General features: G+C 63.6%; 48 protein-coding genes and 1 other RNA gene (2 of these 49 cut by a window edge). 36 read left to right on the top strand and 13 right to left on the bottom strand.

Annotated elements, in window-relative coordinates; translation table 11 throughout:
• Nucleotides 1-1,125, bottom strand: partial view of a L,D-transpeptidase family protein gene (locus OVA00_RS25590; protein WP_268089832.1) — the 5' portion only. Its footprint begins 330 nt before the window's first position; only the first 1,125 of its 1,455 coding nucleotides appear in the window; its start codon is at nt 1,123-1,125; its stop codon lies off the left edge, out of view.
• Nucleotides 1,126-1,289: 164 nt separating this feature from the next.
• Here OVA00_RS25590 and OVA00_RS25595 point away from each other — a divergent pair, with 164 nt between their 5' ends.
• The 3 genes from OVA00_RS25595 to OVA00_RS25605 all read left to right on the top strand — a co-directional run bounded on the left by OVA00_RS25595 (nt 1,290) and on the right by OVA00_RS25605 (nt 2,980).
• Nucleotides 1,290-2,135: a DUF4432 family protein gene (locus tag OVA00_RS25595; protein ID WP_127889255.1), complete on the top strand. Its 846-nt coding sequence runs from the start codon at nt 1,290-1,292 to the stop codon at nt 2,133-2,135.
• Nucleotides 2,136-2,227: 92 nt separating this feature from the next.
• Nucleotides 2,228-2,566, top strand: a complete 339-nt coding sequence (locus OVA00_RS25600) for a TIGR01244 family sulfur transferase (protein WP_034792356.1) — start codon at nt 2,228-2,230, stop codon at nt 2,564-2,566.
• 63 nt (nt 2,567-2,629) lie between these two features.
• Nucleotides 2,630-2,980, top strand: a complete 351-nt coding sequence (locus OVA00_RS25605) for a cupin domain-containing protein (RefSeq protein ID WP_060515907.1) — start codon at nt 2,630-2,632, stop codon at nt 2,978-2,980.
• 304 nt (nt 2,981-3,284) lie between these two features.
• Here the strand turns inward: OVA00_RS25605 and OVA00_RS25610 are convergent, their stop codons facing one another.
• From OVA00_RS25610 to OVA00_RS25620, 3 genes are read right to left on the bottom strand one after another with little or no spacing between them, the layout of a single operon-like run.
• Entirely contained in the window at nt 3,285-4,931 is a 1,647-nt protein-coding gene (locus OVA00_RS25610; RefSeq protein ID WP_090294324.1) for a thiamine pyrophosphate-binding protein, read from the bottom strand.
• A 47-nt stretch (nt 4,932-4,978) separates the two neighbouring features.
• Entirely contained in the window at nt 4,979-5,932 is a 954-nt protein-coding gene (locus tag OVA00_RS25615; protein WP_060515909.1) for a DMT family transporter, read from the bottom strand.
• 11 nt (nt 5,933-5,943) lie between these two features.
• Entirely contained in the window at nt 5,944-6,879 is a 936-nt protein-coding gene (locus OVA00_RS25620) for an alpha/beta fold hydrolase (protein WP_268089833.1), read from the bottom strand.
• Between the two features lie 186 nt (nt 6,880-7,065).
• Between OVA00_RS25620 and OVA00_RS25625 the strand changes: the two genes are divergently transcribed.
• From OVA00_RS25625 to metF, 4 genes are all read left to right on the top strand, one after another.
• The gene (locus OVA00_RS25625; RefSeq protein ID WP_268089834.1) at nt 7,066-7,848 is read left to right on the top strand and encodes a ribonuclease T2 family protein; all 783 of its coding nucleotides are present in this window, start codon (nt 7,066-7,068) and stop codon (nt 7,846-7,848) included.
• A 209-nt stretch (nt 7,849-8,057) separates the two neighbouring features.
• Nucleotides 8,058-9,707 carry an energy-dependent translational throttle protein EttA gene (gene ettA, locus OVA00_RS25630; protein ID WP_034792366.1) on the top strand — a complete coding sequence of 550 codons (1,650 nt, stop codon included), beginning with the start codon at nt 8,058-8,060 and terminating at the stop codon, nt 9,705-9,707.
• 599 nt (nt 9,708-10,306) lie between these two features.
• Entirely contained in the window at nt 10,307-11,326 is a 1,020-nt protein-coding gene (locus tag OVA00_RS25635) for an ArsR/SmtB family transcription factor (protein WP_034792368.1), read from the top strand.
• Between the two features lie 2 nt (nt 11,327-11,328).
• Nucleotides 11,329-12,270, top strand: a complete 942-nt coding sequence (gene metF, locus OVA00_RS25640; RefSeq protein WP_268089835.1) for a methylenetetrahydrofolate reductase [NAD(P)H] — start codon at nt 11,329-11,331, stop codon at nt 12,268-12,270.
• A gap of 743 nt (nt 12,271-13,013) precedes the next feature.
• Here metF and OVA00_RS25645 read toward each other — a convergent pair.
• The 5 genes from OVA00_RS25645 to OVA00_RS25665 form a co-directional block, all read right to left on the bottom strand.
• The gene (locus OVA00_RS25645) at nt 13,014-13,952 is read right to left on the bottom strand and encodes a DMT family transporter (RefSeq protein ID WP_060515915.1); all 939 of its coding nucleotides are present in this window, start codon (nt 13,950-13,952) and stop codon (nt 13,014-13,016) included.
• 295 nt (nt 13,953-14,247) lie between these two features.
• A complete protein-coding gene (locus tag OVA00_RS25650) occupies nt 14,248-15,477 on the bottom strand; it encodes a lytic murein transglycosylase (RefSeq protein ID WP_113504241.1) in 1,230 nt (409 codons plus the stop codon).
• A 141-nt stretch (nt 15,478-15,618) separates the two neighbouring features.
• Complete coding sequence (locus tag OVA00_RS25655) at nt 15,619-16,410, bottom strand: glycoside hydrolase family 25 protein (RefSeq protein WP_060605533.1); 792 nt, start codon at nt 16,408-16,410, stop codon at nt 15,619-15,621.
• Between the two features lie 239 nt (nt 16,411-16,649).
• Nucleotides 16,650-17,285, bottom strand: coding sequence for a class I SAM-dependent methyltransferase (locus OVA00_RS25660; RefSeq protein ID WP_089043434.1), 636 nt, complete (start codon nt 17,283-17,285; stop codon nt 16,650-16,652).
• Nucleotides 17,286-17,321: 36 nt separating this feature from the next.
• Complete coding sequence (locus tag OVA00_RS25665) at nt 17,322-18,572, bottom strand: DUF3419 family protein (protein ID WP_060605529.1); 1,251 nt, start codon at nt 18,570-18,572, stop codon at nt 17,322-17,324.
• Nucleotides 18,573-18,750: 178 nt separating this feature from the next.
• Between OVA00_RS25665 and OVA00_RS25670 the strand changes: the two genes are divergently transcribed.
• Together OVA00_RS25670 and OVA00_RS25675 are read left to right on the top strand one after the other, a co-directional pair.
• Complete coding sequence (locus OVA00_RS25670; protein WP_268089836.1) at nt 18,751-20,310, top strand: EAL domain-containing protein; 1,560 nt, start codon at nt 18,751-18,753, stop codon at nt 20,308-20,310.
• Between the two features lie 129 nt (nt 20,311-20,439).
• Nucleotides 20,440-21,792, top strand: coding sequence for a serine hydrolase domain-containing protein (locus tag OVA00_RS25675; protein WP_034792383.1), 1,353 nt, complete (start codon nt 20,440-20,442; stop codon nt 21,790-21,792).
• A 67-nt stretch (nt 21,793-21,859) separates the two neighbouring features.
• Here OVA00_RS25675 and OVA00_RS25680 read toward each other — a convergent pair whose 3' ends face one another.
• The 3 genes from OVA00_RS25680 to OVA00_RS25690 all read right to left on the bottom strand — a co-directional run bounded on the left by OVA00_RS25680 (nt 21,860) and on the right by OVA00_RS25690 (nt 24,992).
• On the bottom strand, nt 21,860-22,894 hold the full coding sequence (locus OVA00_RS25680) for a lytic transglycosylase domain-containing protein (protein ID WP_034792386.1): 1,035 nt from the start codon (nt 22,892-22,894) through the stop codon (nt 21,860-21,862).
• Nucleotides 22,895-23,010: 116 nt separating this feature from the next.
• On the bottom strand, nt 23,011-23,646 hold the full coding sequence (locus OVA00_RS25685; protein ID WP_113504182.1) for a LysE family translocator: 636 nt from the start codon (nt 23,644-23,646) through the stop codon (nt 23,011-23,013).
• 128 nt (nt 23,647-23,774) lie between these two features.
• Nucleotides 23,775-24,992 carry a pyrophosphate--fructose-6-phosphate 1-phosphotransferase gene (locus OVA00_RS25690; RefSeq protein ID WP_113504181.1) on the bottom strand — a complete coding sequence of 406 codons (1,218 nt, stop codon included), beginning with the start codon at nt 24,990-24,992 and terminating at the stop codon, nt 23,775-23,777.
• Nucleotides 24,993-25,422: 430 nt separating this feature from the next.
• Here OVA00_RS25690 and OVA00_RS25695 point away from each other — a divergent pair, with 430 nt between their 5' ends.
• The 18 genes from OVA00_RS25695 to OVA00_RS25780 all read left to right on the top strand — a co-directional run bounded on the left by OVA00_RS25695 (nt 25,423) and on the right by OVA00_RS25780 (nt 44,999).
• A complete protein-coding gene (locus tag OVA00_RS25695; RefSeq protein WP_034792391.1) occupies nt 25,423-26,130 on the top strand; it encodes a J domain-containing protein in 708 nt (235 codons plus the stop codon).
• Nucleotides 26,127-26,891, top strand: a complete 765-nt coding sequence (locus tag OVA00_RS25700; RefSeq protein ID WP_034792393.1) for an N-acetylmuramoyl-L-alanine amidase — start codon at nt 26,127-26,129, stop codon at nt 26,889-26,891. Before OVA00_RS25695 ends, OVA00_RS25700 begins: the two co-directional genes overlap by 4 nt.
• A gap of 223 nt (nt 26,892-27,114) precedes the next feature.
• The gene (locus OVA00_RS25705; RefSeq protein ID WP_060582684.1) at nt 27,115-27,642 is read left to right on the top strand and encodes a lytic transglycosylase domain-containing protein; all 528 of its coding nucleotides are present in this window, start codon (nt 27,115-27,117) and stop codon (nt 27,640-27,642) included.
• Nucleotides 27,643-27,932: 290 nt separating this feature from the next.
• Entirely contained in the window at nt 27,933-29,123 is a 1,191-nt protein-coding gene (locus tag OVA00_RS25710; protein ID WP_268089837.1) for an NAD(P)/FAD-dependent oxidoreductase, read from the top strand.
• 106 nt (nt 29,124-29,229) lie between these two features.
• An RNA gene (gene rnpB, locus OVA00_RS25715) (RNase P RNA component class A) lies at nt 29,230-29,629 on the top strand.
• A gap of 564 nt (nt 29,630-30,193) precedes the next feature.
• Nucleotides 30,194-30,634, top strand: a complete 441-nt coding sequence (mraZ, locus tag OVA00_RS25720; protein ID WP_060582685.1) for a division/cell wall cluster transcriptional repressor MraZ — start codon at nt 30,194-30,196, stop codon at nt 30,632-30,634.
• A gap of 14 nt (nt 30,635-30,648) precedes the next feature.
• The gene (gene rsmH, locus OVA00_RS25725; protein WP_034792418.1) at nt 30,649-31,674 is read left to right on the top strand and encodes a 16S rRNA (cytosine(1402)-N(4))-methyltransferase RsmH; all 1,026 of its coding nucleotides are present in this window, start codon (nt 30,649-30,651) and stop codon (nt 31,672-31,674) included.
• A gap of 6 nt (nt 31,675-31,680) precedes the next feature.
• The gene (gene ftsL, locus OVA00_RS25730) at nt 31,681-32,064 is read left to right on the top strand and encodes a cell division protein FtsL (protein WP_034792423.1); all 384 of its coding nucleotides are present in this window, start codon (nt 31,681-31,683) and stop codon (nt 32,062-32,064) included.
• The gene (locus OVA00_RS25735) at nt 32,064-33,812 is read left to right on the top strand and encodes a peptidoglycan D,D-transpeptidase FtsI family protein (RefSeq protein ID WP_060582686.1); all 1,749 of its coding nucleotides are present in this window, start codon (nt 32,064-32,066) and stop codon (nt 33,810-33,812) included. The genes ftsL and OVA00_RS25735 overlap by 1 nt, the downstream gene beginning before the upstream one ends.
• A 66-nt stretch (nt 33,813-33,878) precedes the next feature.
• Complete coding sequence (locus tag OVA00_RS25740; protein WP_060528867.1) at nt 33,879-35,342, top strand: UDP-N-acetylmuramoyl-L-alanyl-D-glutamate--2,6-diaminopimelate ligase; 1,464 nt, start codon at nt 33,879-33,881, stop codon at nt 35,340-35,342.
• Between the two features lies 1 nt (nt 35,343).
• Nucleotides 35,344-36,798 carry a UDP-N-acetylmuramoylalanyl-D-glutamyl-2,6-diaminopimelate--D-alanyl-D-alanine ligase gene (locus OVA00_RS25745; RefSeq protein ID WP_268089838.1) on the top strand — a complete coding sequence of 485 codons (1,455 nt, stop codon included), beginning with the start codon at nt 35,344-35,346 and terminating at the stop codon, nt 36,796-36,798.
• Between the two features lie 231 nt (nt 36,799-37,029).
• Entirely contained in the window at nt 37,030-38,130 is a 1,101-nt protein-coding gene (gene mraY / locus OVA00_RS25750; protein WP_034792441.1) for a phospho-N-acetylmuramoyl-pentapeptide-transferase, read from the top strand.
• 7 nt (nt 38,131-38,137) lie between these two features.
• On the top strand, nt 38,138-39,529 hold the full coding sequence (gene murD / locus OVA00_RS25755) for a UDP-N-acetylmuramoyl-L-alanine--D-glutamate ligase (RefSeq protein WP_268089839.1): 1,392 nt from the start codon (nt 38,138-38,140) through the stop codon (nt 39,527-39,529).
• Between the two features lie 96 nt (nt 39,530-39,625).
• Nucleotides 39,626-40,780, top strand: coding sequence for a putative lipid II flippase FtsW (gene ftsW / locus OVA00_RS25760; protein WP_034792447.1), 1,155 nt, complete (start codon nt 39,626-39,628; stop codon nt 40,778-40,780).
• A gap of 3 nt (nt 40,781-40,783) precedes the next feature.
• On the top strand, nt 40,784-41,908 hold the full coding sequence (gene murG, locus OVA00_RS25765) for an undecaprenyldiphospho-muramoylpentapeptide beta-N-acetylglucosaminyltransferase (protein WP_268089840.1): 1,125 nt from the start codon (nt 40,784-40,786) through the stop codon (nt 41,906-41,908).
• The gene (gene murC, locus OVA00_RS25770) at nt 41,905-43,314 is read left to right on the top strand and encodes a UDP-N-acetylmuramate--L-alanine ligase (RefSeq protein WP_060515929.1); all 1,410 of its coding nucleotides are present in this window, start codon (nt 41,905-41,907) and stop codon (nt 43,312-43,314) included. The genes murG and murC overlap by 4 nt, the downstream gene beginning before the upstream one ends.
• 2 nt (nt 43,315-43,316) lie before the next feature.
• Complete coding sequence (gene murB, locus OVA00_RS25775) at nt 43,317-44,291, top strand: UDP-N-acetylmuramate dehydrogenase (protein ID WP_034792458.1); 975 nt, start codon at nt 43,317-43,319, stop codon at nt 44,289-44,291.
• A 117-nt stretch (nt 44,292-44,408) separates the two neighbouring features.
• Nucleotides 44,409-44,999: a hypothetical protein gene (locus OVA00_RS25780; RefSeq protein WP_268089841.1), complete on the top strand. Its 591-nt coding sequence runs from the start codon at nt 44,409-44,411 to the stop codon at nt 44,997-44,999.
• Between the two features lie 167 nt (nt 45,000-45,166).
• Here OVA00_RS25780 and OVA00_RS25785 read toward each other — a convergent pair whose 3' ends face one another.
• The gene (locus tag OVA00_RS25785; RefSeq protein WP_060515931.1) at nt 45,167-46,477 is read right to left on the bottom strand and encodes an MFS transporter; all 1,311 of its coding nucleotides are present in this window, start codon (nt 46,475-46,477) and stop codon (nt 45,167-45,169) included.
• A 320-nt stretch (nt 46,478-46,797) separates the two neighbouring features.
• On the opposite strand from OVA00_RS25785, the gene aqpZ reads away from it, so the two are divergent.
• The 9 genes from aqpZ to OVA00_RS25830 all read left to right on the top strand — a co-directional run.
• Nucleotides 46,798-47,484: an aquaporin Z gene (aqpZ, locus tag OVA00_RS25790; protein WP_268089842.1), complete on the top strand. Its 687-nt coding sequence runs from the start codon at nt 46,798-46,800 to the stop codon at nt 47,482-47,484.
• A gap of 310 nt (nt 47,485-47,794) precedes the next feature.
• Nucleotides 47,795-48,721 carry a D-alanine--D-alanine ligase gene (locus OVA00_RS25795; RefSeq protein WP_268089843.1) on the top strand — a complete coding sequence of 309 codons (927 nt, stop codon included), beginning with the start codon at nt 47,795-47,797 and terminating at the stop codon, nt 48,719-48,721.
• Nucleotides 48,709-49,659 (top strand): cell division protein FtsQ, encoded by a 951-nt coding sequence (gene ftsQ, locus OVA00_RS25800; protein WP_060605507.1) that lies wholly within the window; start codon nt 48,709-48,711, stop codon nt 49,657-49,659. Before OVA00_RS25795 ends, ftsQ begins: the two co-directional genes overlap by 13 nt.
• Nucleotides 49,656-50,987, top strand: coding sequence for a cell division protein FtsA (ftsA, locus tag OVA00_RS25805; protein WP_034792498.1), 1,332 nt, complete (start codon nt 49,656-49,658; stop codon nt 50,985-50,987). The genes ftsQ and ftsA overlap by 4 nt, the downstream gene beginning before the upstream one ends.
• A gap of 105 nt (nt 50,988-51,092) precedes the next feature.
• The gene (ftsZ, locus tag OVA00_RS25810) at nt 51,093-52,880 is read left to right on the top strand and encodes a cell division protein FtsZ (RefSeq protein ID WP_268089844.1); all 1,788 of its coding nucleotides are present in this window, start codon (nt 51,093-51,095) and stop codon (nt 52,878-52,880) included.
• 334 nt (nt 52,881-53,214) lie between these two features.
• Nucleotides 53,215-54,168, top strand: a complete 954-nt coding sequence (gene lpxC / locus OVA00_RS25815; RefSeq protein WP_034792502.1) for a UDP-3-O-acyl-N-acetylglucosamine deacetylase — start codon at nt 53,215-53,217, stop codon at nt 54,166-54,168.
• Between the two features lie 173 nt (nt 54,169-54,341).
• Nucleotides 54,342-55,208, top strand: coding sequence for an outer membrane protein assembly factor BamD (locus OVA00_RS25820; RefSeq protein ID WP_034792504.1), 867 nt, complete (start codon nt 54,342-54,344; stop codon nt 55,206-55,208).
• Nucleotides 55,209-55,245: 37 nt separating this feature from the next.
• Nucleotides 55,246-56,919, top strand: a complete 1,674-nt coding sequence (recN, locus tag OVA00_RS25825) for a DNA repair protein RecN (RefSeq protein WP_268089845.1) — start codon at nt 55,246-55,248, stop codon at nt 56,917-56,919.
• Between the two features lie 158 nt (nt 56,920-57,077).
• Nucleotides 57,078-57,671, top strand: partial view of a hypothetical protein gene (locus tag OVA00_RS25830; RefSeq protein WP_268089846.1) — the 5' portion only. The gene runs 396 nt beyond the window's last position; the window shows 594 of its 990 coding nt (coding positions 1-594); its start codon is at nt 57,078-57,080; its stop codon lies off the right edge, out of view.

Below are 57,671 nucleotides of genomic sequence, written 5' to 3' on the forward strand. Positions count from 1 at the left end.
CGGATAGGCGGCAATCAGCTTGCCGGCGTCGTCATAAGCGAGCACCTGCTTGCGCGCCTTGTCGGCGAGGATGCGGGCGACCTTGCCGGTCTTGTTGGCGCCGGGGTTGATCACCTTGATGATCGTGCCTGGAATGGTGAAATCGACGCCCGGGTTCAACTCGCGCAGATAGGCCTCGTCCATGTGGAACTTCTCGCCGAGCATTTCCGTCGTGGAGGTGAAGGACATGTGCGGCAGCATCGCCTTGTGCGCGTAATCCTCGGGGATCGACGCGACATAGGGGCCGGCGGCGTCGGCGGCCGTGATCGTGTAGCTGGTGATCGGCATGCCGCCGTTCATCCGCAGCCGCTCGAGAATGTCGTCGGTGTTGTTGGGATCGAGCGTTTCGCCGGTCGACTGCTGAAAGGCTTCGATCGCCTTGGTGACGTTCGAGCCCATCTTGCCGTCGATCACGCCCGGCGAAAAACCTTCGCGGTCGAGGAATACCTGAAGTGCTGTGATCTCGGCGCGCGACTTCGACTTGACTGAGATCGCGGGCGGCATCGATTGGCGCATTGGGTTGCCGTCGTTCGGATCGACGGAAGCCTCCTGGGTGCCGTCGATCAGGCCGGGCAGGCTGTTTGGCAGTTCGTTGCCGTCGGTCGACGGCGGAACGACGTCGCGGTAGTCGGGAACGGAGCCGGTGACGTCGCCGGGCTCGGAATAGCCGTAGCCGCGCTCGGTTTCCCGGTAGCGTCGGTTGGAATAGATATCCACGTCACCCTGACGGCGATAGCCGCCGTAATCGCCCTGACGGTTGCCGCCGTAGTCGCGTTGGCGGCCGCGATTATTGGGCACCACTGTTGCGACCACATTGCCCCAGCTGTCGATCAGAAGCGTGCGGCCGCGGCTGTCGCGCATGGTCTGCACTTCGTCGGAGCGGGGTACATAATCGAGGATTTCACCGTCGGGCGTGACCAGCATGACATCGTCGCCATAGCGATTGTAGCCGCGATAGTCCTGCGCGAAGGCGGCCGTCAGATCCACGGCAAGAAATCCGACTGCGGCGAGGAGCGAGAGGCCTGTGCGGGTCGCTGACGTCACGAGAGAACCTGTTTTCATTGTGGTGAATGTGGCGCGATACATTTCGATTTCGACGTTAATGTGAAAAAAATGAATTCATCATGAACAAGCAGTTAAATTCTATCTAGGCGGCGCAATCCCGGGCTTCAACCGGTGAAATGCGTCTCTCCTCAGCTATCATCTCTTTGTGATTGCAGTGATTCTGCGGCCGATTTGAGGAAGAGAACATGCTGAAGACGCTCGAAGAACCACAGGATTTTCAAGAGAATCATGTGCTGTTCGACCGGCTCTCGGCGCTCGATATCGCCGCCTTCGTCGTCGACGGTATCGACCTGTCGCCGGGTGCTGCGATCCCGTCGGATGGGGACCCGAGGATCGACCGGGCGCTGGCCGGTTTTCTCTTTACCTGCGGTCCAGACCATATCCGCCATCCCGAGGCGATCGAAGGTGGCGCGGAAGGCGCATGCTATCCGCTGCACGGGTCACTGGCCGGAACAGCCGTCAGCCACGCGGAGATGGCGAGCGACGGGGCCGAGTGCACGGCGACGATCGAGGTGGCGCTCGCCGATGGCGGGCGGGCGCGGGTCGAGCGGCGCTGGCGGATCGATGCCGCGCGGCACGAAGTGGTGCTCGAAGATCGCGTCGTCAATTCCGGCGTCACCGCCTTTCCGCCTGTCATGATGTATCACCTCAACATTGGCGGCCGGTTGCTCGGGGACGAGACCCGCATCGTCAGCGCTTCGCTTGCAGGCGGGGAGAGCGCCTGGTGCTTCGGCACCGGCGAGAGCGCACATTTCTGCCTGCCGGCGGCCATCGGTTCCGATGGCTGGTCGGAGGTCACGCTTGCGGACCTCGCGGGGCTCGGCGGCCGAAATCTGAAAGTGCGGTTCCGGGCCGATACTTTGCCCTTCCTGCAGATGTGGCGCTGCCAGCGCGGCGAGGCCAACGTGATCAGCATCGAGCCGGTATCGCACCGGATCGCCAAACGGCCGGAGTTGGCAGCGGCCGGGGAACTGACACCGCTTCAGCCGGGCGAGGCGCGCAGCTACGCCATCGCCTTTTCGGTCGTCTGATCCTGCGCCTTGACGATGCGGCTTTTGAATTGACGGGAGATAAGGCTGCGCCTACATCAGAGGCCGGGAAATTTGCCTCAAGGAAGACGACCATGGACATCCGCCAGATCAACGACGAATACTCGGTTACCGGCCAGATCGCGGTCGAGGACCTCGACCAGATCAAGGCGCTCGGCTTCAAGTCCATCGTCTGCCACCGCCCGGACTTCGAGGCGCCGGACCAGCCGACCTTTGATTCGATCGCTGCCCGTGCCGAAGAACTCGGCATCGAAACCAAGCACATTCCCGTCGGCCCGATGGGCGTGACCGCCGACGCCGTGAAAAGCATGGTCGACGCGCTCGACGAGTTCCAGCGGCCGATGCTCGGCTATTGCCGTTCCGGCGCGCGCTCGACGGCCGTCTACCAGCAGACCCAGCATATCCGCGGCTGAGCCACGCAAAATCCAAACTCTCGCGCTCGGCCGCATCGTTCCATCTGACAGTGGAGGATCGGCATGGCCGAAGCGCATCTCATTTCGCGGGAGCAATGGGCGGATGAGCCCGACGCCTGGAAGGGTGAATTCGAGGGCGGCGCCTATGGCGCAGGCCTTTCGGTGATCTTCGTTTCCACAGACGAGATCGGGTACGGGCCGAAATTGCACCGCCATCCCTATCCGGAAACCTTCATCGTCCGCGTCGGCCGCGCCCGCTTCACCGTCGGCGACCGCATCATCGATGCCGAGGCCGGTCAGATCGTCGTGGCGCCGGCCAATGTGCCGCACAAGTTCGAGAACCTCGGGCCGGGGCGCCTGGAGACAACCGACCTGCATGAAGCCGGCGCGTTTTCGACGGAATGGCTGGAGTAGGCGGTTGGACGTATCTCGCAGGCAGTTAGCGGGCGTGATCGTTCACCGCGCCGCCGGCGCTGCTGGATTCCTGTGACAAGCACAGGAATGAGGGCGGTGGAGCATTTGCGATGGGGCCCTTCTTCCCACGCGCCCGCGCTTCTGTGCCTGCGAACGCGCGGGCGAAGCGACGCCTACCGGGGCGTCGTGCGCCAATTGAACGCCGGTCGGCCACAATTATACCTCCCTCATTCCTGTGCTTGTCACGGGAATCCAGCCACGGCGCGTCTGCGCCGTGATTGGACCCTTCACGAACAAGACTTGCTCAGCCCGCCCTGATCTCGCTTAGCGTGCGCGTCGGGGTGATCGCTTCGGGATCGAGCTTGATCTCGATGATCGCCGGCTTGCCGCTGGCGCGCGCCCTGAGGAAGGCGTCGGCAAACTCTTCCGTCTTCTCGACCGTCTCGCCGTGGCCGCCATAGGCGCGGGCAAGGGCTGCAAAATCCGGGTTGGTGAGATCGGTGGCGCTGACGCGGCCGGGATAGTCGCGCTCCTGGTGCATGCGGATCGTGCCGTAGATACCGTTGTTGACGACGACGGTGATGATCGGCAGGCGGTAGCGCACGGCGGTTGCGAATTCCTGGCCGTGCATCAGGAAGCAGCCATCCCCGGCAAAGCAGATGACTTCGCGATCCGGATGTAATTGCTTCGCGGCGACCGCAGCCGGCAGGCCGTAACCCATTGAGCCCGAAGCCGGGGCTGCCTGTGTGGCGTAGCGGCGGAAGCGGTGGAAGCGATGCACCCAGGTGGCGTAGTTGCCGGCGCCGTTGGTGAAGATCGTATCCTCCGGCACGTTCGCCTCGATCCAGTTCATGATCGGCCCCATCTGCACCGCGCCCGGTCCGGTTTCCGGCGGGGTCGACCACTTGAGATAGGCGGCGTGCATGGTCTCGGTGCGTACGGACCAGCTCGGTTCGCTCGGCGGTGCAAGGCTTTCGAGCGCGGCGACGAAGTCGCGCGGGCTGGCGGCAATCGCCAACTCCGGACGGTAGACGCGGCCGAGCTCGGAACTGTCAGGATGCACATGGACCAGCGTCTGGCGCGGGTAGGGGCTATCCATCAACGTATAGCCGGACGAGGGCATTTCCGAGAAGCGGCCGCCGATAAGCAGGATGAGATCCGCTTCCTTGACCTCTTTTGCCAGAGCGGGGTTGATGCCGATGCCGACGTCGCCGGCGTACATCGGGTGCAGGTGATCAAACAGCATCTGGCGACGGAAGGAGCACCCGACCGGCAGCTTCCAGCGTTCAGCGAAGCGCTGGAATTCAGCAACGCTTTCCGCTGTCCAGCGAGTGCCGCCGAGGACGGCGATCGGGCGCTTGGCGTTGCTCAGCATTTCGCCGAGCCGCTTCATCTGCGCCGGACCTGGATGACCCTCGACCGGCTGGTAGGGTTTGGCGGCGGGCGCCTCGGCGCTGCGGGTCAGCATGTCCTCGGGGAGCGTCAGCACGACAGGGCCGGGGCGGCCGGACGTGGCGACCGCGAAGGCGCGGGTGACGAATTCCGGAATGCGGGCGGGATCGTCGATCTCGCCCACCCATTTGGCGACCTCGGTGAAGGCGCGGCGGTATTCGATCTCCTGGAAGGCCTCGCGCTCGCGCGCTTCGCTCTGCACCTGGCCGATGAAGAGGATCATCGGGATCGAATCCTGCTTGGCGACATGGAGGCCGGCGGAAGCGTTGGTCGCGCCAGGGCCGCGGGTCACCATGCAGATGCCGGGCTCGCCGGTCAGCCGCCCCCAGGCATCCGCCATCATCGCGGCCCCGCCTTCCTGGCGGCAGACGAGCACGTCGATGTCGGTGTCGTAGAGCGCGTCGAGCACGGCGAGATAGCTTTCCCCCGGCACGCAGGCGATGCGCTTCACCCCGTTGGCGACGAGCGCGTCAACGATGAGCTGACCTCCAGTTTTCATGATATTCCTCCCGATGGTCTTTCTTTTGTTTTCAGATGGCTTTGTTGTCAGATGGCTGGCGACACCGGAGCGACGCTCGTGTCCTTGTGCACGCGGCGCTCGCGCCAGATGATGTAGAGGCCGGAGCCGATGATGATGGCGATGCCGAGCCACTTCAGCGCGTCGGGCAGGTCGCCGAAGACGAGCCAGCCGAAGATCGTGGCCGAAACGATTTCGAGATACTGCAGCGGCGCCAGCACCGAGGCCGGGGCGGCGCGATAGGCATAGACGCCGAGCACGCCTGAAATGGTGGCGGTGACGCCGACGCCGAGCAGGTAATACCAGGTGTACCCTTCTGGCCAGACCGGATCGAAGATGCCGGAACCGGTGCCTTCGCCGAAATAAAGCAGCACGAGACAGAAGAGCGCGCCCCAGACGCCGGCGTGAAACTGCATCGACCAGGGGTCCTCATTTTGCGCGACCATGCGGGTGACGAGCAGGAAAACGGCAAGGCCAAAGGCGGCCACAACAGGCAGAAGGGCGATCCAGCCGACCTCCTGCATGCTCGGCTGGATGACGAGCAGCGCGCCGAAGAAGCCGACGCCGCAGGCGGTGTAGCGCCGCCAGCCGATCGTCTCCTTCAGGAAGATGCTGCCGAGGATCGTGAGGATGATCGGCTCGACGAAGAAGATCGCGATCGCGTCGGCGACTTCCATGACCTTCAGCGTGGTAATGAAGGAGAGCATGGTCACAACCAGCAGACCGCCGCGCAATGCGTGCAGCCCGGTCTTCTTCCAGGTGAGATCAAACAGGCTGCCGCGGACAAGCACGATCGGCAGGATGAAGACGACCTGCAGCAGAAAGCGCACGGCGGTGATTTCGGCCGAGGGAACGGTGGCGATCGCGAGCTTGGCGAAGATGTCGATCAGCGGCGACAGAAGCACCGAGATCACCATCAGCGTCAGCCCGAAGGAGATGCGGTTGTGGTCGGCGGCGATCTTAGGAAGCGACATGTCGGCCATGATATTTCCGGTCAGCGCCGCCCTGCGACGGCGCGCAGGCACCAGGCGGCAAAGTCGGCCGTCGCCTCGTCCCGGCCGAGTTCGTTCAGTGTTTCGTGGCGCATGCCGTCATAGACGGTGACGCTAACGTCGCTGAGACCGGCGGCTTTCATCTTCGTGCCAAGCCAGCGGACGGCGTTGCCCATCTCGGTCGACGGGTCAGCGCTGCCGCCGACGAGATGAATGGGCAGGTTTTTCCGGAGCCGCGCCAGCCGGTCGGGCCGGGCGCCATTGAAGGACAGGCGGAAAAGATCGAGCCAGAGCGAGACCGTCGCATCGAAGCCGCAGAGCGGGTCGGCGGCATATTTGGCGACCTCGGCATCGTCGCGCGACAGCCAGTCGAGATCGGTCTTGCGATCCTTGATGGCGCCGCCCCACATGCCGAAGGTGAGCTTGGTCAGAAGCGGGCTCGGCACGTCAGACCCTTTGAGCGCCTTTTCGATCTTCAGGATCACCTGTCCGCCACGGCCGGCAAGGCCCGGCCGGAAGTTGGAGTTCCAGACGGCAAGCGCATCGTAGAGGCCGGGATCGGTTTCGGCGGCATTGAGCGCGATCAGTCCACCCATGGAATGGCCGAAGAGGATGACCGGCAAGCCCGGATGGGCGGTGGTCGCAATCTCCCGCACTGCCCGGATGTCCGCGAATATCTTGTCGAGGCCGTCGCGGCTTGCGAACATCCCAAGCTGGGCGTCAGGCGCCCGCGTCGCGCCGTGGCCGCGATGATCGTGGGCATAGACATGGAAGCCGTGACCGGCCATCGCCTCGGCAAAGCGGGCATATCGGCCGGAATGCTCGGCAAGGCCATGGCTGACGAGAAGGATGCCGCGGGCTTCTGTGGTTGCCGGAAAATGCCGCCAGCTCAAGCTGGCACCGGTCGGGCTCTGATGCGTCTTCACCTGCCCGAACATCTCTACTCCCGGAAGCAATCGACAGACCTTTGAGATTTCAAATCGATTTGCGTGGCAAAGGCAATCGCCGCTTGTTGATCGTTGCGCATGAGGTCACAAGCGATTTGACGGTGCATTACATTAGGGGTTGCAATTTTCCCGTTTTGGGCGATATTTGTTCCCGTTTTGTTTTTGCGGGAGGATATCATGGTCCGTTTTTGTAAAGCGATATCAGGTTCTGTGGCGGGCATCCTGGCAGCGCTGACGCTGTTGCTTGCGTCCGGCGCCTTTGCAGCCGGTGAAGACGCATCCAGGGGTGCTGCGCCGGCAAGTTCAACCAGCCGCACCGACTATGTGCTGGCGGTCAGTTGGCAGCCCGGTTTCTGCGAGACGCGGCCGCAACGCAAGGAATGCGAGAGCCAGACGGCGGAACGCTTCGATGCCACCAACCTCTCGCTGCATGGCCTGTGGCCGCTGCGCAAGAGCTATTGCGGGGGCGCGGCAGAAGCGCGGGCAACCGACCGCAAGGGCAGCTGGCTGGAGCTGCCGAAGCTTGCCATGGCCGACGACACCGCGGCGCGGCTGCTTATCGCCATGCCCGGCGTGCAATCCGGTCTCGACCGGCACCAGTGGCTGCGAAGCGGCACCTGCCAGAGCGGCTCGGTCGACGACTATTTCTCGGTGCAGCTGCGCATGCTGGAAGAGCTCAACCGCTCGGCGGTCGGGGCACTTTTCCGCCAACGTGTCGGCGCGGAACTCGATGAGGCGGCGATCAAGCAGGCCTTCGACCAGAGTTTTGGCGCTGGAGCCGGCGACCGGGTGCGCATGCGCTGCCAGACCGTGCAGGGCCGCAGCATCATCACCGGGCTGACGATCGGGCTCACGGGCGATGTCATGAAGGCTGCGAGCCTCGGGCCGCTGATCCAGGCCGCAGGCACGACCGAGTTCAAATGCGCCAAGGGTATCGCCGATACTGCCGGTCGCGGGTAGGGCGTTTCGCCCGGTCGGCCGTGGCAGCGCCTTATGGTGCGGCCTGGACCGCGCCGGCTTTAGGCGCCTTCCGGGAGAGCCTGCCGGGCGTTCCGATGGGGATGTTCGTTTTGGGATAGGGCGGGGGCGGATGCCTTTGATCATTGCCCCCTTCCTATAATTCGCCTACATAGCGGGCAAATTTCCTTATCCCTGCGGAGCATTCCCTCATGGCACGTCAGTTCATCTATCATATGGCCGGGCTTAATAAGTCCTACGGCGCGAAGAAGGTTCTCGAGAACGTTCATCTGTCGTTCTACCCGGATGCCAAGATCGGTATCCTCGGCCCCAACGGCGCCGGTAAGTCGACGGTTCTGCGCATCATGGCCGGCCTCGACAAGGAATTCACCGGCGAGGCCTGGGTGGCCGAAGGTGCGACCGTCGGATACCTGCCGCAGGAGCCGCAGCTCGATCCGACGAAGACGGTGCTTGAAAACGCCATGGAAGGGGTTGCCAAGAAGAAGGCGATCGTCGACCGCTACAACGAACTGATGATGAACTATTCCGACGAGACGGCGGAAGAGGGCGCCAAGCTCCAGGATATCATCGACAGCCAGAACCTCTGGGATCTGGAAAGTCAGGTCGAAATGGCCATGGAAGCGCTGCGCTGCCCGCCGGGCGACGCGGAAGTCACCAACCTGTCGGGCGGTGAAAAGCGTCGTGTCGCGCTCTGCAAGCTGCTGCTCTCGCAGCCGGACCTGCTGCTCCTCGACGAACCGACCAACCACCTCGACGCCGAGACGATCGCCTGGCTCGAAAAGCACCTGCGCGAGTATCCGGGCGCCGTGCTGATGATCACCCACGACCGTTACTTCCTCGACAACGTCACCGGCTGGATCCTCGAGCTCGACCGCGGCCGCAGCATCCCCTACGAGGGCAACTACTCGGCCTACCTGGTTGCGAAGGCCAAGCGCATGCAGCAGGAAGGTCGCGAAGAGGCGTCCCGCCAGAAGGCGATCGCTCGCGAACAGGAATGGATCGCATCCAGCCCCAAGGCTCGTCAGGCCAAGTCCAAGGCGCGTATCCGCTCCTATGACGAACTGGTCAACGCGGCGGAAAACCAGCGCCCCGGCGACGCGCAGATCATCATCCCGGTCGGCGAACGTCTCGGCCAGGTGGTCATCGAGATGGAAGGCGTCACCAAGGGCTATGGCGATCGCCTGCTGATCGACGGCCTGTCGCTGAAGCTGCCGCCGGGCGGCATCGTCGGCATCATCGGCCCGAACGGCGCCGGTAAGACGACGCTCTTCCGCATGATCACCGGCCAGGAACAGCCCGACAGCGGCTCGATCCGCATCGGTGATACCGTGCACCTCGGCTATGTCGACCAGAGCCGCGACGCGCTCGACGGCAACAAGACCGTCTGGGAAGAAATCTCCGGCGGTGCTGAAGTCATCAAGCTCGGCAAGCACGAGATGAACTCGCGCGCCTATTGCTCGACCTTCAACTTCAAGGGCGGCGACCAGCAGCAGAAGGTCGGCAACCTCTCGGGCGGTCAGCGCAACCGCGTTCACCTCGCCAAGATGCTGAAGAACGGCGGCAACGTGCTGCTGCTCGACGAACCGACCAACGACCTCGACACCGAGACGCTGGCAGCGCTCGAAATCGCGCTCGAAAACTTCGCCGGTTGCGCCGTTATCATCAGCCACGACCGCATGTTCCTCGACCGCCTTGCCACGCACATCCTCGCCTTTGAAGGAGACAGCCAGGTCGAGTGGTTCGAAGGCAACTTCGAAGACTACGAGAAGGACAAGATCCGCCGCCTCGGCCCGGACTCGGTCAACCCGAAGCGCGTCACCTACAAGCGGCTGACGCGCTGATTTCAGCCGCCGCCATATCGTGGCGCTGGACCTTGCTGCGTCCGTTGAAGCGGGCGCTGCAACATTTGTTCTAGGAACGGGCGAGGCGCAGGCTTCGCCCGTTTTCCTTTGTCTGCTGACCTGAGGCGAAGACCAGCTGTCGCTCGGTTGCGCGCCAGGGTCTGTTTATCGCTGTGCCCGCGCGGGGGATGAACGTGCGGGACGCTCCAGGGGTCGGCGTAGCGATCAGCTCTGCGGTTGCCGTCCCGATGGCGGGCGCGAACGGGCGTCTGCAGGTTTGTCTATCGCTGCGGCGAGATGGGCTGGCGGCTGACGCGTACCTGGGGCGGCAGAGACGCGGATAGGGTGGCGTCCCAACACCGGGAAGGGCGCCGGGTTTGTCACGGTTGTGTGGGCCCTCATTCGGGTCGTGAAGCCGGCCTATTAGACGGCCTGTGCAGGCCTTCAGACGTGCCGCCCGAGGTGTCGTTTGTGGCGCATGGCGTCCATACACAAGCATCTGTTCCGCCGGCGCCATTGTTTGGCCTCTCCGCGCAAATCCGCTTGCGTCACCACCGCAAATCACATAAACATATCTTTATGTGTTGATGGGGATCGCTATGGCTCTGCAGAGAGAACTGGGTCTGGATGCGTTGGTGGACGTGCTGAAGGCGGCGGGCGAGCCGACCCGCATGCGTCTCGTCGCGCTTCTCGCCGCCGGGGATCTGACCGTCACCGATCTTACCGAAATTCTCGGTCAATCGCAGCCACGCATTTCCAGGCATCTGAAGCTGCTGGCGGAGGTCGAGCTGATCGACCGCTACCAGGAGGGCGCCTGGGCCTATTTCCGCCTCCGTCAGGACGGTGCCCGGGTCGGGCTCGTGCGGGCGATGCTGGCTTCCGCCTCCGTCGACGACGCGGTGTTGGCGCGTGATGCAGCCCGGCTTACCACCTTGAAGAAGGCGCGCTCGGAGAAGGCGCAGGCCTATTTCAGCCGCAACGCCGCCGGCTGGGACGAGCTTCGCCGCCTGCATGTCAGCGAGCGTGACGTCGAGGCGAAGCTGCGCGAAATGGTGGGCGACGAGCCGGTCGAAAGCTTGCTCGATCTCGGCACCGGCACAGGCCGCATCCTGCAGCTGTTCGAGGGCCTCTATCGGCGCGGTATCGGTGTCGACGCCAGCCGCGACATGCTTGCGGTGGCGCGCTCCAATCTCGATCGCGCCGGCATCACCAAGGCGTCGATCCGCCATGGGGACATCTTCAACCTGCCGCTCGACGGCCAGACCTTCGACCTCGTCACCATTCACCAGGTACTGCATTTCCTCGAAGAGCCGGAAGCCGCGATCGCGGAAGCCGCGCGCATGCTGATGCCGGGTGGACGGCTGGTCATCATCGACTTCGCGCCGCACGGGCTTGAGCATCTGCGCGACGAGCACGCCCATGCGCGCCTCGGCTTCTCGCACCAGGCGATGGCCGATTGGCTGGCGAAGGCTGGCCTTGTGCTCGAGAAGACCACGGATCTTTCGCCTGAGGGGGCGAATGATGGAAAATTGACGGTGACGATCTGGCTCGCGCGTGATCGGCGGGCCGTGAACGAGAATGAAACGCCGCGGCCGCGTGTCCAGGCGGGGGGAGTATAATAATGACGGCACAGACGCTTTACCCGGCCGAACGCGGCAATCTCCGGCTCTCCTTCGAATATTTCCCGCCCAAGACCGACGAGATGGAAGCGCAGCTCTTCCAGACGGCAGACGACCTTTCGGTCTTCGGTCCGGCCTTCATCACCGTCACCTACGGCGCCGGCGGCTCGACCAAGGCGCGTTCGCTGACGACGGTCAGGCGCTTGATCGCGGAAAGCGGCTTTGCCAATACCGCCGCGCACCTGACCTGCGTCGGCGCGCCGAAGGCGGAGGTCGATGCGGTGATCGACGAATATCTCAGCTTCGGCGTCCGCCACTTCGTGGCGCTGCGCGGCGATCCCCAGGGCGGCATCGGCAGCACTTACCAGCCGCATCCCGAGGGTTACGCCAGCAGCACCGACCTCGTGCGGGCGATCCGTGCGCGCGGGGACGACATCGAGATTTCCGTCTCCTCCTATCCGGAGAAGCACCCGGAAAGCCCTGACGTCGCCGCTGACATCGACATGCTGAAGCGCAAGGTCGATGCGGGCGCAACCCGGGCGCTGACCCAATTCTTCTTCGACAACAATGATTTCGAGCGCTACCTGGAACGAGTGCGGCGCGCTGGCGTCAACATCCCGATCGTGCCGGGCATCCTGCCGATCAACAATCTGGCGCAGGTGCAGAAATTCGCTGGCCTCTGTGGCGCCACCGTGCCGGAGGCGATCGTCACGCGGCTCGTGCATCTCGAGGACCAGCCGGTCGAGCGCTTCAAGGAGGCGACCCACATCGCCGCCGAGCAGATCGTCGATCTCGCCCGGCGCGGCGTACGCGATTTCCATATCTATTCGATGAACCGCACGCCGCTGGTGACAGCCGTGCTGGATCTCGTCGGTTTCGAGCGGGTCTCTGTGGAGGGCGCGATCGATGCACCGCGGATGGTGGCGGCCGGCGCGGCCGCCTGACCTTCGCTCGCACCTTGCGACGGGCAAGGTGCGCTTCGCCATGTTGAACTTCCGAATGGCTGCGAACGCGCCGCGTGTCCTGGCAGACAGAGGTCGCCGCCGCGCTTTGGTATGGCTCCATGCCTTTTGGGGTCTCTTCGGCTGCGGTCGCAGCAAGCGTCCCGATCGCTACAGCATCCACCAAAAAGGAAAGCGCCCGAAGATCGATCTTCAGGCGCTTTCTCGTTTGTCGCAGCGTCTAGACCTTATGCTCTCTTGGCGGTCTAACTGGCTTGGTGCTGCAAAATGGTTTCCCGGAAATTTAAGTCCCTATTCGGTTTGGACTCTCAGCGGCCGCTCCTCAGATGAAGAGCATCGTGGCCACGAATACGAACGCTGCACTGATCATGATGACATTCAGCGAATGTGTAAGGCCCATGGAAGACCCTCCCTGCGTTAACGCGTTAAAACATAGGGCGAAATCACGACACGTTAAAGGGAAACTTGTGCTGCAGTGCGAAATGCGTGAGCCGGCGCTGCCTTATTCACAGGCCTATAGTTCTGATTTTATTTAAGTTTCCAGGCTGCCACATTTTTTTCACAATCGCTTCAGCAAGGTTAATATAAACGTTTGTTACCGTGCGTGAGTGGCCCGGAGCGGGACGAAAATCGGCCGTCGATTCCCCCGCAAACCATGTCTTTTTCACGCGGTGCGAAGCACTCAAGGTGTGTGGGCTTTTCCTGTAACCGACCACGATCAGATGTCAGGCGACCCGCCTGAAACGCAGGATTCGACCGTCGAGCACGGCAAGGCCAAGGGCGATCAGCACCATGCCGGCAAAATCGGCCGCCTGCAGCGTCTCGCCGAGAAAGAGGTAGCCGAGCAGGATCGCGCTTGGCGGCACCAGCAGGGTGACCAGTGAGGCATTGGTGGCGCCGGCCGCGCGCATGATGCGGAAAAAAAGGATGTAGGCATAGGCCGTCGAAACCAGCGCCAGGCCGAGGATCGACAGGATCACCTCGACGGGCGGCATCGGCAGCAGCCAGGGCGTGTCGGTAAAGGCGGCCACCGGCAGCGCGATCAGCGTCGAGGCGGTCAGCTGGCCTGCGGCCGTCACGGGAGGCGCGAGATCGCGGAAGCGTTTGCCGTAGGTCGCCGCAAAACCATAGCTGATGGCGGCAAGCACCGGCAGCAGCAGCGCCCAGAGCGGCACGCTGCTTGTGGTGCCGAAGAGACCGGCAACGGCGCTCGGCCCGATCAGGACGACGGTGCCGGCGAGCCCGAGTAGACAGCCGGCGATCTTGGCGGAACTCAGCTTCTCGTCCTCGGTCGCCATGTTGGCGATGATCACGGTCCAGACCGGGGTCGTGGCGTTGAGGATCGCCGCCAGTCCGGCGCCGATGTGGGTTTGTCCAAGGAAGATGAAGGCGTGTGGAATGGCGTTGTTGATCAGCCCCATCAGCGCGAATTCGCGCCAGCGGCCGGCAAGCGCCTCGTACATGCCGAAGCGGCCGCGGATGTAGATATGCAGCGCCAGGGCTGCCAGGCCCAAACGCAGGAACACCAGCGTGAAGGGCGGCACATGGGCGACGGCAACGCGGGCGAAGAAGAACGATCCGCCCCAGATCAGGCCGAGCAGGGCAAGCAGCGCCCAGGTCCCGGCGCTCATCTGATTGCCATCGACGGTGCTTCGCGCATTCATGGTGATGCCTATCCGTGCTGATTGCGTGGTGGCGTCAGTCTCCCTCCGCCGGGTGGACGCCATGGCGCAAGCGCCTGGTTACCGCTCCCGGATCGGTTGTGCTCCGACACAGGATACATAACCCGGCACGCCCGGCGGAACCACCCGGTTCTTGCGGCGATGATGAGGGCGGCATGCGTGGGGGCGAGCCGGTGGGCTCTCATCAACCGGGATCCGGTCGGCCGTTGTGGCATGAAAAAACCCCGGAGATCGATCCGATCTCCGGGGGTCATGGTTTTGAAACGGCGGTTCGGGCTTAAAGCGCGTTCAGGAGTTCGAGCGTCGCCCAGCCGTCGGCCGGACGGCCGAGGCGGAGCTGCTCCTTCTGGAGTGCCGCGCGGGTGCCGGAGCCGAGGATGCCGTCGATCTTGCCGACATCGTGGCCGAGCGTCTGCAGCTTGCTCTGCAGTGCCTTCATGCCCGTGTCGTCGAGGCCCGGTTCCGGATTGCCGCCTTCATAGGTCGGCGCGCCGCCTAGACGGGTCGCGAAATAGGCGGCAGACGTCGTGTAGATGAACGACTGGTTCCACTCGAGATAGACGTTGAAGTTGGGGTAGGTGAGGAAGGCCACGCCCTTGCGGCCCTGCGGCAGCACCAGCGAGGCTTCGAGGTTGCCGAAGGCGGTGTCGCCGTTGCGCGGCTTGACGCCGAGCGCGAACCAGTCGCTGGCCTTCATGCCCGGCTGCAGGCCGGTCTTTTCCCAGGGGAGTTGCTCGGGAACGCTGACTTCCTGGATTACCGGCTGGCCAGCCTTGTAGCCGAGGCTCTGGATGAACTTGGCGGCGGTCAGGATCGCGTCGGGCGAGCTCTTCTTCAGGTTGACGTGGCCGTCGCCGTCGCCATCGACGCCATAGGCGATGATGTCTTCCGGCAGCATCTGCACCTGGCCGATCTCGCCGGCCCAGGCGCCTGTCGTCGTCGCCGGGTCGAGGTCGCCTTGCTGGACCATCTCGATCGCCGCGATCAGCTGCGGGCGGAACATCTCTGGACGGCGGCAGTCGTGGGACAGCGTCACCAGCGCGTCGCGGGTGTTGAAGTCGCCCTGGACGGCGCCGAAGTCGGTCTCCATCGCCCAGAAGGCGGTGATGACCGGGGCCGGCACGCCGAATTCTTTCTCTGCGCGAGCAAAGACGTCAGCATAGTCCTTCATCTTCTGCTGGCCGATATCGAGGCGCGACTTGCTGACGGTGCGTTTGGAGAATTCGGTGAAGGTCTGCTTGAAGACGCCCTGGGTGCGGTCGCGGCTGAGCACCTTTTCATTGATGGCGGCCCCGGCGAGCGCCCGGTCAGCGACATCGGCCGGAACGCCCTTGGCGACCGCTTCGGCCTTCACGCCCTGAAGGAAGGTTGCGAGATCGCCACCGCAGGCAACGGCCGGGGATGCCGTCTTCGCGCCTGTCGAGGCTGCGGTCTGGGCGGCGGCGGCCGAGGCGGTCAGCGCCAGAAGAGCGACGGAGGCAAGCGCGCGCCGGGCTGTGCGGGTCATCATGAAATTCCTTTCTTTGCCGTGGGGCGCCTTGCACCACCACGGGCAATCAAATCGCTGCGAAATCTGTCGTTGCTCTCTCAGAGCATTATGACCGAAAGAAGAAAATGGGTCTTCCTGCCGCACCTGTCGGCAGGAATGTCAGTCCTGCTTCGGCTGCGAGACCGCGGCGACCCAGTTCTTCCAGTTTTTCGCCGAGCCGGCGAAGACATTGATATCGGTGGCGCCGTCGATGCCGGGGATGACCCCGGTGCTGGTATATTGCCAGAACGCCCAGCGGCGCTCGACGTAGACCTCACCCGGATGCTTGGCGACCGAGCGCACCCAGAAGTGATGTTCCTTGAACTGGTCGACGAGATTGTCGCGGTGGAAGTCGACCGAGGTGTAGATGATCGGGCGCTTGCCGTAATGGGCTTCGAGCCGGTCCATGAAGCGCTTCATCTCGACGCGCACTTCGTCCGGCGTCGGGCGATGGCGGCAGGTCTTCGATTCGCCGTTCCACTCGACGTCGAGAACCGGCGGCAGATAGACCGCGCTCTTCGGCACGTTGGCGATGAACCAATCGGCCTGGTCGTCGGCGGTCGAGCAGAAATAGTAGAAGTGATAGGGCGCATAAGGGATGCCGGCGGCCCGTGCCTTCTGCCAGTATTCGGGAAAGCGGGTATCGACCCGGTCCTTGCCTTCCGTCGCCTTGATGAAGGCGAAGGAGACGCCCGAGTTCTTCACCTTCATCCAGTCGATATCGCCATTCCATTTCGAAACGTCGATGCCGTGGATATTGTGGTGCTGCGGGGTCCGGTCGCCGAAGTTCTGCGGGTCCGTATCGTGGAAGCGCGGCGGGATCGATGCCGTCTGCATCAGGTCATAGTCGGTCGACGAGCAGCCGGAAAGAAGGGTGGCAAGCGGCAAGAGAGCCAGGAGAAGCCGGCGCATGATTTTCCTGTCTAGAGACGATCGATGATCCTGCCTCACACGATGGCTTCCTGTCGGTGATTTCCCCAGTGAGGCGTGAACCCCATTTTCACCATATCATCGTAAAAATTGAGTTAGCTCAAGCGGGAATTGCGGACGGCAGAAAAGCGCAAAAGCGCCGAAAACCAGGCGGTTTCGGCGCTTGCCGGAATGGCTGCCCTCAGGCGGGATGCAAAACCTTTGTGTAAATCGCCTGCCGTTCAGGCGGCGATCGCCACGGAAGGGCGGTGATAGACGGCGAGCCAGGCATAGCCGCGGCCGATCGTGCGCCGCTCGAGATCGGCGCCATTTTCGCGGGCTTTCTCGCGTAACACGTCGAACAGCCGCTCGCGCGGCGTCACGTGGAAGCGGTTGAGCCAGCCGTGCAGCGCCCGGCGGAAGCTCGTCGGCAGGCGTTCCTGCTGGCCGAAATCGGCAATGTGCAGCGAGCCGCCCGGATTAAGCGCTGCGATCGCCGCGTCGATCGCCTTCTGCCAGTCGGGGATCATCGACAGCGAGTAGGAGATGACGATGTGATCGAAACCCCTTTCGCCGAAGATCGCCGGGTCGAAGTCCGTTGCGTCAGCGACATGCAGCGTGGCGCGCCTGTTGCCGCCACGGTTGAGCTTCGCGCCGGCCGAGATCAGCATTTCCTGGGATATGTCGAGCCCGAACAGGCGGGCCGACGGGAAACAGCGGCCGATCAGCGCCAGATTGCGGCCGGTGCCGCAGCCGACCTCAAGCACCGAGGCACCGGAGGCCGGGTTCATGTCGCGGATCAGCGTGTCGCGGCCGAAGAGGTAGTACTTCCGCGTGAGATCGTAGAAGTGCCGCTGATAGCGGTACATATGGTCCATGCGCCGCGCGTGGGAGATCCCGGCCTGTTGCACGTCTCAGCCCTTCCTGCGGTAGATGTGGAAGCCGCCATAGATGGCGGAGCGGTCTTCGGCGCCGAGCCGTAGCGAGGTTTCGGCATCGTAGTGCCACTGGTCGAGCAGGGCCGAGGACACACGGCCGGGCAGGATGCTGTCTTCCGCCGCGGTGCGGAAGATCACGACTGCGCCCTCATCCGCCGTGCGGGTGATCTCGGTCCAGAGGTCGTTCAGCTGCTGGTCGGTCATCCAGTCCTGCGCGTCGAGCAGGATATAGCGGTCGACCGAGCCGGCGGATTTGCCGGCGAGAAGCTCGGTGAAGCTTGCGTGATGCACCTCGACGCGCTCGGCATTGTTGCGGATCGCCTCATAGGCGCCGGCGTCGAGATAGGGCGGCAGGTCGCCTTCATGCGGCAGCGGGTAGCGGCGGCCGAAGGCCTGCCAGGCGAAGTAGTTTTCGCGCAGCGGGAAGTGACAGGTGAGCTTTTCCAGGCGATGGCGCAGAACGGCGGCGAGCGACTTTTCGGCACTCAGGCTTGCGAGCTCGTCGAACTGCTGCGGCGGAATGCCGAGGCCGAAGAGGGAGCTCTTGCGCCCGGTGATCCAGCGGATGACGGGACGATCGAAGAGAGGCGCCAGGCGCTCGTCGAAGAACTGCCGCTGTTCGCGCATGGAGCGCGCCTGGACGAAGTCCTCCGGATTGACGCCGTGCAGGCGGGCAAGCAGGTGGCTGGCTGCAATGAAGCGGCCGAGCAGACCGGTGCGGTAGATATTGCGGCCAAAGACGCCGATACGCCGGCGACCGGTCATGTCGCGGCCGGTCCAGTAGCTGCGCGTCGCTGTATCAAGCTTCGGCGCGAGGAAAAGATCGAAAGCCTGGACGTTGGTCGTCGTGCCCTGGATCGCCAGGAAGCGCGTGACATCCTTGTGGCTCGGCAGATGGCGGAAGGCTGCGAGCTTCAGGCGGTTGAGCGCGATATGGTGCGGGTTGAGGTCGACGACGTCTATTTTCCGTGGGCCGGCCGACAGATAGGTGAGCATGTTGCAGCCGCCGGAGCCGATGGTGACGATTCGGCTTTCCGGGGTCAGTTGCATCGCCTCCATGTCGACGATCGGATCTTCCCAGATCTGCGGATAGACGAGGCCCGAAAAGAGCAGGCCGAACAGACGTTCCGAGAAGCCTGCGAGGGAGAGGGTCTTGTGCTGGAGCAGGGCGTTTTTCAGCTTCGGATTTTTTCTGCCAAAGCCAACGTCGGAAGCGATTTCATTCATCTCAGACGGTCATCCAGTTGAAACTTAGGCGCTTCTAAAGTGACTCGGCTACACTTTGATGACGGGCTTTCTCACAGGGCCGGGGCGGTCTCCGGAACGCAAATCTACAATTTTTCACCCATAAGAATTCATTAAACCCTGACGTGCTAGCACCGCCTTACATACGGGGGGCGTCGACATGATGTTAGGTACGTTTCTGCCGAAGCCCGAGCAGCGATTTGCGGCTGCCGGCGCGGCATTGGGGGCTCTGGTTTCTGTGGCGTGGCTTGCCAGCGGAACCGCTCTTCCCGACCAGATGGCGCCGCATTGGGACGTCCCTGCCGTTATGGCGGCCGGCGCCATGCCTTTCATCCTCGGCGGCTCCTTCTATCGCTGGCGCTACTCGCGCCGGCTTGAGCTGGAGCTGCGTGCCGCGCGGCGCGCCGAGCGTCGCCTGCGCAACGAAGTCCATCGCGACAAGCTGACTGGGCTTGCAAACCGCGCTGCGCTCGAGGCCGATATCAGCCAGGCACTCAGCGCAGAAGGTGCCGCGTTTGCGCGCAACGCCTTGCTTCTTCTCGATCTCGATCGCTTCAAGGTGATCAACGACACGCTGGGACATGACGCCGGCGACCGGTTGCTGGCTCTGTTCGGCGCCCGGCTCAGGCGTGCCTTTGCCGGCGAGGCGACGGTCTACCGCCTCGGCGGTGACGAGTTCGTGCTTGCGGCCGCGTGCGCGCCGTCTCAGGCCGATGCGGAAATGCTCGCAACGCGGGTGGAAAAGCTGTTCGAAGCGCCGTTCGATCTCGGGGAAACGCGCATCGCTTCAGGCTGCAGCATCGGCATCGCCTTCATCGAGCGGTCGGACAAATCGACATCCGACGTGTTGAAAAGGGCGGACCTGGCGCTTTACGAAGCCAAGGCGATCAGCGGCAACAGTCATGCCTTCCACTCGGAAACCCTGAGCCATGCCGTGCGGCAGCGGGCGGAAGCCGAGCGCGATCTTACGCGCGGTTTCGAGGCAGAGGAGTTCTTTCTCGCATTCCTGCCGATCCTCGGCATCGAAAGCGGCTCCATCGGTGGGTTCCAGGCGCTGCTGCGCTGGCGGCATCCGCATCTCGGCGTCATCGGCGCGGAAACGTTCGAGCCGCCGGAGCAGAGCGCGACTACGCTGGCGCTTGCCGCCTGGGCGCTTCAGTCCGCCTGCAGGCAGGCGGCCGGCTGGTCTTTCCCGAAAGGGCTGACGATTGCGCCCTTCGTCTCGCAACTGCGCGACCGCGATTTCGTCACGCAGGTGGAGCGGTGCCTTTCGGATGCTGGCCTTTCGCCGGAACGCCTGACGATCGAGGTCGCCGAGGGCGTCTCGACGGACGATCTCGTCATCGTCACCGAAAACTTGCGGGGGCTGCGCGCGCTCGGCGTTCGCGTCGCGCTTGGCGGCGGCTCCGCCTCGTCGCTGCCCCTGAACCAGATCTCGGAGGTGCAGCCCGACCAGGTGACCGTCGATCTCGCCGCCGTGCGGGCCGCACATGGCAGCGAACGCAGCGTGGCGTTGCTCGCCTGCCTGATCAAGACCGGACAGGTGCTGCGGCTTTCGATCGCCGTCAGCGGTGTCGAGAAGGAGAGCGAGGCGGATTGCGCGCGGGCCTGTGGCGCTGCCGAGATCCGCGGTCCCTGGGTTTCGCCTGTTATGGCCGACGTGTCGGTGCTCGTCGGCGACGGCGAAGCGGGAGAGGCGCGCCTCTCTGCGAGTGCGTGAGCGAGAGCTCGAAGCGCTGCACTTTTTTCGACTGCTTGTGCGTTTTTCCAATATGAAAAGTTGAGGCGGCCGGGGCTTTCCCTTGCAGCAAAATGCTGGTTCTCTTTGCGCATCAGGCCGGAGGATCGCATGGGACGCTTGTTGAAGATTTCGGGTGCCGTGCTGGCGCTGATCGTCGTCGGTCTGTTCGGTTGGCTTGCGCTGGCGCCGCCGCAACTGCTGAAGGTCGGCGACGGCTATGCGGCAAAAATCGTCTGTTCCAACGTCTTCATCGCCGGGCGCGATGCCCAGGCTGTGCTCGCCGACGACGTGCAGGCCCCCGGCCACCCGTTGCTCAAGCTGGTGCGCGTCGGTGTCGACAAAGAGAAACAGCTGGTGACGGCACGCATCCTCGGTTTTGCCGCACCCGGTTACGCGGCCTATCGTCCGGGTGCCGGCTGCGCCAGCCTGCCGGACGGCGATGCCGCGGCTCTGGCACCAATCGAAACGAAAACCGCCGCAGCGGCGCCCGTGCCGGGTGTGGCCTGGCCCGAAGGCGAGGGGGCCGTGATCGAGCCGACCTTGCAGAAGCTCGTCGAGGACGCTGACCTCGCCGGGCCGGGCATGCGGGCGATCGCCGTGATCCACGACGGCCAACTGGTGGCGGAAACCTATGGCCAGGGTTTCGACCGTTCGACGCCGTTGCTCGGCTGGTCGATGACCAAATCGGTGACGGCGGCGCTGATTGGCCTCAGGATTGCAGAAGGGCGCATGGACGTGTCGCAGGGCGACTTGCTGCCGGAATGGGCCGGGGACGAGCGGGCGGGCATCACGCTTGCGGACCTGATGGGGATGCAGAGCGGGCTTGCCTTTAACGAGAATTATGGCGCCGTCACCGACGTGACGCGCATGCTCTATCTGGAAAGGGACATGGCGGGTTTTGCCGCGACGCGGACGTTGGGTGCAAAGCCCGGCACGAACTTCAGCTATTCCAGCGGCACCAGCACGCTGCTGTCGCGGATCTGGATGCGCACCTTCGACGATCCGACGGCAGCGCTTGCCTTTCCCTATGACGCTTTGTTTGCGCCGCTCGGCATGACGAGCGCCGTCCTGGAGACGGACGAGAGCGGCACCTTCGTCGGTTCCTCCTACATGTATGCGACGACGCAGGACTGGGCGCGGTTCGCGCAGCTCCTGCTGCAGGACGGTGTCTGGAAGGGGAGGGCGATGCTGCCGAAGGACTATGTCGCCTTCATGCGCACGCCGACCAAGGCGTCGGGCGGCAAATACGGCCAGGGCCAGGTATGGCTGGAGGAAAACGGCGCGCGGGCGGGAACGGGCAGTTTCCCGGCAGATGCCTTCTGGATGCTCGGGCATGACGGCCAGGCGATCATGCTGGTGCCTTCGCTGAAGCTGGCGGTCGTGCGGCTGGGGCTTACGCCTTCGCGGCTCGGCTATGACGTGCAGACACTCAACGCCAAAATAATAGAGGCGCTCGATTGAGCGCCTCGTAAGGATATTCCAGAGCCGTCGAGAAGCAGCTTCGCTTCGGGCCAGCCGGGTGGCCGGCTTACTTCATGCCGAGTTCTTCGAGCAGGCCCTTGCGCTTGGCGTGATAGTAATAGCCGCTGGCATAGAGCTTTACTGCGCTGTCATGCTGGTTGTCGGCCACCATCCAGGCGCCGTGCAGATACTTGGTCGCGTATTTGAGGTTGGTTTCGGCGTCGAACAGACCTTCCGCCGGACCGTCATAGCCGAGACCCTTGGCGGTGTTGTAGCGGATCTGCATCAGGCCGTAATTGCCCTTGCTGTAGGCGCGCGGATTGTAGTTGCTCTCGCGCTTGACGACGCGGTGCACCAGTTCCACCGGAATGCCGTTGAGATCGGCATAGTACTTGATCATCTTGTCGAGTTCGGGACGCGAGCTCGTCGGCGTCTTGGTGAACTTCATCGAATCCGGGATGACGTTGGCGACTGCGGCCACCGTCGAGCCGATGACGCCGGTCTTCGGGCGCTCGGTCGGAACGATCATGCGGTTGGCGACCAGAGTTTCGAGGCCGACCGGTTCGCCGGTGTCGAAGTCCGATTCCATTGCTGCTGCAACTGCGAGCGTCGAGACCGGCAGATCCTGGACGCGAGCGGTCTTGGTTGCCGCCGGCGAGAGGGCGGCGGATGCCACCTGAGTGGAGTCGGCGGGCGAGGGGGCCTCCGCTGCGGCAATCGCCGCGCTGGCGCCGGTCTGCGTCGTCGGGGCAACCATGGCAAGCGCCATGGTGTCGCCCGGCTTGGCCGCGGGGACCGCGACCAGTGCCGGTGCTGCTTCCGCACCCTGTGCCAGATCGGTCGCGACCGGATAGGTGGCGGCGACGCCAGCGGTCTGAGCCGTCAAGGCCGCGCTCGTTGCGGTGGCGGCGCCGTCGGGCGTCGGCAATGCATAGGCGGTCATTTCGGTGCCGGGCTTTGCGAGGGGCGTAACCGTCTGCACGGCCGTGAGGTCTGCCAGCGACGTGTGCTCTACCGTTGAGCATCCCGAGACGATGGTCGCCGACAACAAAGCTGCCACGCCAAACGTCTGTTTGGAAAGGGAAATACGGTAATTCGCCATTCTGTCACTTTCGTGCTTCTGGGCCCCGTAGCCCCTGCAAATCAGCGGTTGCCAGCCGCCAAGCGTGAATCTCCATTAACCTATGAGGCTGGCGGCGGCAAGCGTGGGGTCGAATTTCAGGCCGTGGCCCGCTTCATCGTGGCCGTCAAAAGCCCGGCGCCGATCAGCATGGAGCCGCCGGCGCGGTTGACGATCCGCCGCACATTCGGCTTGGAAATCGTGCTGCGGGCGGCGGTCGCAAGGGCTGCATAGAGGCTGGCATTGAGGATCGCGAGCGTGAGGAACGTCAGCTCGAAAATCGCCATCTGGGTAAAGAGCGGCTGGCTGAGATCGAGGAACTGCGGCAGGAAGGCGACGAAGAAGACGATGCTCTTCGGGTTGAGCGCAGTCACCGCATAGGTATGAAAGAAGATGCGAAGCGGGCGTTCCGTCGACGTGGTATCGAGGTCGGCGTCGCCGCCGGCGGCCACCGGCGCGCGCCAGAGCTTGATGCCGAGCCAGATAAGATAGGCAGCGCCCACCCATTTCAAGACGGTGAAGATGGCGGCAGAGGTGGCAAGCAGGGCGCCGAGGCCGAGCATGGAGGCGGTCATGGCGGTGAAATCGCCGAGCGCCACGCCGGCGACCGTCGCGCCCGCCGTCTTGCGGCCATGGCCGAGCGCGTAGGAAATGACGAGGAGAATGGTGGGGCCGGGGATGGCGAGCAGCACGGCCGAGGCCGCGGCAAAGGCAAACCAGTGTTCGAACGACATGAAAAAGCTCCGCGCTAAAGGTGGTGTTCGGCAATCAATTCGCCGAGCCAGCCACGGAAACGCGGAGCCGTCAACGTCTAATCAAGCGTTGTCGGCGGGTGGCATATCCACCCGCCGGCAAGTGTCGGTCAGTGCTTCTGGGCCTTCCACTTCTGGCCGATGACATCCATCACCTCGCCGAACCACTTGGTGGAGGTATCGAACTGCTTGCCGCCCTTGATGCGCGGGAATTCGATGGTGCGCAGCTTGCCGCCCAGGTCTTCGTCGTGACCGGTGACGCCCGAGACCTTGTTGAGGGCGCTTTCGACGGCAAGGTCGACCATGCCCTGGATCAGGCGCAGGTCGTCACCGTTGGCCGGGGCCGAGCGGGCGTAGTAGCCAGATTTCTGCACCATCGAGCGTTCGGCGCCGAGAAGGGCTGCGAACTGCTTGGAGAACCAGTTGCCGACATTGATCGTGTCGATCTTCACGTGGCCGAAGGCGTCGCGCTTGATGGTCTCGCCGGCTGCTTCCCGCTCGGCGACGATGGCGTCGAGGCAGGCGCCTTCACTGACGAACAGCGTCACGAAGCCGGTGCGGTCCATAACCTTGCGCAGGCGATCGGCTTCGCCCTGCAGGTCGAACTTCATCTCCGGCAGATAGAGGCCGTCGATGTTCTTCATCTGGCGGTTCATCATGAAGCCGTCGACGAATTCCTTGTCGTCGGTCATCTGGATATAGGAGCGGGCGGTGGCTGCCGTCAGCCAGCCGCTATGGCGGCCCATGACTTCATGGACGACGAGCGTGCGCGGGGCGGCACTCTGTTCGTTGCTGACATTGTCGAAGAAGCGGGCGCCGTATTCGGCAGCCGTCCAGGCGCCGAGCGTCTGGCGGATCGGAACGACGTCGTTGTCGACGGTTTTCGGCAGGCCGACCACGGTCAGGTCGTAGCCGTTGGCGCCGAGATAGGCGGCAAGGTCGGCAGCGGTCGTGTTGGTGTCGTCGCCGCCGATGGTGTGCAGGATCGAAATGCCGTCCTTGGCAAGGCGCTCGGCTGCGACACGCAGCGGGTTTTCGCCTTCCTTGACCAGGCCGCGCTTGACGCAGTCGGCGGCGTTGGTGAGCTTGACGCGGCTGTTGCCGATCGGCGAGCCGCCATGGCGATGCAGGATATGGGCCTTTTCGCGCATGTCGCGCGTAATTTCGATCTGGTCTCCAAGGAGTACGCCCTGGTAGCCCGAGCGATATGCGACCAGCTCATATTCGGGTGCTACGTCCGTATAGCGCTCGATCAGTCCTCCAACGGCCGATGACAGACAGGGCGCGAGCCCGCCGGCCGTCAGCATTGCGACTTTTTTCTTGGCCATGTTTCCTCCTCGGGACTTTGGCATGCGATGGGTGCGGCCTCCATAGCGCAAATCAGATGGAATTTAAATGACGGGCCTGTGGATGTTGTGTCGAGGCTGCGCGAGAACGGCTGCTGGGCGCCGTCGGAAACGCGGGGCGGGCTCGGTGTCGCGCCGATTGTCGCAGCCGGAGGAGCGCAATCGGGCGGCGCGGCCTTCGCGGCCGGTGCATTTGGCGTGTTTTTCGGCATAAATTCGCCGCTTCGGATCGCTAGGTTGTTCCCAAGGGAACAGCTTTCCGTCTACCAGCTGTCGCAAGTTCCAATCGATGGATTGACAATAGTGAGGTGCCATCACAAATTCGTCATCCTCGTGGTTCGGACCATCCCACCGCTTGCAATTTGCCACCACACAAGTCCATGCTATACGCTGGAGAGACAGGGATTCTCGCATGTCATTCTGGGACAGCCTCCTCAAAATCGTTACCGCCACCGGCAATGCGCTTGCCGGTGTGGTCGAGGCCGTGCGTACCCTGTTTGAGGGCGACCCGGAGACACGGCGCAAGGTTGCCTTCTCCGTCGCGATGATCGCGCTTTCGGCCAAGATGGCCAAGGCCGACGGCATCGTCAGCGAGGCCGAGGTCGCCGCCTTCCGCGACATCTTCCAGTTCCCGCCCGACCAGGCGCAGAACGTCGCGCGTCTCTATAATCTGGCGCGCCAGGACGTCGCCGGCTACGAGGCCTATGCGGAGAAGATGGCGTCGCTGTGTTCGTCCTGCGAAGAAAACTGCCCGATCCTCGAGGATATCGTCGACGGCCTGTTCCACATCGCCAAGTCCGACGGTGCAGTTCATGAGCGCGAACTGGCGTTCCTGGTGCGGGTCGCCGAGATCTTCGGCATGGACGAGGCGCATTTCGAGCTCATCATGGCCCGCCATGTGCACGGAGACGGTCGCGACCCCTATCAGGTGCTCGGCGTTTCGCGTAAGGATGATTTCGCCGACATCCGCAAGCGCTACCGTGTGCTGGTTTCCGAAAACCACCCGGATATGCTGGTGGCGCGCGGCGTACCGCAAGAATTCCACGCGATCGCCAATGATCGCATGGCGGCGCTGAACGCCGCCTATGAGGCGATCGAGAAAGAACGCCGAGCTGCATGACTTCGAAATACTGCGACTATCCGGGGGCTCGCTTCATGCCGTCGCCCAATTTTGGCGACCGCGCCGACAGGCGGGCACCGGATATGATCGTGCTGCACTACACCGGCATGGCAACGGGCGCTTCGGCGCTCGAATGGCTTTGTCGCGAAGAGAGCCAGGTTTCCAGCCATTATTTCGTTCATGAGGACGGACGCGTCGACCAGCTCGTGCCTGAGACGCTGCGTGCCTGGCACGCGGGCAAGAGCTACTGGAAGGGCGAGACCGACATCAACTCCTGTTCGATCGGTATTGAGATCGCCAACCCGGGCCACCCCGGCGGGTTGCCGGATTTCCCGAAGAAGCAGATCGATGCGGTCGTCGAATTGTGTCGGGACTGTGGCCAGCGGTGGTCGATCGCCCCGGAAAGGGTGCTGGCGCACAGCGATATCGCCCCCATTCGCAAGGTTGATCCGGGAGAAAAATTTCCTTGGCATGTTCTTCACCGTGAAGGGGTCGGGCATTGGGTTGAGCCGGCTCCGATCGGCGGCGGGCGCTTCTTTCAGCGCGGCGACCGCGGTCAGCCGGTAGAGGCCATCCAGTCGATGCTGTCGCTCTATGGCTACGGCATTGAAGTGACTGGTGATTTCTGCGAAAAAACCGAGGGCGCCGTCGCCGCGTTCCAAAGGCATTTCCGGCAACAGAGGGTAGACGGCATCGCCGACATCTCAACCCTCGATACGCTCCATCGCCTGCTTTCCGGGCTGCCGCAATTTATCGCCTGACGCGGAAGAATTTTTCGTCCCGAAGCCTGTTTTCCGGATGTTCGTGGCATGTTTTTTTAGCTTTGCCACATGTTTACCATGATGCGCCGTTCATTTCCCGCTCATTGAAACTGCAGGAACTTCGGGGCGCAACGCTCACGTCCTGTGAATGAAACGATCGGGACGTGAGGCTCGAAGCGGGGTGCGCTTCGGTCCAATCCCCAGACCGGAGAATTCAAACTACATGAGAATATCGTCTGTTGCTGCGGTGGCGGCATGCCTTGGCATGTTCTTCGCCGGGATGGGTACGTCGTATGCGGGGAATGTCGACAAGACCATCAAGACCTCTTCCATCCCGACCGTCACCCGGACCACAGGCTTCCCGAAACCGGACCTTCCGAAGAACGTTCAGTATACGGCCCTGATCAAGAGCTATGCGAAGCAGTACGGCGTTCCCGTCGATCTGGCGCATGCGGTCGTCAAGGTCGAAAGCAACTTCAATCCGAAGGCACGCGGCAGCGCCGGCGAGATCGGCCTGATGCAGATCAAGCCCGCCACGGCGCGCATGATGGGCTATTCGGGCTCCTCCAAGGGTCTCTACGACCCGGAAACCAACATCAAGTTCGGCATGAAGTATCTCGCCATGGCGCATGAACTTTCGGGCGGCACCACCTGCGGCACGATCCTCAAGTACAATGCCGGCCATGGCGCCAAGCGCATGAACCCGGTTTCCAAGCGCTATTGCGGCAAGGTCCAGGACATCATCGACTAGAACGCCGTGGGTTCCAGCGAACGCACGAGGGGCGCTTTGACATCCCTATTCTAGAGCATCTGGCCGCCTCGGTGTTTCCACCTGAGGGCGGAATGCTCTAGTCCCTGACAGGCGTGGGTGATCCATTTGCCCACGCGACGAGAGAGCATCGTCCGCCGGCCATGCGGCAATGGCGGATGCTCCAGCCGGACAGGTCTCGCGTTCCGGCGCACCAATTAAATCCTTGAGTGGTGGTGCCCTATCAGCACCGATATGCTACCTCCTTCCGTGTCAGCGGAGCGGGGATGAGCATGTCGGAAAGCTTTGATTTCATTGTCGTCGGCAAGGGCATGATGGGCGCTGCGGCTGCCCGGCACCTGGCGCTCTCGGGTGCTGGCGTCGCGCTCGTCGGTCCTGACGAGCCGACCGACTGGGCCAGTCATTCCGGCGTCTTTTCCAGCCACTACGACAATGCCCGCATCACCCGCACGATCGACGACGACCCCGTCTGGGCGCGTCTCGCCCGTCGCTCGATCGAGCGCTACGACGAGATCGAACGCGAAAGCGGCATCCGGTTTTATCACGAGGTCGGCTGCCTGATGGCGGGGCCAGCGCCGGGCTCGAGCTACGACTATATCGAGCAGGTGGAAAAGGCGCGGGATGCGCTCGGCGTCGAAGCGCCGCTCTATGACAGCGAGGCGCTGTCGCGGCGCTTTCCCTGGTTCCGTTTTCCCGAGGGCACGGCCGGCGTTTATGAGCGCCTTGGCGCCGGCTACATCAATCCACGCGCGCTCGTTGCGGCGCAGGTCATCTGTGCCGAGAAGGCCGGCGCACGGATCGTGCGCGACGAGGTCGGCGCCGTCTCTGAAGCGGACGATCGCGTTGTCGTCACGACGGTCTCGGGCATGCGCCTGGAAGCGGGCCGGGTCATCGTTGCGGCCGGCGGATTTTCCCTGTCCGACAAACTGCTGCCGCGGCCGATCGACTTGACGGTCAAGGCTCGCACGGTGCTGTTCGCGGAGGTGGCGACGAGCGAGCTGCCTGACTTCGAGGGCATGCCCTCGCTGATCGGTGCAGCGCCCGAGCAGGAGAAGAGCTACTACCTGCTGCCGCCGGTCGGCTATGCCGACCGCAGGACCTATATCAAGATCGGCGGCGATCCGACCGACAGGATCCTGGGTGACGAGCCGGCGATACGGCACTGGTTCCGCGGGCCGGGCGGTGCGGCAGCGGCCGAGCATCTGCGTCGGCTGCTGGCCGAGGTGATGCCTGACTTCCGGCCGGTCTCCACCCGCTTTTCACCCTGTGTCACCTCGTTTACCCGCGACGGGCTGCCCTATATCGGCTTTGCCGAGGGCGACCGCATCGCCGTCGTCACCGGCGGCAACGGCCAGGCGGCAAAAAGCTCCGACGAGATCGGCAGGCTCGGCGCTGTCCTTGTGCAAAATGGCCGGATCGATGAGCCCGAATACGACGCCGACTTCGCGGTCGCCTTTCGCTAGGTGCGGCGGCATCCACCCGGTCTCGACCGATCTGCCCTGTTGGCAGCTTGAAAAACACTGCCGTTTTTTCTGGCGCCGGGCGGGGGCTTGCGTTAAGGAGCGCCTGCCAGTTGGCCGGGCAGCCGCTCTCCGCAAGTGCCGAAAGGCCGCGGGGGGAGGAAAGTCCGGGCTCCACGGAAGCACGGTGCCGGATAACGTCCGGCGAGGGTGACCTCAGGGAAAGTGCCACAGAAAGCAAACCGCTCCGCTTGCGGAGTAAGGGTGAAAGGGTGGGGTAAGAGCCCACCGCGGACATGGCGACATGGACGGCACGGCAAACCCCACCGGGAGCAAGACCGAATAGGGATGACGCGGACGCGCAAGCGCCCAGCCTGTTTCCGGGCCAGTCATCCGGGTGGGTTGCAAGAGGCTGCGTGCAAACGTAGTCCCAGATGAATGGCTGCCACGTTCCGTTGCCTTCGGGTGGCGGGGCCATACAGAACCCGGCTTACAGGCCAACTGGCGATTTCTCTCTCTCTCTCTCTCTCTCTCTCTCTCTCTTTCTCTGTGGGCGGGCCGCACGGTTCAGCGCGTGCGGATCGCGCCTTGCAAATCGGGCTGATCCGCATGCCATTTTTGCGACCGACAGCGGTGCCGGTTTAGGCGGTTTTGTCGTTGCCGCCGCGCATTCTTCTCTTGCGATGACACGAAAGGGCCTCTGCATAACGGTGTGTCTGCGCTTTTTCTCACATTCTGATTTTTCAACGATTTGAAGCCGTTCGACCGTCGCATTCCCGTACGGTGGGGTCTCTTCGTAACCCTTCGTTAAACTTAACAACCTATCAATATTTGATCAGCCCGACGGCTGTTTGTGATCCATTCCCATTGACGCCCATATGGTCCCATGATATCCCATAATGGCACTGCGCAGGGGCTGCTTCGCGGCCCAAAATCGCAAGATTCCAATGCCTTCCGGCTTCGGAGGGTGGTCGGACATTCCACTGTTCGGCGGGGCGGTCTTGCGTGCAGAGTGACGTGTTCTCGCGGGTCGATGATCGTGGCCCGTCAGTCTTGGGCGGCCGTTTCGCGTTATGAACCGCTTCTTGTCACATGCCGCCAATCGGATCGATGCGAAGGGGCGGGTCTCTGTTCCCTCGGCGTTTCGCTCCGTGCTGTCGGATGGGGGCGTTCGGGAGCTATACTGTTTTCAGGATTTCGTCTTTCCGGCGATCAGCGTCGGCGGGCCGGAGCTCCTGGATCGGTTCGAGAGGCAGATGGCGGCCGAGGATCCATTTTCTCCGGAAGCCAACGAGATGTCGCTGCTGGTTCACGGGGGTGGCGTCTTTGTGAAGCTCGATCCGGAAGGCCGGTTGATGATGACGGATTTTATCCGCGACTTCACCGGCATCTCGACCGACGTGATGTTCGTCGGGCGGGGCGATTATTTTCAGCTCTGGGAGCCGCAGGCCTTTCAAAAGGCGCAGGCGGCGGCCCGGGAAGGGCGCAAGTCACGGGGGTTGCGTCCAGAATAGAATGGAGAGAGGGAATGGTGACGGATCAAGGCGGAGGTGTTTCTGAAGCCGAAGGCGGACCGGTTCGTCACATTCCCGTTCTCTTGCCCGAGGTGCTTGCGGCTCTCGAGCCCGCGCCCGGCAAGGTCATCCTTGATGGCACTTTCGGTGCCGGTGGCTACAGCTCCGCAATCCTCAAGGCCGGTGCCGACGTGATCGCGCTCGATCGCGACCCGACGGCGATTGCCGCAGGGCAGGCGCAGGTCGCCGAGTGGGCCGGCCGGCTGAAGCTCGTTCATGCACAGTTCTCCGATCTTGCTGCCCATGCGCCCGAAGGCGGGCTCGATGGCGTCGTGCTCGACATCGGCGTTTCCTCCATGCAGATCGACGAGGCCGAGCGCGGCTTCTCCTTCCAGAAGAAGGGGCCGCTCGACATGCGCATGTCGGCTTCGGGCGTTTCGGCGGCCGATGTCGTCAATCGCGCCAAGGTCTCTGATCTCATCCGCATCTTCGGCTTTCTCGGTGAAGAGAAGCAGGCCGGCCGCATCGCGCGTGCAATCGAGAAGCGCCGGGCCGAACAGCCCTTCGAAACGACCCGCGATCTTGCCGGCCTGATCGAGGTGGTGACGCCGCGCAAGGCCAAGGACAAGATCCACCCCGCCACCCGCGTCTTCCAGGCGCTGCGCATCTTCGTCAACGACGAGCTCGGCGAACTGGCAGAGGCGCTGTTTGCGGCCGAGCGAGCGCTGAAGCCCGGCGGCCGTCTTGTCGTCGTCACCTTCCATTCGCTCGAAGACCGCATCGTCAAGGCCTTCTTCCAGGACCGCTCCGGCAAGGCCAGCGGCTCGCGTCACCTGCCGATGGTGTCCGCGCGTGCCGCAACCTTCACGCCAGTTGGCAAGCCTATGGTGGCAGCCAGCGAGGAAGAAGCGTCCCTCAATCCGCGCGCCCGCTCTGCCAAGCTTCGCGCCGGTATCCGCACGCAAGCTGCGTCGCCGGGAAACGATCTGTCCATTTTCAATCTGCCGGAACTGGCAAGCCTTGCACGGCTGGGGGGCTGACAAGACATGCTTCGAACGTTCGATATCGTTCTGATCGTCGTCATGACGGCCGCGGCCACGGTGACCTATACGATCAAGCACCGCGCTGAAAACAAGCTTGAGGAAGTCCGCAAGCTCGACGTGGCGATCAAGCTCGAGGAAGACACGATCGACCTGCTGCGGGCCGACTGGGCGCTTCTGACCCAACCGAACCGCCTGGAGCGCCTCGTCGGTGCCTTCGGAGCCGACCTGCAGCTCGTGCCGACCCCCTCGACACAGCTCGCCCAGCCGCAGGAACTGCCGATGCTGAAGGCCGATCTGCCCGTGCCCGAGGACAAGTCGGCCAAGGATGGCATCGCCGCCATCATCGAAAAGACCGATAAGATCGCAACTGGCTCGGTGGCGCGCTGATGTCGTTTCTCTCCCGCATCATGGTGTTGAAAAGCAAGGCGCACTTCTCGGCGGGCGGCAACAACCGACCGGCTGAAAGCGGCGTCAACGTCACCTTCCAGGGGACGCGCAAGAAGACCACGAACCAGGCGAAGAACCGCGTCGCCATCGTGATCGCCAGCTTCGGCATCGTCTATGCCGTCATCGGCGGCCGCCTGGTGCAATACGGCATGGCGGCACCCGAAACCGTTTCCAGCATCGGCCGGGCCGACAACCTGATGGCGTCGCGCCCCGACATTCTCGACCGCAACGGCGAGATCCTCGCGACCGACATCCGCACCGTCTCGCTCTATGCCGAGCCGCACAAGATCGTCGATGCCGACGAAGCGGTCGAGCGGCTGTCGACGGTGCTGCCCGACATCAACGCCCGCGAAATCTACAACAAGCTCAAGTCGAAATCGCGCTTCCAGTGGCTGCGCCGGCAGCTGACCCCGAAGCAGCAGTCGGAGATCCTGGCGCTCGGCATTCCCGGCGTCGGTTTCCGCCCGGAAAAGCGCCGCTTCTATCCCGGCGGCCACACCGCCGCGCATATCCTCGGCCACGTCAACATCGACAACCGCGGCGTTGCCGGCATGGAGCGCTACATCGACAGCCAGGGGCTGGCCGACCTTGCCGCGATCGGCATGACCAGCGACGCCAAGCTCGAGCCGGTGAAGCTTTCGATCGACGTGCGCGTGCAGAACATCGTGCGCGACGTCATCGACGCCGGCATGAAGAACTACCAGGCGCTCGCCGCCGGCGCCGTCGTGCTCGACGTGCATACCGGCGAAGTGCTGGCAATGGCGTCCGTTCCCGACTACGACCCGAACAAACCGGCCGAAGGGGCGGAAGAGGGCTGGATGAACCGCATGTCGAACGGCACGTTCGAAATGGGCTCCACCTTCAAGACCTTCACCATCGCCATGGGCCTCGATTCCGGCAAGGTGACGCTCAACGACAGCTTTGACGCCTCGGCGCCGATCCGTATCGGCGGCTTCACCATCAAGGACTTCCACGGCAAGCGCCGCGTGCTGACTGTTCCGGAAATCTTCCAGTATTCGTCGAACATCGGCACCGCGAAGATTGCCGATCTCGTCGGCATTCCCGGCCACAAGGAATTCCTGACGCGCCTCGGCCTGCTTTCGAAGCTGCCGACCGAACTGCCGGAAGTGAAATCCCCGACGCAGCCGCGCGAATGGAAGAAGATCAACTCGGTCACCATCTCCTTCGGTCACGGCGTCTCGACGACGCCGCTGCAGACGGCGGTCGCGGGTGCCGCACTCGTCAACGGCGGCAAGCTGATCGAACCGACCTTCCTGCCGCGCACCGAGGAGCAGGCCGACGCCGTCTCCACACCGGTGGTCAAAAAGAGCACCAGCGACGACATGCGCTTCCTGCTTCGCTGGAACGGCATTGCAGGCTCCGGCAAGCGCGCACTGGTGCCGGGCTTCAACGTCGGCGGCAAGACCGGCACGGCCGACAAGGTGGTCAACGGCCGCTATGCCAGCGACCAGAACTTCAACGCCTTCCTCGCGGCCTTCCCGATCGACAACCCGAAATACATCGTGCTGACCTTCATCGACGCGCCGAAGACCGGCGAGGGTGGCGGGCGCACCGCAGGCTCGAACGCGGCTCCCATGGTTCGCGACATCATCAGCCGCTCTGCGCCGCTGCTCGGTGTCGAACCAAAGTTTGGAGAAGACGGTTCTGCCTTGCTTGTGTCTTATTAGACATGAAATGAGAAAGCGGACGATTCGCGATTCTTGCGGATCGAAATCGATGCGAGACGTGCGTTCATGAAGATCAAAGACCTGGCGGGATCGAGCTTCCCGGAACTTTCGGCGCAACTGAGCGGCGCTGCCGCCGATATCGACGTTGCCGGACTGACGGCCGATAGCCGGCAGGTTCAGCCAGGGGATCTCTTCGTCGCCGTTTCCGGCAGCAAGGCCAATGGCAGCGCCTATGTCGCCGATGCCCTGAAGCGCGGCGCGGTCGCCGTCGTCACCGAAGCTGGCTCGGACGTCGACACTTCGGCAGCGCCGGTCCTGAAGCTTTCCGAACCTCGCGCCTTTCTCGCCCGCGCTGCCGCTGCCTTCTATGGCCGCCAGCCGGAAACCATGGTCGCCGTCACCGGCACCGCTGGCAAGACCTCGGTCGCCTCCTTCACCCGCCAGGTCTGGGCGCATTCCGGTCTTGCAGCCGCGATGATCGGCACGACCGGCGTCGTCGCACCCGGGCGTAACGATTACGGCTCGCTGACGACGCCCGATCCGGTGTCGCTGCACAAGCTGCTCGCCGAACTTGCCGATGCCGGCGTCACCCATGCGGCGATGGAGGCCTCCAGCCACGGCCTCGACCAGAGCCGGCTCGACGGCGTGCGCCTGTCGGCTGCCGCCTTCACCAATCTCGGCCGCGATCACATGGACTACCACCCGACGGTGGAGCACTACATGGCCTCCAAGATGCGGCTGTTCGAGGCGCTGTTGCCGAAGGGCGCGCCCGCGGTGATTTTTGCCGACGACCAGTGGTCGGACCAGGCCATCGCCGCTGCCCGCAAGGCCAAGCTCGACGTGCGGACGGTCGGCCGCAAGGGCGATTACATTTCGCTGAAGCGGGTCGAGCACTTCCGCCACAAGCAGTCGGCCGAAGTGCATGTCGGCGACGACATCTTCGAGATCCACATTCCGCTTGCCGGCGACTTCCAGGTGGCCAATGCGCTCGTGGCGGCCGGCCTTGCCATGTCCACCGGCATCAGCGCCAAGGCGGCCTTCTCCGCGCTTGAAAAGCTGCAGGGGGCCTCCGGTCGTCTTGAACTGGTCGGCCAGACCAGGGACGGCGCGCTCGCCTATGTCGATTACGCCCACAAGCCGGATGCGCTGGAAAACGTGCTCGCCTCGGTGCGGCCGTTCACGACCGGCCGCGTCGTCGTGGTGTTCGGCTGCGGCGGCGACCGCGACAAGGGTAAGCGCCCGATCATGGGCGAGATCGCCACCCGGCTTGCCGACGTGACGATCGTGACCGACGACAATCCGCGCTCGGAAGTGCCCGATGTGATCCGCGCCGAAATCATGGCGGCGGCCAGGGGCGCCATCGAAATCGGCGACCGCGCCACGGCGATCCGCACGGCGGTCGGCATGCTGAAGACCGGCGACACGCTGATCGTCGCCGGCAAGGGGCACGAGGAGGGGCAGACGATCGGCTCCGTCACGTTGCCCTTCTCGGATCACGCGGAGGTCCGCAAGGCATTGGGAGGCTTGTGATTTGAACTGGCTCTGGACAAGCAGCGATCTCCTGGCCGCCATGAATGGCCGGCCGGTCGGCAATCTGCCTGAAGGCATCTCGGGGATCTCCATCGACAGCCGCTCGATCGGCAAGGGCGAAGCCTTCTTCGCGATCAAGGGTGATCGCGTGGATGGCCACGACTATGCGGGGATCGCGCTCGCCAATGGCGCCGCGGTGCTGGTCGTCAGCGAAGGCAAGCTGCCGGCGCTCGGACGGCTGAATGCGCCGATGATCGTCGTCGACGACGTGCTCGAAGCGATGATCCGGCTCGGCTGTGCGGCGCGCGACCGCAGTGCCGCCAAGATCATCGCCGTCACCGGTTCGGTCGGCAAGACGACCACCAAGGAGATGCTGCGCCACGTGCTTCAGCCGCAGGGCCGCGTGCATGTGTCGGTCGCCTCCTTCAACAATCACTGGGGTGTGCCGCTGACGCTTGCGCGCATGCCCGAGGCAACCGATTTCGGCGTCTTCGAAATCGGCATGAACCATCCGGGCGAGATCCGGCCGCTGACCGCCATGGTGCGCCCGCATGTGGCCATCGTCACTAGCATCGCTGCCGCCCATCTTGGCAATTTCGAGAGCCTCGACCAGATCGCCGAAGCCAAGGCCGAGATCTTCGAAGGCGTCGTCAATGGCGGCCACGCGCTGATCATTCACGACAGCCCGCAGTACAAGCTGCTCGAAGACGCCGCGGCAGTTGCCGGCGTCAGCCACATCCATTCCTTCGGCGCCAACCCGAAGGCCGAATTCCGGCTGGTTGAATTCAGCGGCGGTGCGGAGGGTTCCATTCTCTGGGCCGGCATCGGCGGTCGCACGTTGGAAGTCGCGATCGGTGCTCCCGGGCGCCACATCGCCGAGAATGCCGTTGCGGTTCTGGCAGCGGTGAAGCTTGCTGGCGGCGATCTCGACTATGCGGCTTCGGCGCTCGCAACCATGCAGGCCGAAACGGGCAGGGGCCGGCGCCATACGCTTTCGATCGGCGGCGGTACGCTGAAGCTGATCGACGAGAGTTACAACGCCAATCCGAGCTCGATGCGGGCGGCAATTTCGCTGCTGCGCGACAGCGAGCCGCCGGTCGGCGGCCGTCGTGTCGCCGTGCTCGGCGACATGCTCGAAATGGGCGAACACGCGGCCGAGGTGCATGCGGCCCTTGCCCGTCCGCTCATCGAAGCCGGTATCACCGATGTCTGGCTCGCCGGACCGCTGATGGCGCACCTGCGCGACGCGCTTCCGCCCGAAGTTTCGGTGATCTATCGCGAGAGCGTTGAGGACCTCAAAGCCTATGCGCTGGCCGCTGTCGCGCCGGGCGACGTTGTCATGGTCAAGTCGTCCAAGGGGACCGGCTGCGCCAAGATCGTGCAGGCGCTGATCGAGAGCTATCCGGAGACGCAAGCCGAGGAATACGGGGCCGAGGGAACCGAGGCCGAGGGGTAGCCGGCGTAATAAAAGCCGGCGGAACCGCCCATGATGGCGCGGTGGATACAGTTTGAGGTTAGGCGGCGCGCCCTAACACTTTCGCATGCAAGCGCGTATCGTTTTTCAGATGATTCTGTTGGACGTGTTTCGAAATACTACGGCGCCGCGTCTCCCGGGGCGGGAAAGCTTCGCTGTAACACTTTAAACTGCTGCATCATTGTGCAGGAAACCTTTGGGGAAAGGTCCCTTATGCTCATTTGGCTTGTGGAACTGGCGGACCACTTTCAGTTTTTCAATCTTTTTCGCTACATCACGTTCCGCACCGGCGCGGCGCTCTTCACGTCGGCCATGATCGTCTTCCTCTTTGGGCCCGCGATGATCGCCTCGCTGCGCATCCGCCAGGGCAAGGGCCAGCCGATCCGCGCCGACGGGCCGCAGACGCATTTCAAGAAGGCCGGCACGCCGACCATGGGCGGCCTGATGATCCTGGCCGGCATCGTCGTCTCGTCGCTGCTCTGGGCCGATCTGTCGAGCGTCTACGTCGTCTCGACGCTGCTCGTCACGCTCGGCTTCGGCGCCATTGGCTTCTACGATGATTACCTCAAGGTTACGAAGCAGTCGGACAAGGGCTTTTCCGGCAAGGCACGCCTCGGCATCGAATTCGTGATCGCGGCGATCGCCGTGTTCTTCATGATGCAGGCCTCGCTTTCGGGCGGTCCGTCCGGCTCCACTTTCGGCTCCTCCGTCACTTTCCCCTTCTTCAAGGACCTGATCGTCAATCTCGGCTATTTCTTCGTGCTGTTCGGTGGCTTCGTCATCGTCGGCGCCGGCAATGCCGTGAACCTGACCGACGGTCTCGACGGTCTTGCGATCGTGCCTGTGATGATCGCCGCTGCCGCCTTCGGCCTGATTGCCTATCTCGCTGGTAACGCCGTCTTCGCCAACTATCTGCAGATCCATTTCGTGCCCGGCACGGGCGAGCTTGCCGTCATCCTCGGCGCTGTCATCGGCGCCGGCCTCGGCTTCCTCTGGTTCAATGCGCCGCCGGCCGCCATCTTCATGGGCGACACCGGGTCGCTGGCGCTTGGCGGCCTGATTGGCACCGTAGCCGTTGCCGTCAAGCACGAGATCGTCATGATCATCATCGGCGGCCTCTTCGTCATGGAGACGCTGTCGGTCATCATCCAGGTCTTCTGGTTCAAGCGCACCGGCCGCCGCGTCTTCCTGATGGCGCCGATCCACCACCACTTCGAAAAGAAGGGCTGGACCGAGAGCCAGGTCGTGATCCGATTCTGGATCATCGCCGTCATCCTGGCGATGGTTGGCCTCTCCACCCTCAAGCTGCGGTGAGCGGACGATGATCCCGGTCACTTCCTTCAAGGGCAGGAAAGTCGCTCTCTTCGGTCTCGGAGGTTCGGGCCTTGCGACCGCGCAGGCGCTCGTCGCCGGTGGTGCCGAGGTTACCGCATGGGACGACAACCCGGATAGCGTCGCCAAGGCTTCGGCCGCAGGCGTGCCGACGGCGGACCTGCGCACCGTCGACTGGGCGGCCTTTGCCGCCTTCGTGCTTTCGCCCGGCGTGCCGCTTACGCATCCCAAGCCGCACTGGACTGTGGATCTTGCCCATGCGGTTGGTGTCGAGATCATCGGCGACGTCGAACTTTTCGTGCGCGAACGCCGGGCGCATGCGCCCGATTGCCCCTTCATCGCGATAACCGGCACCAACGGCAAATCGACGACGACGGCGCTGATCGCACATATCCTCAAAGAAAGCGGCCGAGACACGCAGCTCGGCGGCAATATCGGCACCGCGGTGCTGACGCTTGATCCTCCGAAGGCCGGGCGCTTCTACGTGGTCGAGTGCTCGTCCTACCAGATCGATCTGGCGCCGACGCTGAACCCGACGGCAGGCATACTGCTCAACCTGACACCCGATCATCTCGATCGCCACGGCACGATGCAGCATTACGCCGACATCAAGGAACGGCTGGTCGCCGGTAGCGGCACGGCAATCGTCGGTGTCGACGACAGCTTCTCGGCGCTGATCGCCGATCGCGTCGAGCGCGCCGGCACCAGGACCGTGCGGATCTCCCGTCGCCATGTGCTGGCAAGCGGCCTCTATGCCGAGGGCCCGCGCATCCTGAAGGCTGAAGGTGGCACTTCCGGCCTGTTCGTCGATCTCGACGGCATCCAGACGCTGCGCGGCGGTCACAACGCCCAGAACGCAGCCGCGGCCATCGCGGCCTGCCTTGCGGTTGGCGTCAGCGCGGCGGAAATCCACGCAGGCCTGAAGAGCTTCCCCGGTCTCAAGCACCGCATGCAGCCGGTCGGCCGCAAGGGTACGGTGGTCTTCGTCAATGACAGCAAGGCGACCAATGCGGATGCGGCGGCGCCGGCGCTTTCGAGCTATGACCGCATCTACTGGATCGCCGGCGGTCTGCCGAAGGAAGGGGGCATCACGACGCTTGCACCCTTCTTCCCGAAGATCGCCAAGGCCTATCTGATCGGCGAGGCCGCACCGGCTTTCGCCGCGACGCTTGGCGAAGCGGTTCCCTATGAGATCTCGGGCACGCTGGAGCAGGCGGTAGCGCATGCCGCGGCCGATGCCGGCAGGGACGAGACGGGCGGCTCGGCGGTGATGCTCTCACCGGCTTGCGCAAGCTTCGACCAGTATAAGAACTTCGAGGTACGCGGTGATGCCTTCGTCGGACATGTGCGCGCGATCGAAGGCGTGACGATGCTGATTTGATCCCTCGGCCGGCGCGCATGCGTGCCGGTCGATGCGGAAGGTGGTGCGGGATTTCGGACGTGGGCGCGATGGGCGCCGGAGAAGGGGACTGACAAGATGGTAAGCCGAGCCGAACGTGGCCCCGTGGCCGACTGGTTCTGGACGATCGACAGGTTCTTTCTGGCGACCTTCATCCTGTTGATGGGCGTCGGCTTCATGCTGTCCTTTGCGGCGAGCCCGGCGGTTGCCGAGCGTATCGGCCTCGACAGCTTCCACTTCGTCCGGCGCCACGCACTCTTCCTTCTGCCGTCGCTGGTGGTGATGGTGGGGATTTCCTTCCTCTCGCCGCGCCAGGTCCGGCGCGCGGCGATTCTGCTTCTTGCCGGTTCGCTCGGCATGATGGTGCTGGTGCTCTTCATCGGCGAAGAGGTGAAGGGCTCGATGCGCTGGATTTCGCTCGGTGGGATTTCGATCCAGCCGTCGGAGTTCATGAAACCGGCCTTCGTCGTCGTCTGTGCCTGGCTGTTTTCCGAACATGCGCGCCAGCCGGAAATCCCCGGTAATCTCTTTGCCATCCTGCTCTTCGGCATCGTCGCGGCCCTGCTTGTCGCCCAGCCCGACCTCGGCCAGACGATCCTGACCACCGCCGTCTGGGGCGGCATGTTCTTCATGGCCGGCATGCCCTGGCTCTGGATCATCCTGCTTGGCGGTGCGGCCCTTGGCGGCTTCTTCGTCGCCTATACGTTGCTGCCGCACGTGGCCGCGCGTATCGACAAGTTCCTGACGGGCGAAGGCGACACCTTCCAGATGGATACCGCCCGCGAGGCGATCATCCGCGGCGACTGGTTCGGCCGGGGCCCGGGCGAAGGCATCGTCAAGCGCATCATCCCGGACAGCCATACCGACTTCGTCTTTTCCGTTGCCGCCGAGGAATTCGGCATCGTCTTCTGCATGGTCATCGTGCTGATCTTCGCCTTCCTGGTGATGCGCGGCCTCAACCATGCCTTCCGCGAACGCAACGACTTCAACCGGTTCGCCGTTGCCGGCCTGGTGCTTCAGATCGGCATCCAGTCGATGATCAACATCGGCGTGAACCTCGAACTGCTTCCGGCCAAGGGCATGACCCTGCCGCTGATCTCCTATGGTGGCTCGTCCATGGTGGCGATCTGCGTCACTGCCGGCTTCATCCTGGCCTTGACCCGTCACCGCCCGGAGAAGCGCGCCGTGGAGCGCAGCCTGTTTCGGTCCGGCATTGGCGTGCCGGCGGAGTAAAATATGACTAAAGGCATCATCCTGCTTGCCGCCGGCGGTACCGGCGGCCATCTCTTTCCGGCAGAAGCGCTGGCCCACGAGCTGAAGGCCATGGGCTATTCGGTGCATCTGGTCACCGATAGCCGCGCCGAACGTTATGCCGGCAAGTTCCCGGCCGACGAGGTTCATGTCGTGCCTTCGGCGACAATCGGCTCGAAGAACCCGGTCAGCGTCGTCAAATCGCTCTGGACGCTGTGGAGCGGCATGCGCGCGGCGCGAAAGCTGATTGCCCGGCTGAAGCCCAAGGCCGTCGTCGGCTTCGGTGGCTACCCGACCGTGCCGCCGCTCTTGGCGGCAACCGGCATGGGTGTGCCGTCGATCATCCACGAGCAGAACGCCGTCATGGGCCGCGCCAACAAGGCGCTGGCCTCGCGCGTCAAGGCGATCGCCGGTGGCTTTCTTCCGGAGGGCACGGGCGCCTTTGCCGCGAAAACCGTGACGACGGGCAACCCCGTTCGCCCGGCGGTGCTAGCCGCCGCCAACACGCCCTATGCGTCGGCTGTCGGCGACGCGCCATTCCATCTCGTCGTCTTCGGCGGCAGCCAGGGCGCACAGTATTTTTCCAAGGCAGTACCGCAGGCGATCTGCCGTCTCGACGACGAGGTTCGCCAGCGGTTCAAGGTCACGCAGCAGGCCCGGCCGGAAGACAGGGACGGCGTGATCGCCACCTATGAGAAGCTCGGTGTGCCCGCCGAGGTCTCGCCGTTCTTCACCGATATGGCCGAGCGCATCGCCGGCGCTCAGCTCGTCATTTGCCGCTCCGGCGCCTCGACGGTATCGGAGCTTGCGGTCATCGGCCGGCCGGCGATCCTCGTGCCCTATCCCTATGCGCTCGATCACGACCAGGCGGCCAATGCGGCCGCCCTTGCCGCCAAGGGTGGCGCACGCGTGATCGCGCAGGCCGAACTCACCGCCGACCGTCTCGCCGGCATCCTCAATGATGCGATCGGCAAGCCGCAATCGCTCGCGGAGATGGCGGCAAATGCCCGGGAAACCGGCAAGCCGGACGCAGCAAGCTTGCTTGCATTCCTCGTAGAGGCTATTGCCAGCGGTTTGACAGTCGAGAAATTCAGGGAAACACGCTCATGAAAATGCCGAAAACCATCGGGCTGGTCCATTTCATCGGTATCGGCGGCATCGGCATGAGCGGCATCGCCGAGGTGCTGCACAATCTCGGACACAAGGTCCAGGGTTCCGACCAGTCCGACAGTGCCAATGTGCAGCGCCTGCGCGCCAAGGGCATCGAGGTCTTCGTCGGCCACAAGGCGGAAAACCTCGGCGAAGCAGAGGTGATCGTCGTTTCGACCGCGATCAAGAAGGACAATCCGGAACTGATCGCCGCGCGCGAGAAGTTCCTTCCCGTTGTGCGCCGCGCCGAGATGCTGGCCGAGCTCATGCGCTTCCGCAATGCGATCGCGATCGGCGGCACGCATGGCAAGACGACCACGACCTCGATGGTCGCAGCGCTGCTCGAGGCCGGCGGGCTCGACCCGACCGTCATCAACGGCGGCATCATCAATGCCTATGGCACCAACGCCCGAATGGGCGAGGGCGAGTGGATGGTGGTTGAGGCCGACGAATCCGACGGCACGTTCCTGAAGCTGCCGGCTGACGTTGCCATCGTTACCAATATCGACCCGGAACATCTCGACCACTACGGCAATTTCGATGCCGTTCGCGCCGCGTTCCGCCAGTTCGTCGAGAACGTGCCCTTCTACGGTTTCGGCGTGCTCTGCCTCGACCATCCGGAAGTGCAGACCATGGTCGGCAAGATCGAGGACCGCAAGGTCGTGACCTACGGCGAGAACCCGCAGGCCGACGTGCGCTTCCACAACATCCGCATGGACGGCGCTACCTCCGTCTTCGACATCGAGATCCGCCGCCGGCGCACCGGCCAGGTGATCCCGATGAAGGACCTGCGCCTGCCGATGCCCGGCCGCCACAACGTGTCCAATGCGACCGCGGCGATCGCCGTTGCGCAGCGCCTCGGCGTCAGCCCGGAAGCGATCGCCAAGGGGCTTGCCTCCTTCAGCGGCGTCAAGCGCCGCTTCACGCTGACCGGCGAGACGAACGGCGTGCGCGTCTATGACGACTACGGCCACCATCCGGTCGAGATCAAGGCGGTGCTGCGCGCCGCGCGCGAGGCGTGCCAGGGCCGAATCATTGCCGTGCACCAGCCGCACCGCTACTCGCGCCTTTCGAGCCTGTTTGAAGATTTTTCGGCCTGCTTCAACGATGCCGACACGATCCTGATCGCCCCTGTCTATGCGGCCGGCGAAGACCTCATTCCGGGCGCAACGGCCGAGGAACTGGTCGATCGCATCAAGGCGGGTGGCCATCGTGACGCCCGTTACGTCTCCGGTCCGGAGGCAATCGCGCCGGTTGTCAGCAAGATTGCACAGCCCGGCGATTTTGTGGTTCTCTTGGGGGCTGGCAGCATCACCTACTGGGCGGCTGCCCTGCCTAAGGAACTCGCGGATATTTCAGGAAATTGAGCATGAAACAGGTCAACGGTCAGAAACTACTGGAATCGCTCGGAAGTGGCGTCAGCGCTGTGCGCGGCCGTATCACGCCGGATGCGCCGATGGATCGTGTCACCTGGTTCCGCGCCGGCGGTCTTGCCGAGCTGATGTTCCAGCCGCACGACACCGACGATCTCATCACCTTCCTGAAGCTGGTCCCCGCTGAAGTGCCGGTCATGGTCGTCGGCGTCGGCTCGAACCTGCTGGTGCGCGACGGCGGCATTCCCGGCGTTGTCATCCGGCTGTCGGCCAAGGGTTTTGGCGATCTGGAGCTGGTCGGCGAAAACCGCATCAAGGCCGGCGCGATCTGCCCGGACAAGAACATCGCCGCCATGGCGCTCGATCACGGCATTGGCGGCTTCTACTTCTACTACGGCATTCCCGGCTCGCTCGGCGGCGCGCTGCGCATGAACGCCGGCGCCAATGGTGCCGAGACCCGCGAACGGGTCGTCGAGGTGCACGCGGTCGACCGTCAGGGCAACCAGCATGTGCTGTCGAATGCCGACATGGGCTATGCCTACCGCCATTCGGCGGCGGCGAAGGACCTCATCTTCACCCACGCGGTGTTCGAAGGCTACGCCGAGGACAAGAACAAGATCCGCACCGACATGGATGCCGTGCGCCAGCATCGCGAAACGGTGCAGCCGATCCGCGAAAAGACCGGTGGCTCGACCTTCAAGAACCCGGAGGGCCACTCGGCCTGGAAGCTGATCGACGAGGCCGGCTGCCGCGGCATGATGATCGGCAGCGCGCAGATGTCGCCGCTGCACTGCAACTTCATGATCAACACCGGCCAGGCGACCGGCTACGAGCTCGAATATCTCGGCGAAACCGTGCGCCAGCGCGTGCTCGAACATTCCGGCGTCCGGCTCGAATGGGAGATCAAGCGCATCGGTAACTTCATGCCGGGCTACGAGATCAAGGAGTTCCTCGGCCGCGGCATCGCGTAAGGCTCGGTTGCGAGACGTAATCTGAAAGGCCGTGGCGGAAGCGCTGCGGCCTCTTGTTTTTCCGGCGGGCGGCAAGCGGCTGCCAGCGCCTTTGCAGAATGCCGGGGTCCCTACTCAATGACGGCCGAGGAGAAAGCTCGAGTGCGTTGCTTGCAAAGACTGTCGTATGCGAGGTTGCTCGCCGTTTCAGCCCTATTGGCCAATCTTGCGTTCTTTGCGCCCGTCAAGGCTATGGATGAGGTGCGTCTGCACGCTGCCGTCGCCTCGCTCGGTGACGGTGCTGACGCCCAGCGTCTCGAAGCCAGGGTTGCCGATCTCGTAAAATCAGGCGACCAGATCGAGCTTGCGAAGCTGGCCGAACAGATCCGGATGAAAGACGGCGATTTCCTCGACATTCTGGCAAAGTACTATGAGCAGCCGGAGCAAGCGAACGCGACGCCCGGTTGGCAGCAGATCGCACTCTCAATGGGGCCATGCCACTACGCCAACGCTGCCATCCGCATCGTCGCGATGACGATCGCGAACGGCACTCACCCAGCCATCCGAAACGGCGTTGTCATGATCGACGGCACGGAGGTCGACAATATTTTCGCGGAATCGATGCATCGCTGCGAGTTGATTGCGCGTCTTCCCAAGTCCACGCGGCAGGTCGGCTCTAGCTGCGCCATGACCGGCGACTGCGCCGACGATCCGGACCTCATGGAGTGAGCCGAGCCACCCGCGCTTTGCTGGCGCCGGGCCATTGCCTGCTGCGATCGTCATCGGTTTGGCTTCGGAGGCTTCGCAAACAGCACCCGCTAAGCGAAAGGGCCGCAGCGTTGCCGCTGCGGCCCTTCTTGGTTGTGATCGGCCGCGCTAGGCGCGGCCAGTCGTGATCAGGCCGAAACCTCGTCTTCCGTCGACAGCACCAGGCACAGAAGCGTGATGGCGGCGGCGGCGAGCAGGTAGTAGCCGACGTAATCCAGGCTATAGTTGGTGGCGAGCCAGGTGGCGATGTACGGCGCCAGCGACGCGCCGAAGATGCCGGCGAGGTTGAAGGTCATGGACGCGCCGGTGTAGCGCACCGAGGTCGGGAAGGGGGCTGCCAGCGCTGCGCCGATCGGGCCGTAGGTGAGGCCCATGAGGCCGAGGCCGATGATCGAGAACAGGAAGGCGCCGCCGAGGCCGCCGGCAAGAAGCGGGGCCATGAACAGGCCGAAGACTCCGATGCCAATGGTGGTGATGATCAAGATCAGGCGACGGCCGTAGCGGTCCGAGAGGATACCGGCAACCGGGATCATCAGGCCGAAGAAGACGACGCCGGTCATCTGCACGACCAGGAACTGCTCACGCGAATAGCCGAGCTTCGCCGTGCCCCAGGAGAGCGAGAAGACGGTCATCAGGTAGAACAGCACGAAGGTCGCAAGCGCCACGAAAGTGCCGAGCACCAGGCTGCGCTTGTGGAAACGGAAGATCTCGGCGATCGGCACCTGCACGCGCTCGTGCTTGTCGACGGCCTTCTGGAACTCTGGCGTTTCGGTGATCTTCAGGCGGACATAAAGGCCGACGGCGACGAGCAGGATGCTGGCGATGAACGGCACGCGCCAGCCCCAGGCGAGGAAGGCTTCGTTGCTCATCACTTCGCCGAGGATCAGGAAGGTGCCGGCCGACAGGATGAAGCCGATCGGCGCGCCGAGCTGCGGGAACATGGCGTACCAGCTGCGCTTGCCCTCAGGCGCATTCTCGGTGGCAAGCAGCACTGCGCCGCCCCATTCGCCGCCAAGGCCGAGACCCTGGCCGAAACGGCAAAGCGCGAGCAGCAGCGGAGCTGCGACGCCGATCGTGGCATAGGTCGGCAGAAGGCCGATGACGACCGTGGAGATGCCCATGGTCATCAGCGCCGCAACCAGCGTCGCCTTGCGGCCGACCTTGTCGCCGAAGTGGCCGAAGATCACGGCGCCGAAGGGGCGGGCGAAAAAAGCGATCGAGAAGGTCGCGAAGGATTGCAGCATTGCCGAGGTCGGGTCCGAGCCCGGGAAGAACAGGTGCGGGAACACCAGAACAGCGGCGGTGGCGTAAACGTAGAAGTCGAAGAATTCGATGGTCGTGCCGACGAGGCTTGCGAACAGCACCCGGGCAGGGGAGTTCACTGCCGCGTGCTTTGACGCATTGTCCTTCGGCGACAGGGAGGTTGTCGCGTCTGTCATTATCATTGTTCCTATGGATGTAAGACCGTCTTGGGAGGCGGGTGCGGGCGTCTTAACGCAAGTTTCGACATGACGAAACCCTGATATCGTAAGAAGTGCGAACGATATCGGCGTCATGCGCATCATTATTCTGTCGGCGCTCCGCTCTGGGGCCGCGGCGCGGGACGGCCTTTTCGCTTGCGCCTCAACTGCTTTGCCGTAGGCAGATTTTCACGTTTTGCGGGAGGTTCGCTTGGCGGGACAACCCGGATTGACGAGAATCAAATTGTGGCAAACTCTCGACGGCGAAGCGATCGGCTTCGTTTTTCAGGAGCGAATGCATGTTCAAAAGGCTTTCTGCGGAATTTCTCGGTACATTCTGGCTCGTTTTCGGCGGTTGCGGCAGCGCCGTGCTGGCGGCTGCCCTACCTGAGGTCGGTATTGGCTATCTCGGCGTCTCCTTTGCTTTTGGCCTGACGGTGCTGACCATGGCCTATGCGGTCGGCGGCATTTCCGGCGGGCATTTCAATCCGGCCGTCTCGGTGGGGTTGCTGGTTGCGGGCAAGTTCCCCGCGCACAAACTTGTCGGCTATGTCATCGCCCAGGTGCTGGGTGCCATCGCCGCGGCGGCGGTTATCTATCTGATCGCCAGCGGCAAGGGGGATTTCCAGCTCGGTGGCTTCGCTGCCAACGGTTACGGCGAGCATTCGCCGGGCGGCTACTCGCTGACGGCGGCGCTGGTTGCCGAGGTGGTGCTGACCGCCTTCTTCCTGTTCATCATTCTCGGCTCCACCCATGGCCGAGTGCCCGCGGGCTTTGCGCCGATCGCCATCGGCCTGGCGCTGACCCTGATCCATCTGGTCTCGATCCCGGTGACGAACACGTCGATCAATCCGGCCCGCTCGACGGGGCAGGCGCTCTTCGTCGGCGATTGGGCGGTCGCGCAATTGTGGCTGTTCTGGGTGGCGCCGATCGTCGGCGCGGGGATCGCCGGCATCGTCTGGAAGATCGTCGGTGATGACGACTGATCCAATTCGGATGCCGTCAGGCATAGACCCGCCGCCCTGGCTGCGGCGGGTTTTTTCATTTTTTCTTCTGTTTATGCATTAGATTCAAGATTACTCCGCAACCCTTTGATCTCTCGCTAAAATGCCTTGTTCCACATGCGCTTGCGCCTGCAACCGGCGTTTCATTTCCTGACCGGGGTTAACGAAAGTAAACGGTTCGTTAACCTTAATGACGTTCTAGTGACCCCAATGGCGCAGCTGACTCGCGAGGGCGGGAGCCAGCCAGGCGCAAGGAAGCCTTGCGATAGTGGCGTATTGTCTGGGGGTTTGAATGAACGGCAAGCATGTGGCTGTCCTGATGGGCGGATTTTCTTCGGAGCGACCGGTTAGCCTGTCGTCCGGGGCTGCCTGTGCGGATGCCCTGGAGGCTGCCGGCTATCGCGTCACCCGGATCGACGTCGATCGCAATGTCGCAGAGACGCTGGCCGCGCTGCGACCCGACGTTGCCTTCAACGCCCTTCATGGACCGTTCGGCGAGGACGGCACGATCCAGGGCATCCTCGAATATCTTGAGATCCCCTACACCCATTCCGGCGTACTTGCCTCGGCGCTCGCCATGGACAAGGCGCAGGCCAAGCACGTTGCGGCTGCTTCGGGTATTCCAGTTGCCGATGCGCAGGTCATGGATCGCCATGCCTTTGGTCCGAAGCACCCGATGAAGCCGCCTTACGTGGTCAAGCCGGTTTCCGAAGGCTCCAGCTTCGGTGTCGTCATCGTCCAGGAAGATCAGTCGCATCCGCCGCAGGTGGTGACGTCGAGCGAATGGCGTTACGGCGACCGAATCATGGTCGAGCGTTATGTCGCCGGCCGCGAACTGACCTGTGGTGTCATGGGCGACAAGGCGCTCGGCGTCACCGAAATCATCCCGCAGGGCCATGCCTTCTACGATTATGATTCCAAATACGTAAAAGGTGGTTCGCGTCACGTCATTCCGGCACAGATTTCACCAAATATTTACCAAAAAATACAAACACTCGCTCTGAAGGCGCATCAGGCAATCGGTTGCCGGGGCGTCAGCCGATCCGACTTTCGTTTCGATGACAGTTCCTCCGTCGAGGGCGAGCTGATCTGGCTGGAGATCAACACCCAGCCCGGCATGACACCGACCTCCCTGGTGCCCGAGATGGCCGCGCATGCCGGCTACAGCTTCGGTGAGTTTTTGAGTTGGATGGTGGAGGACGCGTCGTGTTTGCGTTGAGGGGCAAAAGGGGCAAGAGGGTTCGTCACCTCGATGGCGCCGCCGCCGTCGATGTGGATGGCGCGCGCGTACTGCCGCGTCCGCTTCGTCGCGTCGTGCGCTTCTTCGTCAGCCTCGGCGCTGGCCGCATCCGCTTTCCCGCCTATACCGGCACGCTGTCGGCGATCGCCTTTTTCGCCGCCACCGGCTTTTACGGCATGTCGCTCGGCGGCCATACGCAGAATTTCGCGCAGGCCTCGACCACGGCCGCAGGCTTCGCGATCGAAGACGTCAAGGTTTCCGGCAACGACCAGACCTCGGAAATCGACATTCTCCAGCAGCTCGGCCTCGACGGCACGACGTCGCTGGTGGCGCTCGATATCGCCGAAGCGCGCAAGCTGATTGCGGAAATGCCCTGGGTGCAGGGCGTCACCGTTCGCAAGATCTATCCCGGCACGATCGAGGTTAGCCTCACCGAGCGCAAGGCCTTCGGCATCTGGCAGCACGGATCGGACCTTTCGCTGATCGAGCGCAGCGGCAGCGTGATCGCGCCCTTGCGCGACAACAAGTTTGCCGCTCTGCCGCTCTTCGTCGGCCGTGACGCCGAAACGGCGGCTGCCGATTTCTACGACGAGTTCTCCCGCTGGCCGGAGATCCGCTCGCGCGTGAAGGCCTTCGTGCGCGTGGCCGGCCGCCGCTGGGACCTGCGCCTCGACAACGGCATCGTCGTCAAGCTGCCGGAGCACGACGTCGCCCGGGCGATGAAGGTGCTCTCCGACATGGAAAGCCAGCACCAGCTCCTCGAGCGCGATATCGCTGCCGTGGATCTGAGGCTCGAAGACAGAACAACAGTTCAGTTGACGCCGGACGCAGTGACCCGGCGCGAAGTTGCCTTGAAGGCGAGGGACAAGATGCTGAAGGCGCAGGAGACCGAAAAGAAGAAAGAAGGCCGCATATGAGTCTATTCGGTTCCTCCAGCTTTGGCCTGCCGCGCCTGAAGCCGCTTTCCTCGAAGCGGTCTCATGTCGTCTCGGTGCTGGATATCGGTTCGACCAAGGTGGTCTGCATGATCGGCCGGCTGACGCCGCGCGCCGAAAGCCAGATCCTGCCCAACCGTACGCATAGCGTCGAAATCATCGGCATCGGCCACCAGAAGTCCCGCGGCGTCAAGAACGGCGTCGTCGCCGACCTCGATGCGGTCGAGAGCGTCGTCCGGCTCGCCGTCGATGCGGCCGAGCGCATGGCCGGCCTCACCATAGACAGCCTGATTGTCAACGTTTCGGCCGGCCGGCTGCAGAGCGACGTCTATACCGCGACGATCGATCTCGGCGGCCAGGAAGTCGACGCCAATGATCTGCGCAAGGTTCTCTCCGCCGCCGGCCAGCAGTCGCTGCGCTCCGACCGCGCCATCCTGCACTCGCTGCCGACGGGCTTCTCGCTCGACGGCGAGCGCGGCATCCGCGATCCGCTCGCCATGTTCGGCGACGTTCTCGGCGTCGACATGCATGTGCTGACGGCCGAACGGGCAGCGCTCAAGAACCTCGAACTCTGCGTCAATCGCGCCCACCTTTCGGTCGAGGGCATGGTGGCGACCCCCTATGCCAGCGGTCTTGCCGCTCTGGTCGACGACGAGGTCGAACTCGGCTGTGCGGCGATCGACATGGGTGGCGGCACGACGACGATCTCGGTCTTTGCCGAAGGCAAGCTGGTTCACGCTGACGCTGTCAGCCTCGGCGGCCATCACGTGACGACGGATCTGGCGCGCGGTCTTTCGACCCGCATCGAGGATGCCGAACGGCTGAAGGTCGTGCACGGGTCGGCTCTGCCCAACAGCGCCGACGAACGCGACATCGTATCGGTGCCGCCGATCGGCGAGGACGACCGCGATCAGCCGACGCATGTGCCGCGCGCACTTGTGTCGCGCATCGTGCGCGCCCGCATCGAAGAGACGCTGGAACTCATCCGCGATCGCATCCAGCGCTCGGGCTTCAGCCCGATCGTCGGCAAGCGAATCGTTCTGACGGGCGGCGCCAGCCAGCTGACTGGCCTGCCGGAAGCGGCTCGCCGCATCCTCGCCCGCAATGTTCGCATCGGCCGTCCGCTCGGAGTTTCCGGGCTGCCGGCCGCTGCCAAGGGCCCGGCCTTCTCCACGGCGGTCGGCCTGATGATCTATCCGCAGGTCGCCGACCTCGAGACCCATGCCTCCCACGGCGGCATGTTCTCGGCGCTCGGCGCCGGCAACGGCCGCATCGCCCGCATGGGCCAGTGGCTGAAAGAGAGCTTTTGAGTGACGGCCGGCTCCGACAGGGACGGGGCCGGGTGAAGACAAACTAGGACTTTGAGAGATTTGGCCGGCTCGGCAAGGCGGCCAGAAACCAGAAGGAACGGGACTATGACTATCAACTTGCAAAAGCCGGATATCACGGAGCTGAAGCCCCGCATCACCGTCTTTGGTGTAGGTGGCGGCGGCGGCAATGCTGTCAACAACATGATCACCGCAGGCCTCCAGGGCGTCGATTTCGTCGTCGCCAACACGGATGCCCAGGCACTCACCATGACCAAGGCCGAGCGCATCATCCAGATGGGCGTCGCCGTCACCGAAGGTCTCGGCGCCGGTTCGCAGCCGGAAGTCGGCCGTGCGGCCGCCGAAGAGTGCATCGATGAGATCATCGATCACCTCAACGGCACCCACATGTGCTTCGTCACCGCCGGCATGGGCGGCGGCACCGGCACCGGTGCAGCCCCGATCGTCGCACAGGCCGCCCGCAACAAGGGCATCCTGACGGTCGGCGTCGTCACCAAGCCGTTCCATTTCGAAGGCGCGCGCCGCATGCGGCTCGCCGACCAGGGCATCGCCGAACTGCAGAAGTCGGTCGACACCCTGATCGTCATCCCGAACCAGAACCTCTTCCGCATCGCCAACGACCGCACGACCTTTGCGGACGCGTTTGCTATGGCCGACCAGGTTCTCTATTCGGGCGTTGCCTGCATCACCGACCTCATGGTCAAGGAAGGCCTCATCAACCTCGACTTCGCCGACGTCCGCTCGGTGATGCGCGAAATGGGCCGCGCCATGATGGGCACCGGCGAAGCTTCGGGCGAAGGCCGCGCACTGGCCGCCGCCGAAGCCGCGATCGCCAACCCGCTGCTCGACGAAACCTCGATGAAGGGCGCCCAGGGCCTCCTGATCTCGATCACCGGCGGCCGCGACCTCACCCTGTTCGAACTCGACGAAGCGGCTACCCGTATTCGCGAAGAAGTCGACCCGGATGCCAACATCATCCTCGGCGCGACGTTCGACGAAGACCTCGAAGGCCTCATCCGCGTCTCGGTCGTTGCCACCGGCATCGACCGCACGGCCGCGGAGGTGGCGGGTCGTTCCGCCGACTTTCGTCCGGTAGCAGCAAAGCCGGTCGTCCGCCCGTCCGCCGCCGTTCCGGCCCATCAGCCGCAGCCGGTTGCCCAGCACCAGCCGGCCCCGGTTCACCAGCCGGTGATGCAGCAGCCGGTCGCCCAGCCGGTTCAGCAGCCGATGCAGCAGCAGGCAACCGCCGACCAGATCGCAGCCGCCATCCGCGAAGCCGAAATGGAGCGCGAGCTCGACATCGCGACCCGGGCTGCCCAGGTGCAGGCCCAGGCCCCGGTTCAGCAGCCGATGCACGACGACAACTTTCGTCCCCAGAGCAAGCTTTTCGCCGGTGCTGCACCGGTAGAGGCCGCTCCGGTCATGCGCCAGCCGCAGCCGCAGATGCAGCCGGTTCAGCCCCAGCCGCAGCCGATCATGCGCCAGGAGCCCGTCGCTCCGGTCATGCGCCAGCAGCCGGAACAGGTTCGCATGCCGAAGGTCGAAGACTTTCCGCCGGTCGTAAAGGCAGAGATGGACCGCCGCGCACAGCCGGCTGCCCCGATGCAGGAAGAGCGCGGCCCGATGGGTCTGCTCAACCGCATCACCAGCTCGCTCGGCCTGCGTGACCGCGAACAGACTCCGGCAGCCGCCGACATGACGGCTTCCGCCCCGACCGCTGCTTCCCAGCAGCGCCGGCCGCTCTCGCCGGAAGCGAGCCTCTATGCGCCGCGCCGCGGCCAGCTTGACGATCACGGTCGTGCTTCGCCGCAGGCGCGCCCGCAAGAAGATGATCAGCTCGAAATCCCGGCGTTCCTGCGCCGTCAATCGAACTGATTGGAAGGCCCGTTCCTTCACCTTGCCGAATGCCCGGGCAACTGCCCGGGCATTTTTGCATTTTGTTCATTATTTCAGGTGTTTGATTCGATGTTACGGACCGTCGCAAATGCGTAACAAAGCGAAACGAACAGTGATTTGGAATGGTGCCTCCAAACTCCTATTTTCAGACTCGGAATTGGGGACGCATGCGATTCGATCAAGCGCTGTCTGTTCGAAACGCAGAGGACCGGTCGTTGAGCCGGGACTCTCGGGCATCTTTCTTGTGCCCTGAAGATCGTTGCGTCCACCAGCAGGTTTTGGCCATTGGCCACAGGTATTGAAAGTGACGAGAATGGGAATCGAATTGCTCGGGTTTCAGACGACGATTGCAAGCCCGGTAACGCTCAAGGGAATTGGCGTTCATTCCGGTGCGGAAGTGTCGATCACCTTCCATCCGGCCGAAGCCGATGCGGGCATCGTTTTCCAGCGCGTTCTCTCCAACGGCCGGGTCAGCGAATACAAGGCGGTTTCCTCGCAGGTCGGCAACACCGATCTCTGCACCGTTCTCGGCATGTCGCCGGCGACTTCGATCGCCACGATCGAGCATGTGATGGCGGCGATCTACGCGCTCGGCCTCGACAACCTCACGGTCGAAGTGCACGGCGCCGAAATGCCGATCATGGACGGCAGCTCCGAACCCTTCATCGACGCGATCGAGCAGGTGGGCGTTCGCGCCCTTGCGGTCAAGCGTCGCTACATCCGCATCGTCAAGCCGGTGCGCATCGAATCGGGTGCCTCCTGGTCGGAGTTCACGCCCTATGACGGCATGCGCTTCGAGGTCGAGATCGATTTCGATTGCCCGCTGATCGGCCGCCAGGCCTGGAAGGGCGACATGACGCCTTCGGTCTTCAAGCGCGAGCTGTCGCGTGCCCGCACCTTCGGCTTCATGCGCGATGTCGAACGCCTCTGGGCTGCTGGTTTTGCGCTCGGCTCCTCGCTCGAAAACTCCGTCGTCATTTCCGACGACAACACGGTGATCAACGTCGAGGGCCTGCGCTACACCGACGAATTCGTGCGCCACAAGACGCTCGATGCGGTTGGCGACCTCTCGCTCGCCGGCGCGCCGTTCATCGGCTGCTACCGCTCGTACCGCGGCGGCCACAAGATGAACGCCAACGCGCTGAAGGCACTTCTCAGCGACCCGACGGCCTACGAAGTCGTCGAAACGGCAACCCCGCGCCAGCGTACCCGCGCGCGCGATATGGTTGCAGTGGCAGCTCCGGGCTTCGCGCCCTGGTCCGCATAACAAGAAAAGTCATCATCTCCTCCAGTCGCCGGCCGAAAGGCCGGCATTTTCATGATAGAGCTGCCACAAATTTGCATGAATCACCGATCATGACGTTGCGGTCTCAAGGTAACTTGCTCTAAAAGCGCATGTCTGGCGGGGTCCATGCCCGCAGAATGGAACGGGAATATCCGATGGTTCTTGCAGTTTCTGTGGATTTGAAAAAGTCAGCGCGCGTCGCCGCCGTCATTGTCGCGGCCGTTGCCGGCAGCGCCCTGATTACCGCCTGCCAGAACGATCCCGATATCGACATCACCAAGCTGACGGCCGAAACCGATCCGCCGGAAGTGCTCTACAATCAGGGCCTCGCCAACCTCAATGCCGGCAAGACGACGGAGGCGGCGCGCAAGTTCGAAGCGCTCGACCGCCAGCATCCGTTCTCGGAATATGCCCGCAAGGCGCTGGTCATGAACGCCTTCGTTTCTTACCGTAACGGTCAGTACCAGGAGGCGATCAACGCCACCGGCCGCTACCTCAATCTTTATCCGCAGTCGGAAGACGCGGCCTATGCGCAGTACATCCAGGGTCTCGCCTATACCAAGCAGATCCCGGCGGTGACGCAGGACCAGAAGCCGGCCTTCAAGGCGATTGAAGCCATGCAGGCGGTCGTAGACCGCTACCCGGACTCCGAATATGTCGACGACGCCAAGTCGAAGATCCGCTTTGCCCGCGACCAGCTGGCCGGCAAGGAGATGCAGGTCGGCCGCTACTATCTCGAGCGCAAGGAATACCTTGCCGCCGTGTCGCGTTTCCGCGTCGTCGTCGAGCAGTATCCGAATACCAACCAGGTTGAAGAAGCGCTGGCGCGCCTGACGGAAGCCTATTTCGCGATGGGCGTGACCCAGGAGGCGCAGACCGCTGCCGCCGTTCTCGGTCACAACTACCCGGACAGCCAGTGGTACAACGATAGCTTCAAGCTGCTGCAGTCGGGTGGCCTTGAGCCGCGTGAAAGCGGCAACTCCTGGATTTCGCGCGCCGCCAAGAAACTCGTCGGCGCCTGATATCTATCGGCGCCCTTCAAGGAAGATATAACCCCGGATGCTTGCCCAGCTTTCGATCCGCGATATCGTCCTGATTGAACGGCTCGATCTCAATTTCGACGCCGGGCTCTCGGTGCTGACCGGTGAAACCGGGGCCGGCAAGTCCATCCTTCTCGACAGCCTGTCGCTCGCCCTTGGCGGGCGCGGCGATGGCTCGCTCGTTCGCCACGGTTCCGACAAGGGGCAGGTGACGGCGGTCTTCGACGTGCCGATGGGGCATTCGGCGCGGCTGATGCTCAGGGAAAACGGCATCGACGATGACGGCGACCTGATCTTCCGTCGCGTGCAGTCGGCCGACGGCCGCACCAAGGCCTATGTTAACGACCAGCCGATCAGCGTCCAGCTGATGCGCCAGCTTGGCCAGACGCTGGTCGAAATTCACGGACAGCACGACGACCGCGCGCTCGTCGATATCGACGCGCACCGCACGCTTCTCGACGCCTTCGGTGGCACCGCCGAAGAAGCGGCGCATGTGAGCGAACTCTATCGCGCCTGGAAGGATGCCGAGCGCGGCCTGAAGAAGCACCGCGAGCGGGTCGAGGCGGCCGCGCGCGAGGCGGACTATCTTCGGTCTTCGGTCGAAGAACTGGAGAAGCTCAGCCCCCGCGACGGCGAAGAGGACGAGCTTGCCGTGAACCGGGCGCGGATGATGAAGGCCGAGCGCATCGCCGGCGACATCAACGAGGCCTCGGAGTTCCTGAACGGCAACGCTTCGCCGGTTCCGCTGATCGCCTCACTCGTGCGCCGTCTCGAGCGCAAGAGCCAGGAGGCGCCGGGCCTGCTTGAAGAAACGGTCGAGTTGCTCGACGGTGCGCTCAACCAGCTTTCGGACGCGCAGATGTCGGTCGAGCGGGCGTTGCGCAACACGGAGTTCGATCCGAAGGAACTGGAGCGGGTGGAGGAGCGGCTGTTCGCGCTGCGCGCCGCCAGCCGCAAATACTCGGTTCCGGTCACGGAACTGCCGGCACTCGCCGTTCGCATGATTTCCGATCTCGCCGATCTCGATGCCGGCGAGGAAAAGCTGAAGCAGCTCGATGCACAAGTCGGCGTGGCACGGGTGGCGTTCGACGCTTCGGCGCGCTCCCTCTCCGAAAAGCGTCGCCATACCGCGACCGCGCTTTCCGACGCTGTCATGGCCGAGCTGCCGGCGTTGAAGCTCGAGCGGGCACGCTTCATGGTCGAGGTGCAAAGCGATCCGTCGCTGCCGACGGTCGACGGTATCGACCTCGTCGAGTTCCACGTCCAGACCAACCCCGGCACGCGGCCGGGCCCGATCATGAAGGTGGCTTCCGGCGGCGAACTTTCGCGCTTCCTGCTGGCGCTGAAGGTGGCGCTTGCCGATCGCGGCTCGGCGCCGACGCTCGTCTTTGATGAAATCGACACCGGTGTCGGCGGTGCGGTGGCCGATGCCATCGGCCAGCGGCTGAAGCGGCTCTCGGCAACGGTGCAGGTGCTCTCCGTCACCCACGCGCCGCAGGTCGCAGCCCGTGCGGCAACGCATCTTCTGATCTCCAAGGGTCCTTCGACCGAGAAGGCCGAGATGATTTCCACCCGTGTCGCCCGCATGGACGACAAGGCGCGCACCGAGGAAATCGCCCGCATGCTTGCCGGCGCCTCGATCACCGAAGAGGCGAGGGCGGCTGCCGCTCGCCTGCTTTCCGGCAACGGCTAGATCATCCTGGCGCCAAGTGGAAACATTGGCGGCTGAGGATGCGATGTCCTCAGAGTGTTCATCTGAACCCACGGCCTTGGGCTTCCTAAGCCTTTTGGTTGAATTGTTGCGCCGCTGCACCCGTGTTCTATTTCCTCTGCGGTTGGGGCACTTCGGGCATGTGGGAGAAACTTGAGCATAGACTGGAGATCCGGTTTGCGCAGATGCGTGCGCATCCGGAACTGATCCTGCTCATCGCGCTCGCCTATGCCGGCCTTATCCTGACGATAAAGGAAGCGAACCAGGAACTGGGCGGCTTCGGGGTGTTCGCGTGCATTGCGATCGCCGTGACTGCAGCAACTCTTGTCGCAAGGCTGCGACACGCCTCGCAGGTCGGGCTGGCGGAGGAGGAGGCCGATCCTCAGCCGCCGAACGCGGACGAAGTCACGCCGTTGGCGCTTGTGGCGCCCTGTGCGCACGGGGACCGTTCCTATCTTGTCCGCGTCCCGGCGCCGACGGCGGTTGCCTATGAGGTGGTCCGCAAGGCACAGGATGTGTTTCGCAGCGGCGCGATCGATCCCGAAGAGGATATGAGAGCGTTCCATTCCGACCCCTACAGCCTGATCTGCCTGCAGGACCTCGACGGCAACATCTTCGGCTTCATCGACTACTACGCCTTCGAGAAGAACCACTTCAAACTGTTCCTGCAGGGGCATTATGCCTTTGGCAACCTGCTGGCGAGCGGGCTGCTTGCCCATCCGCAGGCGCGAAAG

Source organism: Ensifer sp. SL37 (assembly GCF_026672675.1).
GTDB classification, from domain to species: Bacteria; Pseudomonadota; Alphaproteobacteria; order Rhizobiales; family Rhizobiaceae; genus Ensifer; species Ensifer adhaerens.

Excerpts from the sequence above, each read along its gene's own strand:
- OVA00_RS25595 (WP_127889255.1), top strand. The coding sequence starts at position 1,290 with ATGCTGAAGACGCTCGAAGAACCACAGGATTTTCAAGAGAATCATGTG.
- OVA00_RS25600 (WP_034792356.1), top strand. The coding sequence starts at position 2,228 with ATGGACATCCGCCAGATCAACGACGAATACTCGGTTACCGGCCAGATC.
- OVA00_RS25605 (WP_060515907.1), top strand. The coding sequence starts at position 2,630 with ATGGCCGAAGCGCATCTCATTTCGCGGGAGCAATGGGCGGATGAGCCC.
- OVA00_RS25610 (WP_090294324.1), bottom strand. The coding sequence starts at position 4,931 with ATGAAAACTGGAGGTCAGCTCATCGTTGACGCGCTCGTCGCCAACGGG.
- OVA00_RS25615 (WP_060515909.1), bottom strand. The coding sequence starts at position 5,932 with ATGGCCGACATGTCGCTTCCTAAGATCGCCGCCGACCACAACCGCATC.
- OVA00_RS25620 (WP_268089833.1), bottom strand. The coding sequence starts at position 6,879 with ATGTTCGGGCAGGTGAAGACGCATCAGAGCCCGACCGGTGCCAGCTTG.
- OVA00_RS25625 (WP_268089834.1), top strand. The coding sequence starts at position 7,066 with ATGGTCCGTTTTTGTAAAGCGATATCAGGTTCTGTGGCGGGCATCCTG.
- ettA (WP_034792366.1), top strand. The coding sequence starts at position 8,058 with ATGGCACGTCAGTTCATCTATCATATGGCCGGGCTTAATAAGTCCTAC.
- OVA00_RS25635 (WP_034792368.1), top strand. The coding sequence starts at position 10,307 with ATGGCTCTGCAGAGAGAACTGGGTCTGGATGCGTTGGTGGACGTGCTG.
- metF (WP_268089835.1), top strand. The coding sequence starts at position 11,329 with ATGACGGCACAGACGCTTTACCCGGCCGAACGCGGCAATCTCCGGCTC.
- OVA00_RS25645 (WP_060515915.1), bottom strand. The coding sequence starts at position 13,952 with ATGAATGCGCGAAGCACCGTCGATGGCAATCAGATGAGCGCCGGGACC.
- OVA00_RS25650 (WP_113504241.1), bottom strand. The coding sequence starts at position 15,477 with ATGACCCGCACAGCCCGGCGCGCGCTTGCCTCCGTCGCTCTTCTGGCG.
- OVA00_RS25655 (WP_060605533.1), bottom strand. The coding sequence starts at position 16,410 with ATGCGCCGGCTTCTCCTGGCTCTCTTGCCGCTTGCCACCCTTCTTTCC.
- OVA00_RS25660 (WP_089043434.1), bottom strand. The coding sequence starts at position 17,285 with ATGGACCATATGTACCGCTATCAGCGGCACTTCTACGATCTCACGCGG.
- OVA00_RS25665 (WP_060605529.1), bottom strand. The coding sequence starts at position 18,572 with ATGAATGAAATCGCTTCCGACGTTGGCTTTGGCAGAAAAAATCCGAAG.
- OVA00_RS25670 (WP_268089836.1), top strand. The coding sequence starts at position 18,751 with ATGATGTTAGGTACGTTTCTGCCGAAGCCCGAGCAGCGATTTGCGGCT.
- OVA00_RS25675 (WP_034792383.1), top strand. The coding sequence starts at position 20,440 with ATGGGACGCTTGTTGAAGATTTCGGGTGCCGTGCTGGCGCTGATCGTC.
- OVA00_RS25680 (WP_034792386.1), bottom strand. The coding sequence starts at position 22,894 with ATGGCGAATTACCGTATTTCCCTTTCCAAACAGACGTTTGGCGTGGCA.
- OVA00_RS25685 (WP_113504182.1), bottom strand. The coding sequence starts at position 23,646 with ATGTCGTTCGAACACTGGTTTGCCTTTGCCGCGGCCTCGGCCGTGCTG.
- OVA00_RS25690 (WP_113504181.1), bottom strand. The coding sequence starts at position 24,992 with ATGGCCAAGAAAAAAGTCGCAATGCTGACGGCCGGCGGGCTCGCGCCC.
- OVA00_RS25695 (WP_034792391.1), top strand. The coding sequence starts at position 25,423 with ATGTCATTCTGGGACAGCCTCCTCAAAATCGTTACCGCCACCGGCAAT.
- OVA00_RS25700 (WP_034792393.1), top strand. The coding sequence starts at position 26,127 with ATGACTTCGAAATACTGCGACTATCCGGGGGCTCGCTTCATGCCGTCG.
- OVA00_RS25705 (WP_060582684.1), top strand. The coding sequence starts at position 27,115 with ATGAGAATATCGTCTGTTGCTGCGGTGGCGGCATGCCTTGGCATGTTC.
- OVA00_RS25710 (WP_268089837.1), top strand. The coding sequence starts at position 27,933 with ATGTCGGAAAGCTTTGATTTCATTGTCGTCGGCAAGGGCATGATGGGC.
- mraZ (WP_060582685.1), top strand. The coding sequence starts at position 30,194 with ATGAACCGCTTCTTGTCACATGCCGCCAATCGGATCGATGCGAAGGGG.
- rsmH (WP_034792418.1), top strand. The coding sequence starts at position 30,649 with ATGGTGACGGATCAAGGCGGAGGTGTTTCTGAAGCCGAAGGCGGACCG.
- ftsL (WP_034792423.1), top strand. The coding sequence starts at position 31,681 with ATGCTTCGAACGTTCGATATCGTTCTGATCGTCGTCATGACGGCCGCG.
- OVA00_RS25735 (WP_060582686.1), top strand. The coding sequence starts at position 32,064 with ATGTCGTTTCTCTCCCGCATCATGGTGTTGAAAAGCAAGGCGCACTTC.
- OVA00_RS25740 (WP_060528867.1), top strand. The coding sequence starts at position 33,879 with ATGAAGATCAAAGACCTGGCGGGATCGAGCTTCCCGGAACTTTCGGCG.
- mraY (WP_034792441.1), top strand. The coding sequence starts at position 37,030 with ATGCTCATTTGGCTTGTGGAACTGGCGGACCACTTTCAGTTTTTCAAT.
- murD (WP_268089839.1), top strand. The coding sequence starts at position 38,138 with ATGATCCCGGTCACTTCCTTCAAGGGCAGGAAAGTCGCTCTCTTCGGT.
- ftsW (WP_034792447.1), top strand. The coding sequence starts at position 39,626 with ATGGTAAGCCGAGCCGAACGTGGCCCCGTGGCCGACTGGTTCTGGACG.
- murG (WP_268089840.1), top strand. The coding sequence starts at position 40,784 with ATGACTAAAGGCATCATCCTGCTTGCCGCCGGCGGTACCGGCGGCCAT.
- murC (WP_060515929.1), top strand. The coding sequence starts at position 41,905 with ATGAAAATGCCGAAAACCATCGGGCTGGTCCATTTCATCGGTATCGGC.
- murB (WP_034792458.1), top strand. The coding sequence starts at position 43,317 with ATGAAACAGGTCAACGGTCAGAAACTACTGGAATCGCTCGGAAGTGGC.
- OVA00_RS25780 (WP_268089841.1), top strand. The coding sequence starts at position 44,409 with ATGACGGCCGAGGAGAAAGCTCGAGTGCGTTGCTTGCAAAGACTGTCG.
- OVA00_RS25785 (WP_060515931.1), bottom strand. The coding sequence starts at position 46,477 with ATGACAGACGCGACAACCTCCCTGTCGCCGAAGGACAATGCGTCAAAG.
- aqpZ (WP_268089842.1), top strand. The coding sequence starts at position 46,798 with ATGTTCAAAAGGCTTTCTGCGGAATTTCTCGGTACATTCTGGCTCGTT.
- OVA00_RS25795 (WP_268089843.1), top strand. The coding sequence starts at position 47,795 with ATGAACGGCAAGCATGTGGCTGTCCTGATGGGCGGATTTTCTTCGGAG.
- ftsA (WP_034792498.1), top strand. The coding sequence starts at position 49,656 with ATGAGTCTATTCGGTTCCTCCAGCTTTGGCCTGCCGCGCCTGAAGCCG.
- ftsZ (WP_268089844.1), top strand. The coding sequence starts at position 51,093 with ATGACTATCAACTTGCAAAAGCCGGATATCACGGAGCTGAAGCCCCGC.
- lpxC (WP_034792502.1), top strand. The coding sequence starts at position 53,215 with ATGGGAATCGAATTGCTCGGGTTTCAGACGACGATTGCAAGCCCGGTA.
- OVA00_RS25820 (WP_034792504.1), top strand. The coding sequence starts at position 54,342 with ATGGTTCTTGCAGTTTCTGTGGATTTGAAAAAGTCAGCGCGCGTCGCC.
- recN (WP_268089845.1), top strand. The coding sequence starts at position 55,246 with ATGCTTGCCCAGCTTTCGATCCGCGATATCGTCCTGATTGAACGGCTC.